Raw genomic sequence first — 57671 nt, 5'->3', positions numbered from 1 at the left:
AGCTGGTCAGCCATCTGAGCCTCAACTACCTTTCGCTGGTCGATGCGGATCGTGGCAAGGGGGCCAACGCGCTGCGCGAACTCATCGGTCTCTATACCCCCTTGGGTGAACCGGCCCTCGCCAAGCAGATGGAAGGTCTGATTTCAGTCGCTTCAAGACCGATCGTTCGGCGCGTGAGCGAACCGGTGCTTTCCACCGCCGTGCGGGGGCTGGAGATCCGCGTCGGCTTCGACGAGAGCTTCTTCGAAGGGTCCGGCTGCTATCTGCTCGGCGCTGTGCTGGAGACATTCTTCGCCAAATACGTGTCGCTCAACAGTTTTACCGAGACCGTCATTCATTCACAACAACGGGGGGACATCGCAAGATGGCCGGCAAAAAGCGGGAGGCGGGTCCTGATCTGAGCCGCCTTGCCGCGCTCGCGCAGGACCCGCAGTCACACCACATCTTTCAGGCCTTGCGGTTGATCGAGGCCACTCACAGCGACCGCCCGCGACTCGGTCGCTCGCGCCATCCATCGCAGGATTCGGTTCGTCTGTCACAGGCGCCGGAACTTGCCTTTCCGACCTCCACAGTTTCGGCCTTCGTCAGCGAGCCGGAAACAGGCCGCCATATCCTGACGCAGCGGTTCTTCGGGCTTTTCGGACCGAACGGTGCGCTGCCATTGCATCTGACCGAATATGCCCGCGACCGGCAACGGAACCATCAGGATCCGACGATCGTCGCCTTTGCCGACGTCTTCCACCACCGCATGATGTCGCTCCTTTACCGGGCATGGGCGACCGGCGAGCCGGCCCCCTCATTCGACCGCCCCGACGACGATCCGTTTGGCAGCAAACTCGATGCCCTTGCCGGTCTGGCCGGAGAAAACTTCGAAGGCCGTGATGCGATGCCTGATCTCGCAAAACGGCATTTCGCAGGACTGCTTGCAGGCGCGACGCGCAGCGAAGCCGGCCTCAAGGCAGTCCTTGCACGCTTCTTTCAGGCAGACATCACGATTGAGAGCTTTGTCGGCAGCTGGCTGCATCTGGAACCCCATGATCGCGGGTGCCTGGGCACTGCCAGCCTCGGCGGCAGCGCCAGCCTCGGCGTGAAAGTCTGGTCGCGCGAAGCCCGGTTCCGCATCCGCATCGGGCCGCTCTCGCTTGAAGACTACAGTCGCCTGCTGCCCGGCGGCCAGAGCCTCAGGCGACTGGCCGCCCTCATTCGCGGCTATGCCGGTGACACCCTGGAATGGGAGGCGAATCTGGTGCTCGACAGGGACCAGGTGCCGCCGACTGTGCTCGGCCGTTCCGGCGCGCTGGGACACACAAGCTGGATTGGCGTGCGACCGCCATCAGACGCCGACGATCTGTATCTCACCGCTCCGGCACAGCATGCGCCCTGAGCCACTCATTGTGCCAACCATCGGGAAGGATGACCATGTCTGACATCAGCCGCGTCGCGCTGTTTGGAAAATTGAACCGGCTGGGTTTCCAGTCGATCGAAAGCGCCACTGTCTTCTGCAAGATGCGCGGCAATCCTTATGTGGAACTGGTTCACTGGATCCACCAGATCCTGCAGGGGCAGGACAGCGATCTGCATCGCATCATCCGTCACTACGACTTGGAGCCAGCGCGGGTCGCGGCCGATCTTGTACGCAGCCTCGACGCCCTGCCGCGCGGATCGACCTCCATATCCGATCTCTCGCCACACCTGGAAGATGCGGTCGAACGGGCCTGGGTCCATGCCTCGCTGCAGTTTCGCAGCAGCCAGGTCCGCACCGGTCATCTGGTACTGGGCATCCTGAAGACCTCCCGTCTGACAAACCTGTTCGAAGGGATCTCGGGCGAGTTCCGGAAGATCCATGTCGAGGATCTGGCCGATCGGTTCAATGAAATCCTCGACGGATCGCCCGAGGAAGGTCTTGCCGCCCAGGACGGCACATCGCTTGGCGGGGGCCAACCCGGTGAGGTCTCAGACGCCCTGCCCGCCCCGCAGCTGGGTGGAGGCAGGTCGCTCGAGCAATTCTGCACCGACTTGACCGACAAAGCCCGCAAGGGCGAGATCGACGCCATTGTCGGACGCGACGACGAAATCCGCCAGGTGATTGATGTGCTGATGCGCCGCCGGCAGAACAATCCGATCCTCACAGGCGAGGCCGGCGTCGGCAAGACAGCGGTGGTCGAGGGTTTCGCGCTGCGTATTGTGCGGGGCGATGTGCCGCCGGCACTGCGCGAGGCCCGGCTTCTGTCCCTTGATGTCGGCCTGCTTCAGGCCGGCGCCTCGATAAAAGGCGAGTTCGAAAATCGCCTGAAAAGCGTGATCGAGGAAGTGCAGGCCAGTCCAGTCCCGATCGTCATGTTCGTTGACGAAACCCACACGCTGGTTGGTGCCGGGGGGGCTGCCGGGACGGGCGATGCCGCCAACCTGCTGAAGCCGGCGCTTGCGCGTGGCACGTTGCGCACGATAGGCGCCACGACATGGGCGGAATACAAGAGACATATCGAGAAGGATCCGGCCCTGACCCGCCGTTTCCAGGTGGTGCAGGTCGCCGAGCCCGACGAGGCAAAGGCAATCCTGATGATGCGCGGCACGGCCTCGATGCTGGAACGGCACCACAGGGTGCAGATCCTCGACGAGGCGCTGGAAGCGGCCGTCAGACTGTCGGCCCGTTACATCCCGGCGCGGCAGCTTCCCGACAAGTCGGTCAGCGTGCTCGACACCGCCTGCGCCCGCGTGTCGATCAGCCTGCACGCGGTTCCCGCCCCCGTCGACGATTGCCGGCGTCGCATCGATGCCCTTGAGACCGAACTCGACATCATCGGCCGTGACGAAACCGCTGGCGCCGAGGTGACGCAGCGCCGCATCCGGGTCGAGGCCGAGCTTGCCGCCGAGAGCGCGCGGCTCGACGAGATTACGGCCCGCTGGGACAGGGAAAAATCCTTGGTTGGCGAGGTTCTCGACCTGCGCGCCCGGCTGCGCGAGGGCGGACAACCGATCGGGACCAGGGATGTCGCAGCGACCGCACCCGCTACAGCACTGGCGGGCGACGCGCGCGAGGTGACCCTTGCGCAACTGCGGCGCAAGCAGACCGAACTTGCCACCTTGCAGGGCGAGGCGCCGCTGATGTTCCCGATCGTCGATGCGCAGGCAATCGGCGCCATCGTCTCGGACTGGACCGGCATTCCGGTCAGGCGCATGGTCAAGGACGAGATCCGCACCGTGCTCAACCTTGTCGACCACCTGTCGAACCGCGTGATCGGCCAGGATCACGCCATGGAGATGATCGCCAGGCGGGTCAAGGCGTCCCGCGCCGGGCTTGATAACCCGTCGAAACCGATCGGGGTGTTCATGCTGGCCGGCACTTCAGGCGTCGGCAAGACGGAAACCGCGCTGGCGCTGGCGGAAACCCTCTACGGCGGCGAACAGAATGTCATCACCATCAACATGTCAGAATTCCAGGAGGCGCACACCGTCTCAAGCCTCAAGGGCGCCCCTCCCGGCTATGTCGGTTATGGGGAGGGTGGCGTGCTGACCGAAGCGGTCCGGCGCCGGCCCTATTCCGTCGTGCTGCTCGACGAGGTGGAGAAGGCCCATCCCGACGTGCACGAAATCTTCTTCCAGGTGTTCGACAAGGGGATCATGGAGGATGGCGAAGGCCGGGCGATCGATTTCCGCAATACGCTCATCCTGCTCACCTCCAATGTCGGCTCGGAGGTCATCATGGATCTGTGCGCCGATCCCGAACTCATGCCCGAACCCGAGGGTATGGCCAAGGCCCTGCGCGAGCCGCTGCTGAAGGTCTTTCCGCCCGCCCTGCTCGGCCGCATGGTGACCATCCCCTATTACCCGCTCTCTGCGGACATGGTTTCCCGGATCACGCGGCTGCAGCTCGAGCGGATCAGCAAGCGCGTCAAGGCAACCTACGACGTGCCCTTCACCTATTCCGACGCGGTCGTGGACACCATCGTATCGCGCTGTCAGGAGCTGGAAAGCGGCGGTCGCATGATCGACGCCATCGTCACCAACACGATGCTGCCCGCAATCTCGACGGAGGTTCTGACCCGCATGCTCGATGGCGGCAAGGTCGAGCGGATCGCAGTCGACATCGCCGGGGGCGATTTCACCTACGCCTTCGGCTGACGGGCAAACGGACTGACATAATAGGACTTTTCACACCATGGAAACCACGCATAAATTTTACATCGTCGATCTGGTTCGCAACAGGCCCAAGAGCGAACTCGTAGAGATACCCAAATATCCCGTGAGGATGGAAATCACTGTCTCCACGAATGATAAAAATCCCCCGCCTGAATCACTGCTGAAACGCTTGGAAGAGGAAGCGCGTGAGGCACTGGAGGCAAAGGAAAGGGGAATCACCCTTTATGCCTTCATCGTGGCCAAGCAGGTCAACGATCTGCTCGGCGGCGGCAAGCCTGACGTTGATGATCACCCAAAGGCGGTCTACATTGCTTCCATCGCAAACCAGAAGATCAAGAAGCTGCTGGATTCGGCCAAGGCGGATGCGGACAAGAAGGTCAAGGAGCGACTTGAAAGGGAAAAGAAGGACAACGAAAACCTGTCCGAGGCGAGGGTCAAGACAGCCATCTTCTTCGCGACCTCCGTCATCAAGCTGGCCACCAACGGTCTCAAACTCACCGCGTCCCATGGCGCCGATCTCTCGGCTATCGCCAGCATTGTAGGTACGCTGATCACTCTGCAAGCCATGGTCATTCAGCTTGGAAAGAAAGAGAGCCAGCTGCAAAAGGACCTCGAAGCGGCTCTCTCGGCCTATATCACCGCAAAGAAGAAGGTGACTTCGCCGAAAAAAACCTCGAAGGACGTGGACAACGCCGCTGGCAAGGCCGAGACAGCACGAAAATACTACCGCGATCATCTGACGAAATTCCGCCAAAAGATCGACCTGGTTTCGGTGAATGCAGGTAAGCTGCAAAAAGAAATGAAGGCCGCCACGACGCTGAAGGAAGGCGTCAAGGCCGGCGCTGCCTGCATGAAGCTCAAAAGCGAAGTTCGCGTGATGACGGAGATCCTGACAAAACGCGAGCACTATCTTGCCGACATGCAAGACATGTTCACGAAAAACGAGGGCAAGGTCGATGACCGCACCGTGATGGACAAGCTCAAGGCCTTCAACAGGGAGACTATTTTCGAAAAAGCGACAAGTCTCAGCGCGACCGTGGGAGATATCAAGTCGATTTTCGACAGCATCAAGGAACTGGCGGTATAGACCCGCGAAAACAGTGTTTTCAAACGGGGTAGCATCCTGTCATGCAGGCGGCGTAAGCGCCGGCAAGGGTGATCTGCGTTTTTTTACGTCCGGGTCGAACCTCTTTGCCTTTCCCGGGCACTAACCATGCAACAGGGCCGTGGTCGAAGGTATCGACACCCGCCCGATTGTCAGGTTTTCGGGGAAGGTTCGATGTCAAAAAGCGGTCAGAAATTCGTCGCGCGGAATCGAGCGCCGCGCGTTCAGATCGAATATGACGTGGAGGTGTACGGCGCTGAAAAGTCCGTGCAGCTGCCATTCGTCATGGGCGTGATGGCCGATCTCTCCGGCAATTCGGCCGACCCGCTGCCAGCGGTCGCCGATCGCAAGTTCCTGGAAATCGACGTCGACAATTTCGACGAACGGATGAAGGCGATCCGTCCGCGCGCCGCCTTTCACGTGCCCAACATGCTGACGGGCGAAGGCAATCTCTCCATCGACCTGACCTTCGAACGTCTGGAGGACTTTTCCCCGGCGGCAATCGCAAAGAACGTGGAACCGCTGCGCAAGCTTCTCGAGGCACGCACAAAGCTCAGCCATCTCGTGACCTATATGGACGGCAAGACCGGAGCGGAGGATCTGATCGCAAAACTGATCTCCGATCCCGCAACGCTTGTCGCACTGACCGGACTTTCCGGTCCATCGGACAATCCATCCGAGGATCGCTTGACTGCACTGGAAAGCCTGCGGGCTGCGGTCGCAACCACCGAAGAGCCATCCGGGCGCGACGATGTGGATGCGATCCTGAACTCCCTTCGTACGACACCGGTTGCGGAAGCGACGGACGAAAGTGCGGCCATCACATCGGTGCTGAACCGGGTGAAGCCTGACACTGCTGACGGCGCAGAGGCGCTTGAACCGGTGGAGCACGACGATCTGGATGCGCTGTTGAGCAAACTCGGCGACGACATCGCCGAGATATCGGACGCAGAGCCGGACAATGACATCTACACCCTTTTGCAAGACCTCGAGGCTGGCGACGATGACACCTTGGCAAAGCCGGACGGTCTTGATGCCCTGCTGGGTGGGCTCGACGCAGAAGCACGAGACGAAGAAGAGGCCATCAAAACCGACACGGATGACGCGCTGTCCAGCCTGCTCGCCGGCCTCGGCGATGACGAGACGGAAGAACCCACGGATATCGAACAACCGACGGCGATCCTGTCGCCCTTCGGCACCCTGACGGTTCAACGGCCCGCCGAGCTCGATTTGCCACGGTCAAAATTCCGCATCGCGCTTCTCGGCGATTTTTCCGGTCGCGCAGCACGCGGGATCATCGAGATCGGCGACGATCTTGCCGCTCGCAAGCCGATCCGTTTCGACGTCGACAGCATTGATGCGGTGATTGCCCGCTTCGCCACGACGCTTGTCCTGCCGATCGGCGCGGACGGCGCAGGCGTTGAAGTGACACTGAGGACCCTCGACGACCTGCACCCCGATGCGCTTTACGACAATGTTGCACTGTTTGAGGAACTCGCCGGCCTTCGCCAGCGTGTCGCCCAGGGCGATCCGCGGGCCATGGCCGAGTTGCAGGGTTTTGCCGGCATCCACGCAGACTTCACCCCTTCGTCGCGCAAGCGTGCCAAGGGCAGCGCCGTACCGGCCGATCGCAAGCTCGGCGATTTCCGTTCGCTCATCGGCGACAGCGAGGGTCGTCTGGTTGAGGCCAGCCCCGCATCGGAACTGATCGCCCGGATCGTCGGCCCTTATGTTCACGCCGCTCGCGATCCTGCTGAGGACACCATGCTCGCCGCCATCGACGCGGCGCTTTCCGGCGCGATGCGTGCCATTCTCCATCACCCGGATTTTCAGGCGGTCGAGGCCACCTGGCGCAGCCTTGAGCTTCTGGCGCGGCAGATCGAGACCGGCCCGAACCTTGAGATCGTGCTCTACGACGTTTCCGCCGAGGAATGGGCGGCGGACCTCTCGGCCCGGAACGACCTGTCGGAAAGCGGGTTGTTCCGCATGCTGGCCGGGGAGCCCAGGCTCGATGACCGGCAGGGACCGCTATCCGCCGTGTTCGGTCTCTACACGCTGGAAGAAGCCCCGCCGCATGCCGAACTTCTGGCGCGCATGTCGAAAATATCCGCCTGGATGAACGCGCCCTTCGTGGCGGCGATCTCCCCGCAATTTCTGGAAACGCGCAAGCATGATCGCCATCCGCTCGTCGCCAGGACCTGGGATGATCTGCGCGCGCTACCCGAAGCGGCACATGTCGGCCTCGTATCGCCGCGCTTCCTGCTGCGCTTGCCCTATGGCCGACGGACCGAGCCGGTCGAACCGTTCGATTTTGAAGAATTCACACTGCGCAGTGGTCTCAAGGGCATGCTGTGGGCCAATCCGGTCATCCTTTCGGCCGTTCTCATGGCCGCCACGGTGACCCGCATGGGCAAGACGATGCGGCTCGGCGAGATCATGTCGCTCGGTGACATCCCGATGCATGTGATGACCGATCAGCACGGAGACCAGATCGCACTGCCCTGCACCGAGCGGCTGCTGGACACGGGCGGCGCGGCCGAGGTGGTGGCGCGCGGTTTCATGCCTGTTCTGTCCGTCAAGGGGCGCACGGAAATCCGCCAGGGCTCGTTCCAGTCGCTTGGTGGCGCCATGCTGGCCGGACCCTGGGCAGGCACGCCAACCCGTGCGGCGCGCATGGATGATACCATCATCTCGTTTGCCGCTGCCCCATTGGCGGCAACCGGTTCGAATGATGGCGCCCAACCCGACTCCAATCTCGATCTCGATCTTGAACTTGATCTCGATACCGGAACCGCTTCCGACGACGGCACCAGCCTTGACGATCTGCTTGCCCAGTTTTCGGAAGAGAGCGGCGGATCGACGGATGCCGAACTCGACCCCGAACTTGCAGCCCTTCTGGAGAGCCTGTGATGCAACATATTGAAACCAACCAGGAAGACGATGGCGACGAAGGCATCCTTCTCGTCGAGGTGGAGCAATCCTTCATGCTGCTGGATGGCGAAGCGCATCTCTCCGCCATGATGAGCAACGAAAAACCCTATCCCAAGCCGGTTCGCTGCCTCAGCCTGTCCTCAATGGCAGCGTTGGAAGACCTCTTGCCGGAAGGCATCAGCCCCGGCGCATTGTGGTCCATCCATCCCGCCATCGTTGCGCGCCTGAAAGAGAACGACGAGCTCGTTGCCGTCGAGCTTGCCCCGACGAACTGAGCGCGCGCAAAGGAAACCGTCAATGGCCAGCAACACCATTCTGGAAGGACGCCAGGTCCGCCTCGATCTTCCCAACGGCCTCAAGGGCTTCCTGATGAGGGCCGAGGTCGAGGAAGGCCTGAGCCGGATCACGGAAACGACGATCGAGTTCATGTCATCGGATATCGACCTTGACCTGCAAAAGGTCGTCGGCGAGCGCCTGCGGCTGGAAATCGACGCGCCGAAGGACAAGGTCCGCTATTTTCAGGGCCGCTGCGTCTCTGCCGAATATCTGGGTTCCCATGCCGGGCGCGGTTATTTTCGCGCCCAAGTGCGGCCGTGGCTTTGGTTCCTGACGCTGACCTCGAACTGCCGGATATTCCAGGACAAGTCGGTGATCGACGTGATCAAGGAAATCTTCGGCCAGCATGGCTTTTCCGACTTCCGCAACACCACCAAGCACCCCTACCCCAAGCGCAATTACTGTGTTCAGTACCACGAGACCGATTTTGCCTTTGTCTCCCGGCTGATGGAGGAAGAGGGCATCTATTATTATTTCACCCACGAGAAATCCAAGGAAACCCTGGTTCTCGCCGACGAAGCAAGCGCCCACAAGGACGTCGAGGATGGCGCCGAGATCGCGTTCCATTTCCGCGAATCCCAATATCGCCGGAAAGAGGATCACGTCTTCGAATGGCGCGGCTGCGAAAGCATTCGCACGGGCAAGGTCACCCTGCAGGACTACGATTTCGAAAAGCCGAAATCCGACCTGAAATCGGTGAAGGCACTGCCGAAGGGCAAACATGCCTACAAGTCCTACGAGATCTATGAGTATCCGGGTCGCCACGCCAACATCCGCGACGGCGAGCATCATGCGCGCGTCAAGGTGGAGGGTTTAGCCGCCCAGGCCCAGCGTTCCCACGGCATCAGCAATGTCCGCCAAATGGCCGCCGGAAACAAATTCAAGCTCACGAAACATCCGCGCAAGGCAGAAAACAGCGAATATCTCGTCATTCACGCCCGCCACCAACTGCAGATCGACGCAGATGTCGAAGACCGCGAATTCATCGATGCGATCCTTGGCCCGACTCTGGATTTCGACAGTGACAACAGCAGCGACATCTATCGCTGCATCTTCGAAGTTCAGCCGGTCGGCATGGCATTTCGAGCCCCTCAGATCACGCCGCGCCCGACCCATTCCGGCCTGCAGACCGCTGTCGTCGTCGGAAAGCCGGGCGAGGAAATCTGGACTGACCAGTATGGCCGCGTCAAAGTCCAGTTCCATTGGGATCGGCTGGGGCGGCGAGACGACATGTCGTCCTGCTGGATTCGCACCGCCGTGCCGTGGAGCGGCAAGGGCTGGGGCATGGTCGGCGTACCACGCATCGGCCAGGAGGTGGTCGTCCAATTCGAGGAAGGTGATCTCGACCGTCCGCTGATTACCGGCATGGTCTATAACGGCGATACGAGATTGCCCTACCCCCTGCCCGCCAACCAGACGCAGGTTGGATTGAAAACCAACAGTTCCAAGGGCGGCGGCGGCTTTAACGAACTCGTCTTCGATGACAAGCGTGACGCGGAGCTGGTGCGTTTCCAGGCCGAACGCGACTACACGCAGATCGTCAAGAACAATGCCGAGATCACCGTCGGCCTGGAGCATCAAATGGGTGGCGCCTTGCGCCAGACCATTCACGGCGACAAGACCGAAACCATTCGCGAGGGCAACCACAGCTTCACCGTCGCCAAGGGCGAGGAGGCCATCTCGATCGCGCAAAAGCGCACCACCGACATTGGCAATGACGACAAGCTGACCGTCAGGGCTGACCAGGCCGTCGCCATCGCCGGGGTGAAGTCCGACGATATCGGCAAAAGCTACGACATAGATGTCGGCACGACTCTGAAAATCGCGGCAGGATCGAAGATCACGCTGGTCTGCGGCAGCTCGCAGATCGAGATGACGCCGGCAAAGATCACGATTTCCTCCACCCAGATCGAGGTCAAGGCCACCGCCACCGCCAAGGTGACGGCCGGTGGCCAGCTGACGATGGAAGGCCAGGGTCAGGCCTCGTTGAAGGGGGGCGCCATGCTGAAGCTTGAGGGCGGTGGCATGGCCCAGCTGAAATCCTCCGGCCTTCTGATCGCCAAGGGCGCGATGACGATGATCAACTGATGGGCACGGCAATGACAGACGGTTTTCCCTATCGCGAACTGAAGAAGCTGCCCGGCATTCCGGCGGCCAAAATCCTTGCGCAAGGCAATGTCGTGCTGCGCACGCGGCTGGAGGCTTCCGCCAGCGCCTCGGTCGCCGATGTTCTTGCGGAACTGGAGAAAAAGGGCGCGCTGATCGACATGCTGCAACTTCTCGCCCACAGCCTTCCGGCCCGCGAAGCGACGTGGTGGGCTTGCTTGTCGGCTCGCGATATCGTTCCTGAAGGTGCCACCATCCCCGCGCCCCTGAAAGCCGCCGAGGCGTGGGTCTATCAGCCCGGTGTCGAAAGCCGGACCCGTGCCCGCGAAGCGCTGGACGGCGCCGGAAACGAAGACGACACCGTTCTGTGCGCCATGGCAGCCAGCTTCGCCAATGGCACACTCGGCCCCGGCGAGCTTGAGGATTACCAGGCGCCGCCCGGCGCTGTGGGTAGCGCGGTGTTCGGCATGGCGCTCACCTCTTTGTTCCATGACGAAGAACAGGTCGAGACGCGCGGCCCTGTGCTTCTCGCCCGCGCGCTTGATATCGCCCGGGGTGGGAGCGGCAATGCGGGTGTCCGCGCAGCTGGCCAGGCCATGCCCGGCAGCGAGGCAACGCCATGACCCTGCCTGCCGCCCGTGTTGCCGACAATCATGTGTGCCCGATGTTGACGGGTATCGTCCCGCATGTGGGAGGCCCGATCGCCGTGCCCTGCCCGACCGTGCTGATCGGCAAGATGCCGGCGGCGACCGCGACCGCCATGGCCGTCTGCATCGGCCCGCCGGACATGATCGCCAAGGGCTCGACCAAAGTCCTGACCGGCAAGAAACCCCAGGCGCGACTCAGCGACACCTGCGCCCATGGCGGTGCAATCGTGATGGGTTGCGTCACAGTTCTGGTGGGAGGATAACACAATGGGTCTCACACTCCGTCTGATGTCGTCGGGCACGCTTCCCGACGGGCGCACCACGATCGACATGGCCAGTGGCGTGCTGACCATCGGCCGCGGCGAGGAAAACGATCTCGCCCTGCCGGATCCGGATCGCCAGCTGTCCAAGCGCCACTGCGTCGTTGAAGAACGCAATGGTGACTACGTCATCATCGACATCAGCACCAATGGCACGTTCCTCAACTACGGCACCGAGCGGCTTGGCTCGATCCCCACGCCACTCAACCACGGCGACGTGATCCAGCTCGGTTCGTTCGAATTGACCGTCGAAATCGCAGCCGCGGCGCATAATGCCCAGACCGCACAACCGCTGCCACCGGCCGAGGAAAGCGTGATCGCTCCCGCTGCATCCGCTGGCGCGCGGCCGGACCTGGGTCTGGATGACCTTCTGAGCGGCATGATAACGCCGGGCCGCGACCCGCTGGACGACCTGCTTGGCTCGGCCGCTCCGGTGGCCGGCACCCCGTCCTGGAACAGTAGCCCACTCCTCGGCAACCCGTTGCCAGCGGCAGCGCCCCCCGGTTCCGACAGTTTCCTCGGGGAGGCCTGTTGGCCGGCTCCGCAAGGTGCGAGCATATCCGACCACCGTCCAACGTCGCAGGACCATTTTGCCGCGCCAATCGTCCAGCCCTCAGCGATCCCGGACGACTGGGACGACTTGTTTGCGCCACCTCCACAGCAAGCCCCATCACAATCGGCTCCCCCCCCGGCGCCTCCCGCACCTGCGGCATTCGGTTCATCACCGGCCGCCCCGGCTTTTGCGCCGCCAGTGCCAGCAGGCTCCGTCAGCCTGACGCCGCCACACGTGGACACCGTTTCGCAGAGACCTGCGTCGCCGGTGACCAATGATCCGGCGGCACGGGCCTTTCTTGCAGGCGCGGGCGCGGGCCACCTGGATATCCCTGCCGCTGAACTTGAGGAGATCATGGGGCGGCTCGGTGGCGTCTTTGCAGCCATGGTCACCGGAATGCGGGAAATCCTGATGACGCGTGCCTCGATCAAGAGCGAGATGCGCATGGACCGCACCATGATCGGGTCGGGCGGCAACAATCCGCTGAAATTCTCGATCAGTCCGGAACAGGCTATTGAGGCGATGATCCGCCCCACGGTACGCGGCTATCTCGATGCCGACGCGGCCACGGCCGAAGCGCTGAACGACATTCGTGCCCATGAAGTCGCGATGATGTCCGGCATGCAGGCGGCATTGAAGGATCTTTTGCAGCGCCTCGGCCCCGATCAGCTCTCGACCCGCATCGAGTCTGGAACGAGCCTCGGCAATTTGCTGGGCAACAAGAAGGCTCGTTACTGGGAAGCCTACGAAAAGATGTACGCCCAGATCGCGAAGGAGACCGAAGACGACTTCCAGTCCGCCTTCGGTCGCGAATTCGCCAAGGCCTACCAAGCCCAACTTCAAAAACTCTAGAAGGAACAGACCATGTCCCTCACACGCACGCTACTCGCGCTTGCAAGTTTCCTCGTCCTTTTCGGCTGTGTCGCATCGGGGCCGGCAACAACGACCGTCCAGCTCTCCATAGCCGGCACCGATGACATGAACGGCGGCGCGCCAGCCAAGGTCAAGGTTTATTATCTTACCTCGAGCGGAACCTTCCGCACCTCGGATTTCTTCGCGGTCTTCAACTCACCCCAAGCCACTCTTGGCTCCGACCTGATCGCCGTCGACGAGTTCCAGCTGGCGCCGGGCCGCATCGTCAACAACACGCGCAGCTTCCCGACGGCACCCGCCGCGATTGGCGTGGTTGGTGCCTTCCGCGACATCAATGGCGCGAAGTTCCTCGATGTCCGCCCGTTTAGCAACAATATCCGGATCGTCGTCTTCGGCAAATCCGTTTCGATCCGCTGAACCGGCCGACTGAAGGAGTAACACAAGCGTGTCCTGGGAAAACAAGGTCGTATGGCAGGAGGGTCTGTTCCTCCAGCCCCACCACTTCCAGCAGCATGACAGATATGTCGAGGCTCTGGTCGCCGGTATCGCTTCGGCTATCGCACCCTATGCCTGGGGTGTGAGGACGCTGACGCTCGACGAAGAATTGCTGAAGCTGGGCAAGATTGCCGTGAAATCCTGCACCGGCCTGACGCCCGACGGCACGACATTCCGGATTCCGCTCACCGACGACCACCCTCCCGCGCTGGACGTTCCTGCCTGCGTCAAGAATTCCGTCGTCTATCTAGCCATCCCGATCCGCCGAGAGGGCGTGGCTGAGGTCGACATGACCGGGGCGACGCAATCGGCAGCGCGGTTCAGACCCGACGAGATCGAGGTGACAGACAGCATGGGTCGCGACAACAGGGCCGTGCGCATGGCGATTGCCCGGTTGCGCCTGCAATTCGCAATCGATCTTGATGATCTGTCAGACCAGATCGTCATTCCGATCGCCCGTATCATCGAAGTGCGTCAGGACCGCGAGATCATCCTCGACCGCGCATTCATTGCCACCTGCACCGATGCCCGTGCCGCGCCGCCCCTGCATGACTTCCTGCGGGAGCTGGAAGGTCTGCTGAGCCATCGCGCCGAGGCGCTGGCCGGACGCCTTAACCAGAACGGTGCGGCGAAGGGCGTCGCCGAGATCACCGACTTCCTGCTGCTTCTGTCCGTCAACAAGGCGCTGCCGGCGATCCGCCATCTCGTCTCGATCGAGAATGCACATCCGCAGGTGATTTTCCAGGCGCTGGCATCACTGGCTGGCGAGATCGCGACATTCATGACGCCCGAGAAACTGTCGCCGCAGTTTCCGATTTACCAGCATCACGACCTGACCAATGTCTTCCAGCCGGTGTTCCGGGCACTGCGGCAATATCTCAGTGCTGTTCTGGAGCAAAATGCGGTCCGGATCCCGATCGAGCCACGCAAATACGGCGTGTCGGTGGCGCTGATCAGCGACAAGCGGCTACTGTCATCGGCCACGTTCGTGCTCGCCGCCAAGGCCGCCGTTCCACCGGAGGCCGTCCGGCGGCACTTCCCCACCCAGGCCAAGCTCGGTCCCGTCGAGGATATCCGCCAGCTGGTCAATTCGGCATTGCCGGGTGTCGCGTTGCGTCCGCTGCCAGTGGCACCACGCCAGGTGCCCTATCATGCCGGTGTCGTCTACTTCGAGCTCGATACGACAAGCCCGTCATGGAAGCAGATGACGACGTCGGGTGGTCTGGCCGTGCATGTCTCCGGTGACTTTCCCGATCTCGAAATGGAACTCTGGGCCATCCGCTGAACCCCATCCCCAAAGGAGCAACCCATGAACCGTGACGACCCCTTCGCCGAACCGTTCGACACGGACAAGACGGTCATCAGGCCCAATCCGGCCGGCCGCCGACCTGCGGCCGCGCCCGCGTCCACGCCTGTGTCCACGAGCACGGATGTCCAGGACGTGCCGGTCGGCGCCGGTTTGACCGGCCTGAACCCACTCAACGCCGCCGCCTCAACCCTGTTCTCGCTGGTCGCCCGCATCCGCAACCGCGCGCAACATTCCGATCCCACCGCCTTGCGCGACAGCGTCGTCGCCGAAATTCGCACATTCGAGAATGCCGCCGTGCAGGCCGGGGTGCCGGCCCAGACAGTGGTCGCGGCCCGCTACGCGATTTGTGCGACGATAGATGACGTCGTGCTGAACACACCCTGGGGTGGCCAGAGCGTCTGGGCGCTGCAGAGCATGGTCGGCACGTTCCACAAGGAGACCCATGGCGGCGACCGCTTCTATGAACTGCTGTCACGCTTCGAGGCAGCTCCCTCGCAAAACCGCGACATGCTGGAATTCCTCTATGTCTGCCTGAGCCTCGGCTTCGAGGGCCGCCTGCGCGTCGCCCAGCGCGGGGCCGAAAAACATCTGGAAATCCGCGATGGTCTTGCACGGCTGATCCGCACCCATCGTGGTCCGGTGGAGCCCGATCTGTCCATCCGATGGAGGGGCGCCGATATTGCCCACCGCATGCTGTCCGCCTGGACACCCGTCTGGACCACCGCAGGCATGACACTTGTGATGACCTGCCTGATATTCTTCGGTTTTTCCTTTGCATTGGGTGGCGACACCAACCGGCTAAGCGGGCTCATCACCGCGCTCGACGTCAACGGGCCGGTCGAACTCTCGCGCCCGGCACCGCCGCCGCCGCCAGCCCCTCCTGCACCACAGGAGATTTCAACCGTCGAGGCCGTCTCCTCCTTTCTGGCACCCGAGATCGCACAGGGGCTGCTCTCTGTGGCCAGCAGCGGCAACACGCTGACGATCCGGATTGCGGGCAACGGCATGTTCCCGTCCGGCTCGGACCAGCTCGAGCCGCGCTTTGGCGACATCATGGACCGGGTATCCAAGGCCCTGAACGATGAGGAAGGTCGCATCATTGTTGCGGGTCACTCTGACAATGTTCCGATTAAATCTGCCCGCTTCGCCTCCAATCTCCAGCTTTCCCTGTCCAGGGCCCAATCCGTTATGGCCCGGATTTCCGGCACGCTGACCGACAAGGGGCGCATCTCGTCCGAGGGACGCGCCGACAAGGAACCACTGGCGTCGAACGACACGGCCGAGGGTCGTGCCACCAATCGCCGCATCGAAGTCATTCTAGTGAAGGCAGGCTGAGCCATGTTTCGCACCATCCGCTTCCACCTCCTCAGCCCGATCGGGGTGCTGATCCTTTTCAGCGTTGTCCTGGCTGTCACCATCTGGCTGCTTGGTCCGCTTCTGGCGATCGGTGATGTCCGCCCATTCGACAAGCCGACCAACCGGCTGATCACGATTGCCGGCCTTGCTGCCATCACGATTATCGCTGTTCTCGTCATCCTGCTGCGCCGCCGCTCGCAGGATCGCCAGATGACCAATGGAATCGCCAGCAATGCCGCGTCCCCTTCGGCGGAAGCCGATGATGGCGCCGTCGCGGCCGAGCTTTCAGACATGCGCAAGCGCATGACCGAGGCGCTCGGCTTCCTGCGCAAATCCAAGCTCGGCGGTCGTTTCGGCTCGCGTTATCTCTACCAGCTGCCCTGGTACATCATCATCGGCCCGCCAGGTGCGGGCAAGACGACGGCCATCGTCAATTCGGGCCTGCAGTTCCCGCTCGCCGAGCGCATGGGAAAGAGCGCAATCGGCGGGGTTGGCGGCACCCGCAATTGCGACTGGTGGTTCACCAACGAGGCGGTGCTGCTCGACACGGCCGGTCGATACACCACCCAAGACAGCAACCGCGATGCCGACGCCAAAGCCTGGACCGGTTTTCTCGACATGCTGAAAAAACACCGGCGCCGCCAGCCGATCAACGGGGCGATGGTTGCCATCAGTCTGTCCGACCTGTCGCTGCTGAACGATCAGGAAAGGCGCGCCCATTCCCAGGCGATACGCTCACGTCTGCTGGAACTGCGCGAGCGGCTCGGCGTGCGCTTTCCGGTCTATATCCTGTTCACCAAGGCCGACCTGATCGCCGGTTTCCAGGAATTTTTCGACAACCTCGGATCCGACGAGCGCGAACAGGTATGGGGCTTCACCCTGCCCTATGACAAGGACGCGCAGGCCACAGACAAGCCGCTTGCCTCGTTCAACTCCGAATTCGACGCGCTGCTGTCGCAACTCGCCAATCGCAGCCTGGAGCGGATGCAGGCCGAGACAGACTATCAGCGCCGCAGCCTCATCGCCGGCTTCCCGGCGCAGATCGCCTCGCTTCGCGGTGTCGCCGAAAGCTTCCTCGGCGACATCTTCCACGGCAGCCGCTTCGAGGACAACCAGTTCCTGCGCGGCGTCTACTTCACCTCCGGCACCCAGGAAGGCACCCCGATCGACCGGCTGATGATGGGCATGGCCCGGACCTTCGGCATCGGCCGACAGGCCATCGGAACCGGTCGCGGCCAGGGACGCAGCTACTTCCTCACACGGTTGATGAACAGCGTGATCTTCCGTGAGGCCGGGCTGGTCTCGAGCAACGACGCGGTCGAGAGGCGCTATCGCTGGGTCAAGCGCGGCGCCATTGCCGCCAGCATCCTGGCATTGTTCGGGGCCACCGCGGTCTGGACCAACAGCTTTGTCGGCAATCTTGCCCTGATTTCAGGCGCCAGCGCCCAGGTCGATGAATTCCGCAAGCTGGCCAGCGCCATTCCCGGAAACTCGATTGCCGACGCCGATCTGCCATCGATCATTCCGGCCCTCAATCTCCTGCGCGACCTGCCCGGCAATCCCGCTGCGAGCGATCCCGAGCCGCCCATCGAACTAACGTTCGGCCTCTACCAGGGTGACGCGATTGGCACCGAATCCGCGCAGACCTATCGCGGCGCGCTCAACAGCATGATGCTGCCCCGCCTGATTTTCCGCCTGGAAGAGCAGTTGCAGACCAATATCAACAATCCCGAATTTCTGTTCGAGGCGCTCAAGGTCTATCAGATGCTGGGCCTGCAAGGCCCGATGGACGCCGACACCGTTCGGCAATGGATGCAGATCGACTGGGCAATCGCGTTCAAGGGACAGGACGAGGTGCAGCAGGAATTGCTCGATCATCTGAATGAGCTGGTCAACCAGCCGATGCGCAAGATCGGCCTTAACGGTCCGCTGGTCGAACAGATCCAGCTGCTGCTGGCCGAGACACCGGTTGCCGAACGGGTCTATCGCAGCATCGTCAAGGCCCCTGCCGCAGCCGCACTCGAGCCTTTCCGCCTTACGGATGTCGGCGGCCCTGCCGTGTCGCGCGTCATGCTGCGTCCCTCCGGCAAACCGCTCAGCGCCGGCGTGGAAGGCGTCTATACGCGCAATGGCTTCTACACGTATTTCCTGCCGTCGATCGACACGATTTCGGATCGCGTCCAATTCGAAAACCTGGTCCTCGGTCCGCATGCGGAAGACCTGACGCCGGAAACCACGGCCCGACTTGGCAAGGATATCCTCGCTCTATACGAGAACGACTATGTCGCCAGATATGACGAGCTTCTTGCCGATGTCGATATCATCCCGATGGAAAATCTCGGCCAGGCGACACAGGTCACCAACATTCTCTCGGGACCGACATCGCCAATCCGCAACGTGCTGGAGGCAGTCAGCAAGGAGACTAAGTTGACCGGTCTGCCCGGTGCGGACGCGGTAGCGGGCAGCGCGATCTCCGCCGTCACCGACCTGGCGCGTGGTGAGGCCATTTCCAAGCTCGATGCCGGCGGACAGCAAATTGTCGAGGCGCTGAGTTTGGTCGTGCCGACCAATGTTCAGGAGGAGGCACCCGGCCGCTTCGTCGAGGATCGCTTCAGCACCCTGCACGCGCTTGTAGCCCGCGCCGATGGAGCGCAATCCGAACTGGACAAGATCATCCAGCGCATGGCGGATGTCTTTGGTGAGCTCAACCGGCTGGCACTCGGCCAGGGGTCCGGCGCCGCAGTCGCTGCCCAGGGGTCCGGCGCCGTGGCCGACCTGCAGGCCGCCATCACGCTCCTGCCCAATCCGCTGCAGCGTTGGGCCTCCCAGATCGTGACGGCCTCGTCGGGCGCCGCCGTGGGTGGGGCACGCGCCGATATCAACGCCAAATGGCAAGGCCAGGTGCTGCCCTTCTGCACACGCGCAATCGACGGCCGATATCCGTTCAATCGCCAGGGCAAGGCCGATGTCGCCCTTCAGGACTTCGGCCGGCTGTTCGCGCCGAATGGACTGATCGACAGGTTTTTCAACGACAACATGCTGCAATTCGTCGATACGACCTCCAATCCCTGGCGGTTGAAGCGGGTGAACGGCGTCGATATTGGCATATCCGACGCGGTCATTGCGCAATTCCAGAAGGCATCGGAAATCCGCGACAGCTTCTTCGTGGCGCCCGGCCTGCCGTCGTTCACCTTCGACGTTACCCCGGTCGCGCTCGACCCCAATGTCGAGCAGGTCGTGGTCGAGATTGAGGGGCAGCCCGTCACCTATGCCCATGGGCCACCGGAGGTCACCCCTCTCACCTGGCCCGGCCAGAACAGTGGACGCACGCGGGTCGCATTTTCCCCTGCGCGCACCGATGTCGAAAACGCCATCCAGCGTGACGGCCCCTGGTCCTGGTTCCGGCTTCTCGACACCGCCGAATTGCGGCGGACCAACGTTTCGGATCGCAATCGCGTGGTGTTCAATCTCGGCGGCAGGATCGCGATCTTTCAGCTGAGAGCCGGTTCCGCGCTCAATCCGTTCACGAGTTCGGCAATCACCAGCTTCAAATGCCCGAGCTCGCTGTGATGGAAGCCACACTGAACTTTGGCTGGTACGGGAAAGTGCCCTGCGTCGGCGATTTCATCCGCTCCAGCCTCTCGCCACATTTTGTCGGCGCCTGGGATGTGTGGATGCAGACATTTCTGGTGACGGGTCGGGAGGCGCTGGATGAGCGTTGGCGGGATTGCTATTTCAGCGCCCCGATCTGGCGTTTCGCCTTTTCTGCCGGAATGACGGGACCACGGACAGCCGCCGGCATCGTGATGCCAAGCATCGACCGGGTCGGTCGTCAGTATCCGCTGTGTCTGGCGGTGGAACTGGATCTTCCGGTGTGGTCCGCCTACCGGGCGCTCGAGCCGATTTTCGCACCGCTGGAAGACGCTGCACTCGCCATGCTTGAGGATGGCGCCTCGCTGCCCATGCTCAATGACAGGCTGGCCGCTCTTCCGCCCCCTTTGGCAACAGCCTTGCCGCGGTCCGGCACAATCGGTTCGGCCAGGGCGATTGTCGCCGATGACAGCGCCGATTTCGCGCTCGCATCGCTTGCCATACAGGAGCCGGCTTCCATTTTCATCTCGTCTGTCGCGGGCAGCAACCGCCTGCTTGTGACAGGACAATTGCCATCGGGTCCTGAAGAGGCGTCAGCGTTTTTCGACCTTCACAGCCCCCGTTGGGGTTTCCACGCCTGAGCCGACGGAGAGGTTCACCATGACCGCAAATGCCCCCGCAACAATCCGGCGCCACAGCGCGCGCACCCATATCGGCTATGTCCGCAAGGTGAATGAGGACGCTATTCTTGTGCGGCCCGACATCGGCTTGTGGGCCGTGTCCGACGGCATGGGAGGACATGCCGCAGGCGATTTCGCCAGTCAGGCGATCACCGAGATCCTGGACCGATTGCCGGCCGATCTCGACCCTGCCGAAGCCATGCAGGAGGTGCGCAAGGCCCTGCATGAGGCACATCAGCTGATCGGCGTGGAGGCAGCAGGACGGGGCAGCGGCTCGATAGGCGCGACCGTTGTCGTGCTCCTGCTTTCCGCTGAACATTTCATGTGTTTCTGGGTCGGAGACAGCCGTCTTTATCGGTTGCGCGGCGACGATCTCGAAATGATCAGCTCCGATCATTCGCTCGTCGGCGAACTTGTCGAGAAAGGCCTTCTCGCATGGGACGAGGCTGAAAACCATCCCCAGGCGAACCAGATCACCCGGGCAATCGGCGTCGGTGAAACGCTGGAGATCGACAAGCGGCGCGGTGATATCCGTCCGGGCGATCGCTTCCTGCTGTGCTCCGACGGTCTTTCGAAATATGCGAGCTTCGATGTCCTGCGCCGCCACCTCGCCGAGCGCCCGATTCATGTGCTGGCCGATGAACTGCTGGAAATCGCGCTCAAGGGAGGAGCCATCGACAACATCTCCGTCATCGTGGTGGAGGCCTGAGCGGCGCTCCAAGCCGACCTCACACGAGAGAGCTGGCCTTCGGTCCCGGCAGATCACGCCCCAATGCCGTCTGCGACGAGCATGGAGCCTTTCGGTATTCACGGTGGCTGCAACCATTGAAACGACAAAAAGGGGGGCAAAGCGGATTGCACCGCTTTGCCCCCCATGCAAATTTTTCAAAAATGTCCTGCCTGCCGAACCGACGGTCACCGTTTATTCGCCAAGTCCCGGTAAACTTTCTTTTCCTTGAACGTTTTCATCAGCTCGACCAGAGACACGTCATGCAATCTGCTTTGCTTCGGCTCATCCTTTAATATTTTTTCGTAAAGTGTACGCGCCTTCGTCTTTTCATTATTCAGATAGCATTCGATCATTTCGTAGCACCGCTCCTGAAAAATGACGCCACCAACATTATCGAAACCGCATAGCTTCAGTCTCCTGATCTCGATTTCCAGCCGCGGTGGAGGTGGCGGTATGTCCTCGTTCACAACAGCTGGTCTTGCAGCCTGTACAGTCTCGGGTGCAGTGATCAGACCGCGGTCCATCAGAAACCGATTGAAATCGGTGACATTCATCCGCTTACGCTCAGACAGCAACAGCTTCGTGGCAAGCGTCAGTGTCGCATCTTCACCTTTAGCTTTGTAGGTTTTGATATAAGCGTCAAGCGCTTCATGATTTTGAAGCTGAAGCGCCTCAGCGGCCTCCATGACAGGCGAGATCTCCGTATCGGTGTCGTTACCGCCTTTCGCCCTGTGATACTCCCAGAACTGTTCAGAATTCCAAAATCTGAACAAGGGATCTGAGTCGAACATGTTTGCAACATCAGCCCTAGCGAGCCTGATCAGGTTTTCCCAACGGGGATCGGCCCATGATTTGGCTTCGCCGAGCGCGATCAAAGGTTTTTGAATAGAGCCTGGAATGTTGATTTGGTGGGGAGATCCATCAGCGATGAATTTCAGATACAGCGTTTCCGTGTTCTGCGGAGACATTAAAAACAGAATAGTTTCGTGGCACAGTGCTTCACGCGCAAAATAATAGAGAGCTGAGACCATCTCCTTATCTTTGATAATATCTAAAATATTATCCGGGTATCTTATCGAGCCTATTCTTTTCATTTCATCTCCACGTCGTTTTTCGCCGCAAGGGCGCTGATTAATACTGTGTGTGTGTTCCTCACACGCGTGCAAAGGTTCACAAGACGGAACGCGTCGCCGGTTCGCGCCAAGGGCCTGTCAGATCTCGCCCAACCGCCGCCATTGCTCGAGTTTTTCGCGGCTCACTTCGAAATGCATGGAATCCTCACGCCCGAAGCCCGCCCCCCAGATCCAGCCTTCCTTCTTGAAAAAATCGGCGAGCAGGATTAGCCCGAGCTGGGTCTTGTCATCAGCCAGCGTGTCGAGCACGCCATCGATGTTGATATCCATGGCCAGCCCATAGGCGTGGGCCGAGGCGGAACTGGTCGAGCCGCGGATCAATCTGACGCACAGTGAGCCCGCGCTTTTGATACGAGCATAAAGCTCTGGCTCAAACAGCTTCACATTGGCGAAGACCTGACGCGCCGAGATGAGAGCGGGACGCAACATATGCGCTTCGATCGGCCCGACATTTTCAGTCGAAAGCAGGCCCACCAGTTTCGGGTTTGTCGTGGCTTGGCAATCATCCGTCAGATTTTCACGGGGAAGACCAAGCAAATCCTGAAGAAAGGACGGGGTTGCGACCGTCAGCCCTTCATTGGCCGAACGCCGATCGGCGATCAGCACGACCTGAGCGAAGGAATCCTTCAGCCTGTCCGGCGCAATCGTGGCTTCCGCCTCCGGCGCCGTTTCTCTCTGAGCACCGACCAGGCCGAGCGATGTCCGCGCATCCAGCCCATCGACACGGTTTCTCAATTCGGCGATTTCGTCACGCAAGACGGAAATCTGGTCATCTATTTTTGTCGTGTCGAACTCGATCGATGCCGGGGGCGGCGACACTGCGAAATGCCCCTGGGCGAAATGCCAAGCAAATGGCGCTGCCACGATCGAGAGGGCGATCAGCAAGGCTGACAAAAGTCGCATCAAAATTCCTCTTTGCGGAGCGGCACGAACGCGAAGAGCCCCTGTGTCATGTCGAGCAGACAACACGCCCTACCGCGACCATGCCGGCCGCCGTCATTCCGGAGGCCTTCCAAACCTGAGTGCCAAAATCGAGGGAAATGGTTCACTTGGCTCCGTCGCGCAGGCAGTCCCCGGCGCGGTTTTCCAACGCACCCATGCCTTTCGGTGCGCCAGCCACGCGCAAATGAGCGAAAACATCACGGATATGATACCGGAAGACAGATCTGCCAATGGAGGAGCGGATGAAGGGCAAACGCGCAGCCTTCGGCCGCCCATTGCCGACCATGGTGGATTTTTGGCCAGCCTGCGCAACACTGCGAGGGTCCGTCATCCGGCGAGGCTGGTTATGTCAGCCGTTGCAATAGGTGCGGGATTGAGCGGTCTGGGCTCAGTCGGCGTCGGCCAAGGCTTCCAGCGCTGTGCGGTTGCGCAGGATGAGCCAGCCGTCCCTCAGCTCGATCAGTTCTTCGTCCTGCCATCTGCGCAGGCATCGATTGACGTTTTCGCGGGTGTTGCCGATCATCTTCGCCAGCTCCGACTGAGACTGCGACAAGCGCGATAGCGGTGCCACCGGGCTGGCTGGCGGGGTGACCGAAAGGCGCAGCAACAGGCGCGCCAGCCGCGTCGGCAGGTCCAAGAAGCCGATTTCCATCATCCGTTCATCAGAGCGCCTGACACGCTGGCACAGCAACTCGATCAGCCGGATGGACAGTTTCGGGTCCCGCTGCAGCAGGTCGAGCAGCGAACGCCGTTCCAGCACGACGAGAGTGCACGAACCAAGCGCGCGGACCGTGGCCGAGCGCTCCCCTCCGTCCAGCAAGGCTATCTCGCCGAAAACGTCGCCTGGCCTCAAATCACTCAAGGTCACGTCGCGGCCCGTCGGGGTCAAGACCTCCACGCGCACGGTGCCTTCGGCAATTGCCATCATACTGTGGCCGGGAGAGCCTTGCGTGAAGATCACATCTCCGGCAGCATGACGCCTCACATTCGCAAAGGCTGCGAGGTCACGCCGAGCCACCGGGTCCAATGCCTTGAACACCATGCTTTGAGCCAGCAGTTTTTCCTTGTCGATCCGTTGATCGTTCATGCGTATGGTTCCGCTCCGGTGAGGGTTCAAGCGAACTGCGCGCCGCACCCAAATTGACATTGCCGAATTGCAACCAGATAAACATGCATTCGATTGAATCAACTTTCGGGAACTTGCCATGAAATCCACTTTCGTGAAAAGCAATCTCACCGCGCTGGCATTTTTCCTTCTGGTCGCTTCAAGCGCGACTGCGCAGGAGCCCTCCTGCCAGCGGGACGAACTGCCTGACCCGCCACGTTTTGTGTATCGTTGCGCCAACGGCCTCGTTCTGGAAGCTGAAGCAGCAGCGCAACTTGGTCTGCCACAGGATGCAGGACAGACCCGAGCGGGGTCGGCCACCGTATCCGACAAGGCCGTGCTGATCGAGGTCACGCCTGGCAGCGGCGCGTTTCAGATCCTGACACCCCACGCCATCGCTGCCGTGCGAGGGACCGCCTATGTCGTCGATGTGACGTCGACGACAACCTCGGTGTTTGTGATTGAAGGCCAGGTATCCGTATCGCTGCCGGATGGTTCACAGGCCGTGGTTCTCGGCCCCGGCGAGGGTACTGACGCGACCCCCGGCCAATCACTGACCTCCAGGGTGTGGGGACAGGATCGTGCCGCGCGCCTGCTTGCCCGCTTTGCCCGATGAGGACCGGCCTTCCGGTCTGGTCCATCATCGCCGCGCTGGTCTTCGGCGGGCTATGGGCCGGACTGTTGAGCATTCGCCACATCGACGGTATCGCCAGCCCGATCGACCGGGTGGAAACGGTGCTGGTGGACGCCAGGATCAGCCTGGTTGGCGGCAGGCCAGCGCCGCAGGCAATAACGATCGTCGCAATCGATGATGCGACCGTGCTCGATGCCGGAGGTTATCCGCTCCCCCGACAGCAGCTCGCCGATCTCATCGCGCGGATCGACCGGGCCGGGGCCAAGGCCCTGGCAATCGACATGCTGCTTCTGGGGCCGACCGAGGCGCAGGCCGACACAGCACTTGCCACCTCGCTTCGCGGGCTCCCGACCGTCATCGCGGGCGCCGCCCGTTTTCCGGACAGCCCTTCCCATGACGCCCACGTGCCTGTTCCCGGACAGATTCTGAGGCCGCTTCCCCTCCTTGAAGGTGCGGCGAGCCTTGGCCTCGTCAACGTCGTGGCGGACGCCGGAGGCACCCCGCGGCAGGTGCCCATGCTGTTCAAGGCTGCCGGCAGCCCGGAAGCCTCCATCGTCCTGCGCGCGGTCGAGTTCTATCTCGGCCAGACGCCGGTCATGGCGACAAACGGGATGACGATCGGGCAGCGCGCGGTGCCACTCGATCTGGGCTGGCATCTCGCCCTCAACTATTACGGCCCCGCAGGGACGATCAAAACCGTCAGCGCGCTTGACCTGCTGAGGCACGGCGATCCGGACCTGGCGCTCAAGGGACGGTTGGTCGTGCTGGGCGCAACGGCGACAGGCGTGGGCGATCGTTTCACCACGCCCTTTGACCCGATATTGCCCGGCGCCGAGGTTCTGGCCACCGGCATGTCCAACCTCCTGGATGGATCGGCCCTTCAACGAGATGTGACGGTCCGCCGGATAGACGGTTTGGCGGCCATGCTCATCACCATCACCGCCGTCGCCGCCATAGCGCTGTTGCCGCTGGCAGCGGGCTCCGTAGCCTATGTCGGCATCCTGCTTGGCTGGTTCGCGGTCATCACGCTCGCCTTCGGCCAGTTCTACTGGCTGAGCGGAGCACTGCCGCTCGCGGCAAGCCTTCCCCCCGTTGCGGCAGTGGCGCTGGCCAGGCAGGTACACGACCGCTACCGGATGCGTAAGCTGACCTCCGCCCAGGCCGCCCTGGCGCAGTTCCAGTCCACCACCATTGCCAGGCGCATCGCCGAAGACACGTCCTTCCTGCTCGAACCACGCGAGCAGAATGCCGCTATCCTGTTTGTCGATCTCGCGGGTTTCACCGGCATCAGCGAAAGGCTTGGCCCCCGGCAAACCCGTGACATGCTCAAGACCTTCCACACCATCGTGACCGAAGAATGCGAACGACGGCAGGGACTGGTCATGGATTTTATGGGTGACGGTGTCATGGTCGGTTTCGGTATTCCCGATGCAAGCGAACAGGATGCCGCCAATGCGGTCTTGGCCGCCTTCCAGCTGATCCCCAAAGTCGACGACTGGCTGCTGGGCGCCAGGCTGGCCGAAACAGGCTCGATGCGTGTCGGTGTGCATAGCGGCCCTGTCGTTCTGTCCCGGCTCGGGCATGACAAGCACCAGCAGATCGCCGCGACGGGCGATTGCGTCAATGTGGCGAGCCGGCTTCTCGAGGCCGCGCGCTCACGCGGGGCAGTGCTCGCCTTGTCTGCGGATGTGGTGCAGGCGGCGGGATTGCAACAGGGCCTGATGGCGGATGGCCGAGGGTTCGAACGGATCGCCATTCGAGGGCGCGAACAGGCGATCGATGTCGCCGTCTGGACCGCGGCAGAGATCGCGCGGCGCGACTGACCCCCTCCTGCCGCAATGTCAGCAGCCGTGTGGCCCCAGCAGCCATTGCGAGAAACTGCTCGGCACGCCGGTCTGGATCACGTGGCCGCAAAGCCGGAACTCGCGCGCCTCTTTCGGGCTATAGCCGAAATGCGCACGAAACTGACGGCTGAACTGAGCCGGATCGGTGAAGCCATGGTCATAGGCGACGGTACTGATCAGCCTGGCATCGGCAATGTCCTCCAGCACCGCATGGCATGCAACAAGCCGACGCTCGCGAATGAAGCTTGAAACGCCACCACAATGTTCGAACAGGTAGTAGAGCTTGCGGCGCGAGACCCCCAACGCCCGGCACAGCCCCTCCACGCCGAGCGTCGGCGATGCGATATTGGCATCAACATATCTGCGGGCCATCGCAAGCTGGCTTGCGGCAATCGGCGTCGCCGCTGCTTCGCACCCGTCCCGTGACGGCCTCACCAGCGCACCGAGCAGGGCGGTTAGCGACCCCACCAATGCCGGTACATCCCGATGGGTGAGCGTCGAACGGTAGCGTTCAAGCGTCAGGATGAATTCCTGCAGGATGTTCTTCATCGGCCCGTGGATGGGCCGGTGGCTGGCGGCATCGAGACTGGCAGCCATGGCCGCGAAATTGTCGCGTTTCATCCATATGTAGATCGTCTCGCCGGCGGTGGAATGGGCGATGGACGGCAGGGTCAGCGAGCGCAAATCCAGACTTCCCGGCGAACTGCGCAGGGCATTGCCGCTCGAACTGCTGAATTCCGAACCGCTGCGGCGCAAGACGAGCTGCCAGTGATCGACGTTGCTGCGCCGGATCAGCTGAGGCGTGCGGCGATATTTCATTGCATCGACACGCAACGAGGCGATATGCAGCCTGCCAAGATCATGCCCCCTGACGGTGGCGCTGAACCCCTGCTCTCCGGTCTCGTCACATTCCACCTCGGCAATCGGGGCGAGAAGGTTGCGCCAGTAGGAAAACTGTTTGGTCTTTTGCTTCACCAGCGTTGTGAAGCGATCCTCACGGATCCGGGTGTCCAGGTCCTGATAGTGCTGCGGTTGCGGCATGGCCATGACAGGCGCTCTCCCTTTCGCTTCCGGCCCGCGAGACCAATCCTCGCGGCCTGTAAGCCGGTAGAGCTGAAATTCCGGAGAGAGCCCTGTTATGCGCGTCACACCCATTCGGTTGCGCGATGGCGTAATGCGCCAGCCCTGGAGCGCAGGATTTGTTCCTGACGAGGATCATGGAGAACTGAAATGTCGGATCAGGCGTTCGCGCAGCCCGTCCATGGGCGGTTCCGCCCCTTGCGGCGAGGGCATCATGCCGGCCGCAAAACCGTCGGCAATGAAGCGATCGACAAGGATGGGGTCGCTGCTGACGACATGCACGGGGACGGCCCGGGAGGCATCCGGGCCGGTGACCAGCGCCGCCGGCTGGTGATCACCGAGGATCACGAAAACAGCATCCCGCCCGTAATTCAGCATATAGCTTGCCAGCGCCTGAAGCGAATAGTCGATGGTTTCGACATATTGGCGACGGACACGATCGTGATCGGCCCAGACAACGGCCGGCGTGTCGCCGCTTTCGGCCTGGCTGTCAAAGACAGTGCCATCGCCGACCGCATCCCAGTCGATCATCTTCGGTACGGGCGTCCAGGGGGCATGGCTGGAAATCAGCGCGATTTCGGCCATGACCGGTCGATCGGCCCCACCCGCCGGCCGGCGCGAAAGGCGCTCGAACGCGGAAAGCGTATATTGGTCGGGCATGGTCACCCAGTTGAATGGCTTGCCGCGATAACCCAGATCCCTGGCGGTCAGGATCTGGTCATAGCCGAAATAGGCGGCTTCCGGCCAATCCATGGTTATTGCCGGCATGACGGCCGCCGTCCGCCAACCCGCCTCACGGAACAGCCGGTTGAGGCTCGGTCGATCACTGACCATCAGCCGGTCGTAGCGGGCCTGGCTGTCGACCCGCAGGCCCGAAAGCAACGTTCCATGGGCAAGCCAGCTCAGACCGCCAACGGTCGGCGAACGGACCCAGCCGCTGGCCGAGGCAAAGCCTCCGCCCCGAAGCTGCTGTTCGATCTCGGCCAGGCGCGGTTGGATCATTCCGGCATAGCGAGGATCCTCTATGGCGCTTCGCCCATAGGATTCGACAAAGACGAGGATCACGTCGCGGCCCCTGACATGGGCAAATCGGCTGCCCCTGTCGACGTCCAGATCCACGGCCGACAGCTCTGCGTCGAATGCCCTGATATCGGCAACGGATCGCGCAACCAGCGAAAGCCGCTCGCCGAGATAACGCCCGACGCGCAGGTCAGCCACATCGCGCGCCAGGCCGAAGGTGCCGCTAGCAAGGGCCAGAAGTCCAGCGACAAGCATGATGACGAAGGCCGCGACGGCAATGCGGCGGGGGGATCGATGAAGCCGGACCATGCCCCTGCATGCCCACCAGAAAAGCCAGACCATCACTGCAAGTACCGCAACCGCCAGTACGATTGCCAATGCAGCGGATGCCGTGCCAATCGCGCCGGACAGCATGTTCCAGCCGTCCAGCATCATTTTGACATCGAGATAGGGATTGAACCGGCGCTGGAAGGCCGAGATCACCCCGATATCAGCCAGCTTCAGAAACAGGAGACAAAGGACCGTTATCGTGGCAAGAAGCGCCGTGGCAAGCGCCAGTCGCCGGGGCAACAGCAACATCGCGAGCGCGGCCAGCGGCAGTTCGAGCGGCAGGCGCAGGAGAACATGGACATGGAAGCCTTCAGGACTGTCCGGCATCGTGCAGGCGACAAAACCGATGACGGCAAACACCAGAACGGCAAGGCCGGCCTTCCAGCCGTGGACCTGTCCCTTGCCCTCGCCAGACGTCAATTGCATCATGCGTTTAACCCTTCTGCCCGCAGATCAGACCATTGGCGCGCCGCTTTCAACCCGGCAATCGAGATGAGCCCGCCATGGCAAAGATGAAGATCCTCGCCATATGCGCCGGCATCCTGCTCCTGGCTGTCATGGTCGCCATCGTCGACCCAGCCGGCGTGCTCGACGCGCTCGGTCGTGTGCCGCCCGGCCATGTGGTCGCGGCAGTTGTCGTGGTCCAGATACAGATCGTGCTGTCGGCGCAGCGCTGGCGCTTTACCGCGGCACGTCTCGGCCATCTTATCCCCACGTCGGTTGCGATCCGGGAATATTATCTCGGCGGCGTTCTGAACCAGATCCTGCCGGGTGGCGTCGCCGGTGATGCGGCGCGGGTCTACCGCAACAGCGACGCGCTGGCAGGCGGATGGAAACGCGCGGCAACCGCCGTGGTGCTCGAACGGCTGTCCGGGCAGTTCGCCTTCTTCCTGCTGACCTGTCTCGGCCTTATCTGTTGGGCAATCCTGCTGCCCCAAACCCTGCCCATCGACCCTGTGCCGCTGGCGCTGGTCGTCTCGGCCATCATTGCGGTGATCGTGATCTTTGCCTTGTGGCTGCACAAGCCGCTGAAAGCCCGCTTCGGTCGCCTCGGGCCGGATCTCGCCGCAGCATTCTGGCAGGACGGCGCGTTTCGTACGCAGGCGGGGCTCAGCGTCCTGATCATCGGCACCTATGTGGCGACCTTCTTGCTGGCTTCCGATGCAGTCGGTGCCGCCCTGCCACCGATTGCGGCCTTCACCGCCGTGCCGCTCTGCCTGCTGGCCATGCTCATGCCCATTGGTGTCGGCGGATGGGGCACACGGGAAGCCGCGGCTGTCGCGCTCTGGCCACTTTTCGGTTTCACCGGTGCAGAGGGTCTTGCAGCAAGTCTGCTCTATGGCGTTTTCTCGCTGACCGGCACCGCCCTTCCCGGCATTGTCATGCTGATCGTCTCGCTGATCGGCAGGTCCGGGCGCCGGATGTGAGCTGACAGGCGATCTCACTGTGCCAGCCGGGCGTAAATGTCACCAGACCTGCTGTCGGGCGTCAGCTTTTCCAGAACGGCCAGCAGCGCCTCCGCCTGTTTCCACTCGGCATCGACAAATCGGTGGCTCTCGCCGATCACGCGCCGAAAGACATAGTGCCCGAGTTGGCCGAGACGCTCGATCGCCTCGCGCGCGACCTGCGGCAGGGCGGGAATATACTCGAAGGCGATCAGCGGGATCGGCTGGGAAAGACCGCGCAATATGTCGCTCTCGGCGCCCTCGACATCGATCTTGCAGAAACGTGGCAGGCCATATGTCTCGATCAGACGGTCAAGCGTGGTGACAGGCATCGTGACCGTGCTGTCCCAGACCACGTTGCGGAAACCCTCAGCCTGCCCAACGCCGTCGATGAAACGGTCCGATATTGTCGTCAGGGTCGGGTGGCGGCTGGAAATATGCAAGGTCGCCTCGCCCTGCGCTGCGCCGATTGCCACACACTCCAAGCCTTTCAGCCGGTTGCCAAGCTGTCTTTCGATCAGCTGGGCAAAGACCGGCTGCGGCTCCACCGCCACGACGTCTGCACCAAGCGACATCAGCGTCCGACTGCGGCTGCCGACATGGGCGCCGATATCGAAGACGAGGTCCCCCGGCGCAACAATATCCCGGTAGAAACGCCTGAGCGCCCGGCGGCGCCAGGGCTGGCCATAATAGATCAGCAGCGACCGCGTCACGCCGATCGCCATGTCGATCCTGGCAAGCATGGTCATTGCTCTTCCTCTCGGGTTTCGCTCAACAGATAGAGGCAATCCACCGAGAAAGAGTAGGATAGCAACAACAGTGCAAAGCCTGCAATCCAGCTGGAAATGGGTGCGTTGACGAAGGGCATCAAGATTGCACAAAGGGCTGCCACCTGGCCCACGCAAACAAGTTTGCGCCGCTGCGAAGGCTGGAGTTCTCCGCCGAGACGCGGCAGCCAGTATTGCGCCAGCACGAAACCATAACGCATGAGGCCGATCAGCAGGATCCACGCTCCGGCCTTGCCCAGAAAGTAACCGGCAGCAGAGAGGCAGAGGATCAGCAGCGCATCGATCTCCATGTCAAAGCGGGCGCCAAGATTGGATTCTTGCCCGTAGCGGCGCGCCAGATGGCCGTCGAGCCCATCCAATGCAAGCGCCAGCAGCACAAGGATGACGAAGCTCCAGGGGGCATTCGCGATGCTCTGCGTCGCCGGCGGATAGAACACCGCCGCCGCAACGAGGCTAACCATCGCAGCCCTGGCGGCGGTAATCGTGTTTGCCTGGCCAAAGCTCTGATATCGGTGGTGCTGCAGCCCGTTGAACACAAGCGCAAAGATGGCAAGCAGCAGCATTGCCGCGGCAATGCCGATGCCGTGCTCAAGCGACAGGTACCAAGCAAGTGGGAGATAGGCGATCGTTGACACCGTGAACACGCCGGCCAGCACGGCCAGCGCGCTGGTATTCAACGCCGGCGACGGTCCGCGATCGCCGACAGGGTGTTCCATGGCTGATGGCTCCTGCGACTGCATGGCATTATTCGGCGGCAAGCAGGGTTTCGATATCGAGCATATGGCCGGCCCGCTTCTGCTTGGTGCGCAGATAGCCGGCATTTTCGGCGGTGACCTCCCCCGGCAGGGCCACGCGTTTCTCCACGGCGATGCCACCGTCGGCCAAGGCAGCCAGTTTCGCCGGATTGTTGGTCAGGACCGAGACCTTTGTTATATCCAGCCCCCGCAACATGGCGATTGCCGCCTCGTAGCGGCGGCCGTCGCTGCCATAACCAAGTTCGGCATCCGCATCGATCGTGTCCAGCCCGAGATGCTGGTAGCCATAGGCCCGCATCTTGGCGCCAATGCCCGTGCCGCGACCTTCCTGGTCGAGATAGAGGAGCACGCCGCCGCCCATCGCCTTCAGCGCGGCAAGCCCGTTGCGCAACTGGTCGCCGCAATCGCATTTCAGCGACGCGCAAAGATCGCCCGTAATGCAGGAGGAATGGATACGGATTGGCACCACGCCACCGGTATCCAGCCGACCCACGATGATCGCAACCTGGTCCTTTTGGGCAAGACCACCCCGGAACACGACGAATTCTGCGTCGCCAAGTTCGCGCAGCGGCACTTTGGTTCGCACCACGGTCTCGAATCTCTGGCGCGCAGCACCTGTGGCCAGGAGGGCGTGTTTTTCGATTTCGCAACAGGCCGCAAAGCGGCTTTCGATCCCAGCTATCTCGGCGCATATCACGGCGGGCAGCAGCAATGCCAGCCGCGCCAGTTCGGCACCCACCCTCATCATCGGATCGGCGCTGCGCCATTGCGTGGGCACCGCCGCACCGAGCCCATAGACCAGATGCGAGGCGGCATCGTAACCGATGCCCTGCAGCGGAACGGCCATCTCTTCGCAGACCGGCGGCTGCAGCCGCTCAGCACGCGATGACGTCAGGAACAGTGCGTGGCGATCCTCGACTGCAGCGGCAAACTGATCGTAAACGCTGGCTGCAACGCAATCCAGCGCCAGCACTGCCAAGCGGCGACGCCCATCGGCAACGACGACCGGGCGCCCGAAACGCAGTTCAGCCACGGCGCGCTCCACTGGCATGGCGGGGGAAACAAACTGAAAACTGCAGCCGTCTATATGTGTCATGAGCGAGTTCTCCGAAAGGCTTGGAGTATTTGAATTATCGTGGCGGAGCCATTCACTATGCGTCGGCGACCTTGCCAGCCATTTGCCGAATTTCCTTGTCGCTTTCCATGGTCAAACGGCCTGTTCGCACGAAATGACAAGCAAATTGCACACCTCGACAATCGTTAGCGGAAGCATGGCACATGTTGTCATGATACCCGAACGACAAAAAAGCGATATGGTCGCAATGTGAAGATTTGTGGGGCGGTATATCTTCGGCGCCACTGCCCCCTTTTTCGAACCCGGGAGCCGAGATATCCTCTCGGCCCAATGTCAGGAAGACTGCATGAAACGTGTTATCGGAACGGCCAACATCGAGGATGCAGTGCCCCGTGCATGCGCATTGTGGTTTGCATCCCCCGGTCGTTGCGAGATACGCGCGGAACATTTGCCCAAACCGGAGGAAGGCGAGGTCCAGATCCGCATGCTTTACAGCGGGATCAGTCGCGGGACGGAAAGCCTGATCTTCCACGGCAGGGTGCCACCCAGTGAATTCGAAAGCATGCGCGGCCCGAACATGTCTGGCGCTTTCCCGTTTCCAGTGAAATACGGATACGCGGCCGTCGGCGTGGTGGAAAAGGGCGATGCTTCGTTGCTTGGCCGCACCGTGTTCTGCCTCTATCCGCATCAGGAGCGGTTCAATGTTGCGCTCGATGCGGCCGTACCTCTGCCCGATGGTCTTCCCGCCGCACGGGCCGTGCTGACAGCCAACATGGAAACCGCGTTGAACATCGTCTGGGACGCCGAAATCCTGCCGGGTGATCGGGTCGCCGTGTTCGGTGCGGGCGTGGTTGGTACCCTTGTTGCCCATTTGGCCCGCGCAATCATTGGCACCGAGGTCGTGCTGATCGACCCGAATCCGATACGCGCGCCGCTTGCGGCTGGTCTTGGAATAGAGTTTGCGACCGGTGAAGCGGTGGCGGGCGATTTCGATGTTCTTGTCAACGCTTCCGGCTCAGCCAAGGCTTTGTCGCGCGCGATCGAACTTGCCGGTCACGAAGCCCGTATTGTTGAAGCGAGCTGGCATGGTGACCGCTCTGTCAGCTTGCCGCTCGGCGGCGCCTTCCATTCACGCAGGCTGATGATCGCCAGCTCGCAGGTTGGCAACCTGCCTGCAGCGCGCAGGATGAGATGGACCTATGCGCGGCGACTGGCCAAGGCACTCGAACTTCTACGTGATGATCGACTGGACGCCTTGATATCTGGTGAAATCCGCTTTCGCGACCTCACCGCCGCCTATCCGGCCATACTCGACGATCCCCAAACCCTTTGCCATCGCATTTGCTACACGGAGTAGAAAAGCATGTTCGCCATTGAAGTTCGCGACCACATCATGATTGCCCACAGCCTTCCCCGTCCCGTCTTCGGCCCTGCCCAAGGCATGCATGGCGCAACATTTGTGGTCGATGCCGCCTTTTTCACGCGTGATGTTGATGAGGATGGTCTGGCGGTCGACATCGGGGCTGCCACATCGGTTCTGGGCGAGGTGCTGAAACCGCTCAACTACCAGAATCTGGATCAGCTGCCGATCTTCAAAGGCAAGGTGACGACCACGGAGGTCATTGCCAAGTACATCTTTGACCAGCTGGCTGGCGCCGTATCGGACAAGAAACTTGGATCTGGAAGCCACCGCATTTGCCGGCTCAAGGTCACCTTGCATGAATCGCACGCCGCCCGCGGCTGGTATGAGGCGGACCTTTGAACTCTCGTTGCGTCACATTTGCCTTTCCCGGCGATCTCACTTTGAAGACCGGTGGTTACGCCTATGACCGCCATGTCATCACAGGCCTGCAAAAGCTCGGCTGGACGGTCGAGTGTCTGCCGCTGGGTGAGGGCTTTCCCTTCCCAACCCAGGTCGCCAAACGGGATGCCGAGCACCGTTTGTCGGAGTTGCCCGATGGCGCGCTGGTGGTGATTGACGGCCTTGCCTTTGGTATTCTCGATCAATGGGCGGTCCGGGAGGCGCAGCGGCTGCGCATCGTGGCACTGGTTCATCATCCGCTGGCCCTCGAAACAGGGCTGGATGCCGTGACACAGCGTGAGCTTCGCGAAAGCGAGCGGCATGCGCTGTCTTGTGCATGCGATGTCATCGTCACCTCGACGACCACGGCCCGCGAGCTCACTCGCCATTATGATGTCGGCGAAGACAGACTTGTCGTTGCCATTCCTGGCACTAATCCCGCCCTGCCGGCGACGTGCGATGGCGATCCGCCGCATATTGTCTCGATCGGCTCACTGACCCGGCGCAAGGGCCATGACGTGCTGATCGACGCCCTCAAGCGGATCGAGACGCTGTCCTGGCGGGTGACGATTGCCGGCAGCGAGACACTCGATGCCCAGACGGCCGCAGCACTGCACCAACAGGTGGACAGGCTCGACCTGAGCGATCGGATACAGATCATCGGAGAATGCAATGATGCGCAGGCGCTTCTGGCTTCGGCAGATATCTTTGCGCTTGCCTCGCGTTTTGAAGGATACGGTATGGTGTTCGCCGAAGCCCTGTCACAGGGATTGCCGATTGTGGCTTGCCGCGCCGGTGCCATTCCCGAAGTGGTGCCGGAAGATGCAGCCGAAATGGTGGCAGTCGATGACATCGACGCCTTCAGTCAGGCGTTGCGCAATCTGATCACCAACAAGGATTTGCGCCGGCGAAAAGCGCAAGCATCCCGACGCGCCGGGGCGCAATTGCCGGGCTGGGACCAGACCGTTGGCATCATCTCCACCAGATTGGAGACAATATCTTGAGCGGATTCGACACGAGCTGGCTTGCACTGCGCGAGCCTGCCGACCGGGCGGCGCGACATGCCGGGCTGATGGACAGTCTATCGGACTATCTTCGCGGCCAGGACGCCCCCCTCGTCCTTGATATTGGTTGCGGGACCGGATCGACTTTCCGCAGCCTTGCCGGTCTGCTGCCGGCCGGCACACGCTGGCGGATGTTGGACAATGATCCGCTGCTGCTGGACGAGGCAGAGCGCCGGATTGGGACCGCCTGCGACGTGACATTCCACCGGCATGATCTCAACGACCTTGACCGCCTGCCGCTGGACGATGTGTCGGTCGTGACCGCTTCCGCACTTTTCGATCTTTGTTCCGAGCGTTTCTGTGCGCAATTGGCTGAACGGCTCGCGGCCGCAGGCTGTGGACTATACGCCGCCCTGAACTACGACGGCACCATGCGCTGGTTTCCCGAACATCCGCGCGATACCGGCATGGTTGACCTGTTCAACCGGCATCAACGGACCGACAAGGGGCTGGGGCCGGCGCTGGGTCCCGATGCTGTCGCATGCCTGACCCGGCAGTTTGCCATGCGCGGTTTCTCCATCCGCACGGGCGACAGTCCGTGGCAACTTGCCGACGACATGGCCGAGTTGAATGCCGAGTCGCTGAAAGGGCTGCGCACGCCACTGATCGAAATGTCGGGCGCCACAGATGACGCAATCGATCAGTGGCTTGCCTACAGGCTGGCGCAACTTGGCAAGCCGGACAGCTCATACCTGGTGGGCCATACCGACATCTTGGCTCTGCCGGGCTGACAGGCCTTCTGCCCTCAGTTGACAGTCAAACAGAATGTCGCTGCCAAGATTGTAGACCTCGGTCGGCGGTCGGTGGGCGCCAGTCAGCCGCTCGATCGGGGACAGGCTGATACCAGAGGGGCCCGAACCGATGATGATCGGTGAAATCGCAACGTGGAGCCGGTCAACCAGCCCGGCTTCAACGAAACGCGCAATGGTCCGCGCCCCGCCTTCCACAAGCACGCGGTGGAACTTGCGCTTGCCAAGTTCGTCCAGAATGTCCTGCGGATCAAGGCCGCAGAGCTTGGGCGTAAGTTTGATGACCTCCGCTCCTGGCAAGGGCTGCCCTTGCGAAATCGCGCTGCGAAACACGATGACCGGAGCGCCTCCGTCGTGAAAGAGGCTCTCGCTGCCATCAAGTTCGGCGTGGCAATCGACGATCACCCGCACCGGAGACAGGCCTTTGACCATTCTGACGGACAGCCTTGGGTCATCGGCCTTGACGGTGCTCACGCCGACTATCACCGCTTCCACCAAAGCGCGGCATCGATGAAGGTGCGCAAGTCCGTCCCGCCCGGAAATGTCACGGGCGTCACCCGCCGGCGTTGCAATGCGGCCATCGAGGGACTGGCCCACCTGTGCCAGCACAAAACGGCCACATGCCCCTGCAATCGGTCCATACAGGCGAAAAGCGTCCTCTGTCGTCACGACCTCGCCTGTACCCTGCCGGAGTGCCAGCAGGCGCGACCATATGGTATCGTTCATCTCCAAGCTGGCCATAGAGTTCCCTAGAGTATGCGGTACAGGGTGTTATCACGCTTGATTACATGATGAAGCAAGACCGCGCCGATATGCAACGCGAAAAGCGCCAAAAGTATCCATGCGGTCCAGCTGTGAACCGCGGAAAACATCCAGGCAATCTCCGGTGCCTTGCCGACCGGGCTCCAGATCGCAACGTGGCCGAACCAGTGAAGCGGAAAACCGTGGGCATTTGTGGCGAGAAAGCCGCTGACCGGCATGATGACAAGGAAGAGATAGAGCAGCCCGTGCACTGTCGCCGCCGCGAAGCGTTCGATTGCGGGACCTTCGGCCGGTGGCGCCTGGACGAGTAGCTTGTTGCCAACCCGCAGCAGCATCACCCACAGCAGAAGGAAACCGAGGCTTTCATGGATCATGTAGAAATCCAGCTTCACCTCGTTGTTGGTGAACTTGATGAAGAACCCAAGCGGCCATGTCGCCAGCACCAGTACCGCAACGATCCAGTGCAGCAGTCGTGATGTGGCGGGAAAACGGTGGACGTGGATGGCGGCGTCGGTGGGACAGGTCGCCTTCGCAAAAATATTCGGTTCATTGACCTTGGACAAGTTATTTCCCCTGAAACGGACCCGGTGCACTGAAAAAACGGCACGGCGGATTGTGCTGGCCACAGCGGCAAAACGCCGGATACATTACGGTGTCGAACGAACAGGCGTAAATGACGCAGCGTGCAGGAGCCTTGCGTTCACGTGCAAAATGCGCATCTCGCCTCGACCCCGCAGCGTTCCTCTCGTCAGCGGCACATGTCCGGATCGGGCAACACTTGACACCACGGGCCTGACTTTTCAGCTGTCCTCGGACAGTTGCAGCCAATCGACAAAAATACCCGCCTCCCGCATACACGATTTACCGTCGGCAAGCCATGCGGCGCGTGCCTCGCCTGGTGCAAAGCCGTATCGAGCGTGGAACTGACGCGAGAAGGACGACAGGCTGGAAAACCCGTATTCATAAGCGACCTGACTGATCTGCCTCTTTTGCACGCTCTTGATCAGCACGTTGTAAGTGGCGGCCAATCGGCGGTTGCGGATATAGGTTGCAACGCCCCCATATTGTTCAAAGAGATAATAGAGCTGGCGGCGTGACAGGCCAACGTTCCGGCAGATCATGTCGGGTGTCAAACCCGGTGATTTCAGATGAGCGTTGATGTAGCGCCTGGCCCGTTCGAATTGCGCCGCAGCGATAGGGGCCCTGGCCGCCTCCATGCTCCCCGGCGTCTGGCGAACCATGGCACGCAGCAGATGGCCGAAGGCGTCGTTGACTGCCTTGCCTTCCGAAACGGTCAGCTTGCTTGCGCGCTGCTCAAGAGAGGCGATGAAATCTCCCAGGATGTAGGACATCGGTCCGCGCACCTGTTGATGCGCTGCATTGTCGAGTTGATCGGCGACATCCCAGAATTCGTCACGGCTGAGGAACAGGCCGGAATAGTCGGTGACCTCCATTCGGCCTTCGAACGGCCGGGCATAGGAGTGTAGCACCGTGTCACCGGCCATGGCGCGGAAACCTCTGTCGTCCGTTGCAGCAGCAGCCGTGCCTTTGGTCACTACGCTGATGCACCAGTGATCGATGCTGGCCTTGCGTATGATGTCATTGGTATATTTGAACCGCATCGGTGACAGCTTGAACGACGTCAGTTGCAACGATCCGAGATAATAGGATTCCGCGCTGGCCACAAATCCTGCTTTCGGGGATTCGATTGCCTCCAGATCGCACATGGACGAGGTAAAATCGCACCATGCGTCAAATTGATCACGGCGTTCAAACGCTGCTGTCGTGAACTTCAAGCCGGGTATCAATTTTCGGGCTTCCGGTACCGCCTCCTGTAAATTCATGTCGATCCTCGTGTCAAAAGGGTTTGCGGTGTCGTCACTGATGTCATGATCAAGAGGTCCATCAGGGACATGCCGACCGAACTGGTATCCGATGATCCGGAATTGCCTGAACAGGGTCTTCGGTTTGAAATCTCGCCGGCCTGCGTCATGTCTTCGACCTTTCGAAACGGATAACGGCACCTTTTTCGAGGCGTGCTGTCATGGACCGTCGGCTTGGCGCGCGCTGCATGATCTCTCGGAGGGCGGATCATTCTGGCCTCTTTTTTGAAGGTGACGGGGTTTCGCCGGGCGGGGACTGTGGGGGGCATTCGTGAAAGATCCGCGCCTTGCAACCCGCGCAGATATCGGCATCCAGTTGATTGGGAACGATGGCGGCAATCGCGTCATGCCGGTGGCTGTAGATATTCTCGTCGTGCAGCGCCTCGACCACGCCATATTGCCTCATGCGGTCAAGCAGCGGAATGTAGCGGGAGGTCAGGTGCAATCGCCCGCCACGTGCGCGGCGGCGACGCCCTTCCTCGATCAGCAATTCCGCCCCGGCAAGGTCGAGTTGCCCGATCCCGGTAAGCTTGAGCACCAGGTTTTTCTGATCAGGCCGTTCGAGCTCTATCCGACGCAGGGTCTGCCGCAGCTTCTCGACCACGCCAAAATAAAGCGGTCCGTTGAGGCGACCAAACAGCAGTTGCGGGCATTCCGGATCGCCGTGGCACACATTGTGAAACGAATGGTTGGGTCGGTTCTGATCAGGGACAGTCAGTTCAAGCTCGGCATTCGTGGTTTCGTTGAGAAACAGCGCTAGGCTGAGCAACACGCCTGCAAACACTGCAAACTCCAAGCCGACCGTGATGGCCGCGGTGAAGGTGATGAAGAAGGTGAAGGCGTCGCGCCGCGATTGCCGAGCTAGACGGTGGAACTCGGCGAAGCGGATCTGGTGCCAGGCAACGAGGATGATCACCGCCGCCATCGCTGGAATGGGCAATTCGCTGATGAGGGGCGCGACAAAAAACAGGAACGCGATCAGTGCAACGGAAGCGAAGACTGCTGCAAGCGGCGTGCGGGCACCTGCCTCATGGTTGATGGCGGTGCGCGTCAGCGAACCGGAACCGGCATAGGCCGAGAAGAATGGCCCGACCAGATTGGAAAGACCCTGACCGATGATCTCGCGACTGCCATCGAGCGTCTCGTCCCGGCGATGCGCGTAAAGCCTCGCCACGGTCACGGATTGCATCAGGCCGACGATGGCAATGGCCAGTGCCGGTTGGGCAAGTGTCATCAGGTTCGTGGTCGAAACACTCGGCATCGAGGGCGTCGGGAAGATCGACGGAACCGACCCGACGGTCCGTGTTCCCAGATCGAAACCCCAATTGACCAAGCCACCAATAGCAAGCGCGACAAGGTGGCCAGGCAATGCGGGGAGATAGACGCGCAATATCAGTGCAACCGACATGGTCACGCCAGCGACGACGATCGCAGCCGGCACCGCGCTTGGAAGAGCCACGACAAGCTGCGACAAGAAGGCCATCGGGGCACCGAGGCGCGGCAGGGTAACATCCAGCACATCACCCAACTGGCTCATCGCGATCAGAATTGCCGCGCCAGCGCTGAAACCATTGACGACAGGCGTCGAAACGAAGGTGAGAAACCGCCCCAGCCGCGCCAGTCCTATGGCCAGCTGAATTCCCCCCACAAGCAATGTCAGCACCAGTGCCGCCCCGATCCATTCGGTGGAGCCGGACACATAGGTTGGTGAAAGTGCCGCGAAAACCAGCGCCGAAACAGCTGTGGTCGGTCCCGAAACCACGATGCGGGAGGAACCGCAAAGCGCCGCAACCACCGGCGTGATCATTGCCGAATACAGGCCGTAAGACGGTGGCAAACCGGCGATCGAGGCAAATGCAATTGCTTGAGGCAACACGATGGCCGCTCCGGTAATCGCGGCGAACAGATCGTCGCGCAGCGTAGCGGCGTCGATCAAATGCCGCCAAGGAAGCTTGCTGGACCGGTTTCTCATGCTCTTTCTCAAAATTATTCAACGTCCCGCTTCGCACAGACAATCTGGACTGCTGCCGACGGCCAGAGGGCTACGCCCTGAATTTGGGTTAGGTTGCGTTTTCAGGCTCGGCCAAGATATCAAGCCGGTCATATGCCTCGCGCGGGGCATCGTTGACCTGCATCTGGCGCAGCATCTTTGCCAACATCTCCCGCTCCAGGGCAGGATCATCCAGCGGACGTTCCTGTCCGGGATCGTCGACCAGATCATAAAGGCGGGTCTCATTCTCCAGCAGGCAACCGGGGCCGTAATTGTAATACATCGGCGATCTTTCGGTCACCGGCACCTTCAACAGCGGAACATTCTTGGTCCAGTCAAAGGGAGGGGCAAGGGTCGCCATCTGCAACTCCCGCGTTGAAAATCGTGAGGTAATGTGAGTGGGCATCAAGGTGTACTGATTGATTTCCTTGCCAGCGATGTCGCCGGGAAAGCGGTGATAGCTGCGGTCCCCGTCCGTCACGTTGACCGCGCCGCCGAAATAACCGAAGACGACCGCCTCACGCTCTTTTGCACGCAACAAGGACTGGCCCTGCATCTCGACCGGGGCCTCTATGTTCCAAAAATCCAGAAAGGTCGGGGCCAGATCGGTGGACTGGGTCAAACGGTTTACCCGCGCAGGACCGGGATTGCGCGGGTCGTGCAGCAGCAGCGGAATATGGGCAATTTCCTCGTAGATGTTCATCCGGTTCTTGGCCCAGAAATCATGCTCGCCCAACAGGAAGCCGTGATCGGTCGTGACCACGAGCGCGGTGTCCTTCCACATGTCATGCGCATCGAACTCATCGAGCAGCCGTCCCAGAAGCGCGTCACAAAGTGACACGACCGCATAATAATTGGCTCGCAGTTCCTCCGCTTCCTTTGGCAGTTCCTCGACCCGGCCGTAACGCGGCCAGTCCAGAATCCCGCCCTTCCAGCCGGTATCAAACGGCTCCTTGAACCGGTCCGGGGCATAGAAGGGCTCGTGCGGATCAAAGGTCTCGATTTGCAGTAGCCAGTCATCGGCCTGGCGGTTGGCCTCAAGAAACTCAAAACCGGCCTGGAAGCACTGAACCGAAGGAAAATCCTTCTCCTCGCGGATATATTCGCGATTGATCAGGTGGGCCTTGTGCTTGGGGGCATTGTCGATGAGTTCAAGCTGGTTGGCGTGATATTTCTCACGCAAACGCTCCCAGGGAGGCTGAACCAGAGCCTTCCACGGATCGCTTTCCTGACCACGAATGAACTCGAACGTATTGTAGCGGTTGTGATAGGTCGCCCCGCCATCCTCCCAGTAATGATAGTGATCGGTTACCAGATGGCTGTGGACGCCCTTCTCCTGAAGCAGTTCCGGAAAGGCATTGTCGAAGGGTTCGAGCGGTCCCCAGGACCGATGGAGGAAACTGAGGTGTCCAGTCAGCATGTCGCGCCGTGCCGGCATGCAGGGCAGCGAGCCGACATAGTGCTTTTCAAACACCTGCCCTCGTGCCGCCAGACGGTCGAAATTCGGCGTCGGTACCCGGCTTCCCCCATAACATCCCAGCATATGCCTGTTGAGACTGTCGAACAGAACGAAAACAGTTTTCATGGTTGGGTCCGTGTCTAGGATTCAATTGTCGGGGTCAGCGCCGCTCGGCCCGCGTCGCAGGATGAACAAAGCCATCGATATCGAAGGTCATGGCCTCTTCACCGAGCGACCGCAGGAGGCGGGCTATCGCCGGGACCGCGATTTGCCAGGCGATGGCGCAATGTGACGCTTGGCACGGATTGCCCGATCATAGGGGCCGGAACGTGTGAGGCATCGCCGATCCCAAGCGGCAGCAAACGCCGACGGGCTAATTCGGGGATGACAAAAAGAATGCGCAACATGGTGCTCCTGCAAAACTGTAGGTGGACCTTGCCAGCGGCAACCCCATATGTAAAATTTCTTTAAATCACATTTGTCATAACTTTTTGGAATTTCGATGGACCGGCAGCTTGCAGCATTTCTCACTGTGGCGCGACTTGGCAATCTCACAGTGGCAGCGCAACGGCTCAACCTGACGCAACCCGCACTCACCAAGCGGCTGGTGACCCTTGAAGAGCGTCTGGGTGTCGAGCTGTTCGAGCGCAGACCGCGTGGCATGGAATTGACAGCGGCGGGACGAATTTACCTGCGTCATGCCAGTCGCATCGAGCAGGAATACCGGCAGGCGAGCGAAGAAATCGGAATTCTGGAAAATGCCGGGATGGAAACCCTGCGGGTCGGCGCTGGCCCGCTCTTTCATCTTCGCTATGTAACTCAAGCCTTTCTGGCCGCCCGCAAGTCGTTTCCGATGCTGCGGCTCGACCTTATCGCCCGCAACAATGCCCAGACCCTGCCTCTGCTGGTGAACGGCGAACTCGATCTCGTTCTGGGAACGATCGAGCCGCTGGGTTCGGAGTTTCTGCTGCACGTCATTCCGCTGCTTGAGGTGGAACAGGCGGTCGCCCTGGCCAAAGACATGCCCTGCGCCAACAAGGAGGTGCTGTCGCCCTCCGACCTGAAGGACATGGAGTGGGTGAGCTATAGCCAGGTTCCAGGCAGTCGCGAGCTGCTGACGCGGTATTTTACCCAACAGCAACTCGGCACTCCGCGGTTCGCTGCCCAGACCACGTCTTTCACCGCAGGGCTGCACCTGATCCGGCACTCCAATCTCGCAATGCAGGTGCCGCTGCAGCTGCAGCCTCTGGTCAGTCGCGACGGGCTGCGGGTCTTGCCGGTCTGCCCTTCATTGGCGCGATCTGCAGCCGGCATCTATCTGCGGGAAAGCTCGCTGGGCATTCCCGCCGTCAAGGCGATGATAGAGGAACTGCGGCAGATTACCGGCGCAGCGCATGATCAAAGTTGAGACACGACGGACGAAGGACACGGGTTGGCCAAGTCCCGCAGGGCTGGATGACCAGGCGTTGAACCCTGCACCGTTTTTTCAGGCGAAGACCGTCCTTGCCCGCATGGAGGCCCGCGGTCTGTCAGCGACCCTCGCGCGCGCCGTGCCGATCATGCACCATCTTCGCAGACATCCTCCCGGACGCGATCCGTCATCAGCCGGCGCAGCGTGAAAAAGACAATGCACAGCAGGAGCGCAACGTTGATAAACAGCAAGACCGCAGAAACCGGACGCTCGACAAAGAGCTGAAGCCCGTCATGGGACAACAGCAGCGTGCGGCGGACATTGTTCTCCAGAAGTGGCCCGAGGATCACGCCAATGACGAGCGGCGCCAAGGGGTAGTCCGCAGCCCGCATGACCAGCCCGACCAGGCCAAAGCCAAACATCACCCAGAGATCGAACACGGAGCTGCCCACAGCATAGGTTCCGATGGCGCACATCAACAAAACAGTCGGAATGAGGATGACCTTGCGCAGGCGCAGCACGTATACGAACAGCGGCGTCGCGAGAATGCCGATGACGAACAGCGCAACATTGGCGAGCATGTAGACAAGGAAAATGCCACCGACGACATCGGAATGCTGTGCGAATAGCGTGGGGCCGGGAAAGACGCCGAGGATCAACAGCGCGCCGATCAGCACCGCAGTGGCCGCATCGCCAGGGATCCCCAGCGCAAGCGTCGGCACCAGCGCGCCACCCGCTGTGGCGTTGTTGGCGCTTTCGGCGGCGACAATGCCACCTTCGGCTCCATCGCCAAAACCTTCATCACGTCTGGCAAACGTTTTGGCCACCGCATAGGCGGTGAAGGACGAAATGACGCCACCTGCCCCTGGCAATGCACCAACGCAAGCTCCGATCGTGGAGGAACGAAGCAGATTGGGCCAACGCTTCACCACCAGCAACACGGTGCTGAAGCTTGGCCGAGCACCCGAGAGTTTGGGACGCTCGAGCAGGTCATCGCCGCTCAGCAAGCAGCTCATCTCCGAGATCGCAAAGAGCCCGACCACGATAGCCACAATACTGAAACCGTTGGACAGGTCGAACAGACCGAAGGTGAAACGCTCGGCGGCAGTGAATTCGTCGGTTCCGACCGTGGCCAGCAGCAGCCCCGCCGTCCCCGCAATCAAACCCTTGAGCGTGGATTGGCCCGATACCGCAGCGATCGACGTCAGTCCTGTGATGGCAAGCATCGCATATTCCGGCGGGCCGAACCCGGCTGCGAAGGCCGCAAGCGAAGGCGAGAACAGGATCAGGATCAGGCCTCCGAATATGCCTCCAAGCGCCGAAGCGGCAATCGCAATGCCGATAGCATCCGCTGCGCGCCCTTTTTGGGCCATCGGATAGCCGTCGAACAATGTTGCTGCGGCGAGTGGCGTGCCCGGTATTCGCAGCAAGATCGCTGAAATCGCCCCCCCGCACGAGCCGCCAACATAGATAGCAATGAGGAAGCCCATCGCCTGCACCGGTGCAAATGTGATGGCGTAAGGGAGCAGCAGGATGATCCCCATCAGCGGACCCAGCCCCGGCAAGGCTCCAACAACCAGGCCGACAATCAACCCCGCACCAACCAGTGCGATGGTCGAAAAGCTCATCACGAGCCCAAGGCCATCGAAAAGCATGTCAAACATCAGCTCACCACGGAATATTGAGATTGAAAATGCCGCCGGGCAGAACGACGTCGAGCTGGCTTTCGAAGAACCATGCCAAGCCGAATGAAATTCCCAGGCTGATCGCTGCCATCTGCCACCACTGGCGCGCCCCGCAGATGACCATGATCGCAAACAGCATCGGCGCTGACGCCAGATGGAAGCCGAGGATGCCGAGCAGCCCAAGATAGAGACCGAAGATCAGGATGACCGCAGCAGGCCGGGCCATCTGGCGCCACGTGAGAGCATCCCCCTCACGACGTCTGCGCACCACGATCTGGATGAGGATCTGCAAACAAACGAGGCTCAGCAACAGGATTGCCACACCGCGAGGATAGGCGGCCGCATTGTCATACGGCCCCCCTTCCGCCATGCCGGACGGCGCGAGCACGTCACGGATCTGCTGGTAAACCAAGGTCACCAGCACCAGCATCAATGCAACCGTGCACCATTCTGAAAAACGCCGTCCCAGTCCGAACCAGCTGCTCATTTCGCCGCCTTGAGGGCTTCTTCTTCCCATTTGATGGCACCGGCCATCGTCGAAAGCTGGTCGTGTACACCCGAAACGATCTTGTCGTAATCGCCGTGATCCCAGTCCAACGGCACGAAGCCCAGCCGTGTGATCCTGGACCGGACATCAGGGTCCTTCATCACCTTTCCCATTGCGGCGCGCAACTTCTCCACACGCTCGGGCGCTGTATCCTTTTTCACAAGCCACCAGTCCCACCCCATCGGCGCCAGTCCGCTGATCCCGAGATCCGCTTCGATGTCCGCAATCGAGGGCGCTCCGCCGAAGGCTTCTTTGGCAGCAGGTTGCTCGGACAACACAAGCCCGATCTTCAGTGCATCAGGATCCTGCTTGTAGCTGCCGACATTGACGAACGTGAAATCAAGGATCCCACTTTTGACATCATTGTTCGCGGCAGGCGGAGAGTTGTAGGGGACATTCTGCGCAACAACGTCATAGGATTGCAGAGCCTTCGCCATGACGAGATGAGGCAGGTTGTTGCGCTGGCCCGATGAGTAGCGCAACTTGCCCGGGTTTGCCTTGCCCCACGTCATCATCTCCTCGAAGCTCGACCAACGCGTTTCGTCCGTTCGCCAGCCGATCGCAAAGGCATTGGAGGCTCCAGCATGCAGCGGGATGAAATCGCCGTGCTTCCAGTCTGCCTTGCCGAGTATGGGCTGCAGAACCAGCGGCGCGACGTAACCATCGATGATCGTATACCCATCAGCCGGCTTGCGAAGAGCCGTCTGAAACGCCTTGATCCCTCCAGCACCCGGCGTTGCGAGCACCGTCAACTGCACGCCAAGCTCCTTGCCCATTGCGTCAGCGATGATCTGGCTGACCGACAGCGCCGGACCGGCCCCGGAAGGCAGGACAGCCTCGATCGTCCGCTCGGGATATTGTGCCAGGGCAGGCCCGCCGATCATGGCAAGAAACAGTGCCGCGCCTGTAAAGACGGATGTGAATTTCATCGTTTTCCTCCCATTGAAAACTAGCGCTGCGCCTTGCCTCTCCCCAGGCTGGGCGCAATTTTCCAGTGAGGTGCCAAGGCGAACTTGGCCCGGTCGGCGAGATGATTGCGGCCGGAATTCAGACCCTGTCTGGCACCACGAACGAAGGTATCCGACCACGCTGGCACTCCTTGTCGGTTCGACAGCGCAATCGACAGGCAGGCATGGGAGGCAAATGTCAGCCGGCAGTGCCAGTCCAACATTGCAACGTTCATTGACAAGCGTCGTCCTCCATCGAGCCAGTGGGAGGAGCTTGCCCCTGCTAAAGGCATATGTAAAATTGCTTTGAATCAAGTTTTTCATAACTTTTTGGAATACCTTTCTGCTCGCCGCCCATCATCCTTATCGGTCGGTTGATCACCGCTGTGACGCGCCAGAGCCAGCCTTGCGCGGACGAACACTGGCCATGGTCGGGCCCGATAAAACCACAGACGTCACGAAAGAAAAACGAAAGAGGCAAAAGCGCCGGCCATCAAACGCTTTCATCGCTTTCCCAATTCTGGTGGCGGCGCATACCCGCATCGATTTGTCGATCAAGTGCCTGAGCAGATTTGCCTGCGATCACCCGCCCGTTCCCCGGCAAGGATACTAGGCCGCCTGTCAATGGCACGTCATCCAAATGAGATGATCGGTCCACCTACGACAACTGGCAGAGACCCGCAATCGACAATTTCGATGCGGCCTGTCTCGGCCGAAGCAGCACGAATCGCCACAGCCTGAGTGACGGCAAACGTCCTCTTCTCATTGCAATAGTGCAGCGGATCGGAATCACGTCTGCCCATGGCACCGTCATCGCCGGATGGCCATCGGCGTGGTCCCGGAAAATGCTGATTGTGTTGTTGCAGCGCGTGCAGATTCATTGTCACAGCGTGCAAATCCGTCTTTCCGACAATCAGCCGACTGGAATCTTCCCTTTAAAGTCGACTAGCGATCCGGTGCGCATCCAGAACCGCTCTGAAGACTGCTGGCGGTTTTTCGATCATCCGATTTGACGAAGGAAAAAGAAATTGAGCACCGAGCTTTCCCAGGGCAAACATGGTGACATCCCGAAAATGACCTTCTCCACAAAGGCCGTCGAACGCCGCCAGCAACTCGACATTTGGCGGGAGTTTCATGCCGAGTTGATCGAGTCCGATGCGCTGGCCGAAGACAAGACACGTTTCGACGGGACGGTCGAAGTCTTCAACCTCGGTGAAATCCAGTTCAATCGCTACACTCAGGCGCCTGCTGAATTCTCCCGCACAAGTGGGCATTTGCGGACGTCCGACATGGATCATTGGGTTTTCAGCGTCGTGCGAAAGGGACAGATCGATCTTTCAGCCGGCGACAAGACGGTGGCGGCAAAACCAGGCTCGCTCACGCTCCTCTCATTCGCCCAAGCCTATTCGGGGAGGATGGCGCAGACCGAGTACAGCAATATTTTTCTCGCTCGAGACGATTTCTGGGACATTGCGCAGAATCTCGACCATGCATCATTCAAGACATTCGACGGCCCCATGGCATCTATCCTGAGTGCCTTCATCGTGTCGGTGGATAATCAGATCGACAAACTCAATGTCGCCGACGGCAAGAGCGTCAATGACGCCTTTGCGGCACTTTTGAAAGCAGTCATGCGACCGGACCCGGATTCCCTTGAGGCTGCGGACACAGCCATCGGTGGTACACAGCTCGAACTCGCGCGTCGTTTCATCAATTCCAATCTTCAGTCACCGGATCTGTCCGCAGACCGCATCTGTTCAGAATTGCATATGTCCAGGCGCCGGCTGTACTACCTGTTCGAACAGTATGGCGGCGTATCGAAATATATAAAGACGAGGCGTCTGGCCGCCTGCTACAAGGCTCTGGTCGTCCTGAGCGGAGACGTCCATATCGGGACCGTCGCCTATAACTGGGGCTTCAACAATCTTCCGTCTTTCTATCGACAGTTCAAGGAGCAATATGGCTTCCGCCCCAGCGAGGCGCGCAGCGCCCACCTGAGCGGTTACAAAGCCGATGATGGCGACTTGCAGACATTGGCGGACTGGCTGGCGCGTTGACAGCCATTCCTTGGCGTTCACTGTCTGCGTCACGGCAAGGCATCAAATAGACACGACGCGGCCTGACTGGGGATCTCACCTTTGAGTGACACACCTCTTATTCGCGTCTCGGCATGACAGGACCGACCTCGACCGGCCGGTCTTGTCGGGATCGCGCTCAGGCCGGAGCACAATTGCCCTCCCCCGGTGATGCGGGGAAGAGCCTGTTTCGAATGCGCGCCAACGGCGGCCTACAGATCAGCAGCGCGCGACAGTTTCATGGGTTTTGTCAGCTTTTTCTTCGCCGCCTTCATCTTCACCGCATGCACCAGCGCCTGAGCAAGATACTTTTCATTCTTGATCTTGACCTGGTCCTTGTCCTTGCGACGGGAGATAATCGACTTGCAGCCGTTGAGAGCGTCTTTCGGTTCCCGAATCGCCTTGAGCGCAAGCGACTTTATATTCTTTATTTCCTTCTCTTCGATCTGATAGACGCCGCAGAATGCCTTCCAGTCAGTGACAGGAACCAATCTGGCTGCCGTTCCCGGATCAAGCGTGACACCGGGGTCGTCATCGTCCAGATCGCCCGCCCCTCCAACCGGCTGCGTGGGCGACGGTTCCGGGTCGGTCGCCATCAGCGCAACGGCCTTGCCATGGGCGATTTTCAAAATGGTCTGGGGTGACATTTCGGGAAGCAGCCCACCATTGCCCTGCAACTGCTTCCACAATCCGACAGCGCGCTGCGCGGCCTCCTCGTTTTTCTTGTGGACCAGCATCTCAGTGATGTCACGAATTCCCGCGGACACCAAAGCAGTCAAATGCTCCTTCGTCCCGGTAGACTGGTTCCGTTCCCGCTCCATCCGGTCCATGGTGCCGCGGTCATAGACCGAACCCGGGCGCTGCTGCACATCGGGAGCAGAGCCACCATGTCCGGTTCCGCCATTGGCAGCCCCTGCCCCCGGATTGCCGCCATCGGGCCCCCGGCGCAAGCCATCCCGTGGATCCGGCCCGTCATTGCCCTGAGCAGACTTGACCGGTTTCTTTTCGTCTTCCGAAAGAGCCCCGTCGATTTCCGCAAGGATCATGTCGGCAACCTTCTGCACCACGGCAGACAGGCCCGGTGATTGCGGATCTCCGCGCCCCCTCAAAAGGTCGGAGGCAAGCTGGCGGGCAGCAAGCTGCGCTGCATCCCTATTTCTTTCGATCAAGGCATCGCGCACGTTTTGCATGCCTGTGTTCACGGTTTGCGTGCCATGCAGGTGCCTTGCCACCCGTATCAGCTGCAACAAGGGCGAATTACCGACTGGAATTGTGCCCGGGAGAACGGAGGAAGCATCACCGTTCTGGTCCCGGACGTTCTCCTGGGCTTGTTCGCCCGCCTGAGAAGACTGGTTTCCCTCGATAATGTCGTCAAGAGACGTTCTGCCGAGACGGCGAAGGTGATCATCATCGCCGTCATTACCACCGTCAGGTACATCGCCGTCCTGTTCTTGCAGCATTTCAAGTGCTGTTTGACGGATGTGGTTTCGAAGCTCGTGTGTGTTGACACGCGTGGCATTCGCGGGGGTCGCCTCGCCCCACAGCATAGCCGCAAAGGACTGGATGTTGGATTCGGCCAAGCCGTTGTCATCGATCCTGAGCGCGTCGACGATCGCCGCCATGGTATTCTCCGAGCGCCAATCAGCTCTGTCGGGCAAAAGCTCGATGAATTCTGCTGGGCTCAAGGCTTCAACGCCCTCCGGCAAACCCGGTTCGCCCGGACCATCGCCATCTGGACCCGGAAAGTGACTGGCCTGCGTTTCGGCTTCGTCTTCCCTATTTTTCCTGTTGGTCGCTATTTGACGAATGTAGTTCCGAAGCTCGGTGCCATTTACCCGTGCTGTGTCATCGGGTGCCGCGTTCTGCTCGAGAAGAAACGCAAGGGTATCGATGCAGACCCGGGCCATGCCGCCATCGTCCTCAACCCTCATCGCCTCGACAATTCGATCCATATGGTCGTTTATCAACGCATCGACGCTGCCCGGCAGGCGTCGAATGAAGTCAGCAAGACTTAACGCCCCAACGCCCTCCTGCACTTGCGTCCTCTCCGGGTTCGACGCATCGTCGTCATCCAATCCCAGCCACTTGTCCATCTCGACAGAGTCTTCGTCGAAATCGCGGAACTCGCTCACGGATGGCCAGTCCAGCTGCTCCCCTTCGCCGTCCATCTCGGCCCGTTCGCGTTCTATGCGGTCCATTGTGGCCCTGTCGAACTGTTCGGCCTCAGCAAAAGCTGACACCCGGTTCGGATCGGGAGGGATATCAGACATGGCATCGGTGTTATCGCTGGAAAGATCGCTCGAATCGAGACCGCCATTTGCCGGATCGTAACGCGCATCTCCATCAATATCATCCAGATCGGCCCTGTTGGCCGGATCCCCATCCTCATCCAGGATCTGGACGATCTGATCGACCCTTTCGAGGATGAACGCAATCATGTCCTGACGGCTCATCGTCGTATCGAACGCGGCATTCAGCGACCGGAGATAGCCTTCTTCCGAAGTGATCAAATAGGTGAGATTGTTGGCTTCTCGCCGGGCCCGTTCTTCATTGCCCGCTTCAATGAAACCGTGAATTTCCTCGACGGAAAGTCGGTATCGCGGCACATTGGGCAGGCCAAGCACCCGCATTACCCGTTGCCAGTGATCTTCGCTCCAATCGCTCTGCTGTGCCACGGATCGGTTCCTTCTTTTGATGTCGCTCCGATGGTTAGTCCTTCCTTGGCGTGAAATGGTTCATGTCCAGCCTGACATGAGTTTGCCTTCCCCTTCAAAAATGGTGTCCAGCGAGCCGTGGGACATTCCCGACCCTACATCAGGTCGCTGTCGCGGCCCGAGCGCCGACACCGCGGCGCCACAACACGAAGGGCATGGTCAGGAACCAGGCGGTGATTGAATAGACCACTGCCGGTATTGTCGTATCGGGTAGAGCTGAGTTGGTGCTGAGCACCAATGTGCCCACTGCGATGCCAAGCGACCCGTTCTGTGTGCCCGATTCTATGGCGACGGTGGTGATGTCGCGGGGCCTCAGCCCGGCCAAGGTGCCGCTGACTACACCGATGAGCAACAGTGTGGCATTCATGGCGATCAACGCCGGTCCCAGCGTCCAGAAATTCGATGAAAATGCATCCCAATTGCTGATCAGCGCCGCCAAAATCAACAGCAGAAACAGCGCGAAAGCCAGTCGTGATATCCACGGTGATACCACGGCTACCAATTGCGGTGCATTCCGAGCCAGCAACATGCCCAAGGTGACCGGCATCGCCGTCAGCCCGAAAACCTGAGCGCCCAGAGCTGTGACATTGATCGTCGGCGCCTTTTCATCAAGGAAAAGAGGCGCACTCAGACCTACCAGGATTGGCAATGTCACGGTTGCCACGAGCGATATGACCGCCGTCAGCGAAATGGACAACGGCACATTGCCCTCGGCATATCGACAGGCCGAGTTGGACAGAATCCCACCTGGGCAGGCCGCGAGGATCATGACACCGAGGGCCAGTTCTGCTGGCAGGGCGAACACCATGGCAATACAGAAAGCCACGAGCGGGACGATCACCATTTGATTGAAAGCGCCGACTGCAAAGGCCTTGGGCTGTGTCGCGATCCGCCAGAAGTCAGCGAAACGCAGTCCAAGCCCGAGCGAAAACATAATCGCAGCCAGAACGAAAGGCAAAATTATTTGAACTATCATGGTCACCCCATAGCCACACAATACAGATGCAATGTTGCGGGCCATTAGCCGAGAAACGCCACCACAACAACCTGACGGCAAATCTTGCAGCGAAGAGCTGAACCGGTACAGGAGTGTCGAGGCAGGGGTCGGTTCCGGTTGAGGGCGAAATGACACCCTAAGCAATCAACAAGCTTTATACGGAGGGCGCAAACGATTCAGGTAGGCTGAAGCTATCGAAGATCACTACAGGGCCCACTCCATCAAGGCGTTCTGTGCGTGTAGCAAGAAAGCCTTCGCGGTTCGGCTTTGGCACCCGATGCAACATTGCATCCGCGGTTACCTCTTGCCCTCGCGCTTCAGGTGGGCATGTCAAGAAGACTGCGTCTTTGCGGGACCGATCTCACGCGCAAACTGTGTCAGCCTACGAGAGTTACGGGCAAGATTGTCCAACGCTCGCCGCATTCCACCCAACCGCCGTGCACATTCGGAACAAACCGAGACCGGAAGGATTGTGATAGAGTAGATAGAATAAAAGGAGGCCATAATGATCACGTCCGGGAAATTGACCCTGCGCGGTGGAGCAATTCTTTTAGGATTGATGCTGGCGAGCGCCGCGACGGCCGAAACAGGACAAACCGGCACGGCCCAGCCCTCAAAAGAATGTCTCGCGGAAAGAGAACAAAGCGATAAAGATATCAGCGCCAAACTGGACAAATGCGACGGCGTCCTAAAGCCGCCCAAGGTTGGCGACAGTGACATCGTTTGAATAGCCCCAAGATTTGTAGACGCCTTCTTTCCTAATTTTGAGGCAAGAAGAGCATCATGAGCAAATCGAATTTCAGCGAAGAGTTTAAGCGCGACGCGGTGCGTCAGATCACGGAACGGGGCTATCCGGTTGCGGAAGTTTCGCAGCGGTTGGGTGTCAGCCAGCACTCGCTCTACGAATGGAAGAGGAAGTTTTCCTCTTCGTCTGGCAATCAGGCCAGCGACCAATCCGAAGAGATCAGGCAGCTCAAAAAGGAACTGGCGCGGGTCACCGAGGAGCGCGACATATTAAAAAAAGCGACCGCGTATTTCGCCAGGGATGCAAAGTGAAGTACGCGTTCGTTGCCCAGCATCAACAGCGCTTTTCGGTGCGAATGATGTGCCGCCTGTTGCGCATCCATCCCAGCGGGTTTTATGCTTGGCTTCGGATGCCGTTGAGCAAGCGTGCCTGCGAGGACAAGCGACAAATCGATCTGCTCCAGACGGCTTGGGAAGAGAGCGGCAAGGTCTACGGATATCGCAAGCTTCATGACGATCTGCTCGATCAGGGCGAGACATGCTGCCCTAACCGGGTTGCCCGTCTGACACGGATTGCCGGGATAAAGGCTCAGATCGGCTACAAACGCCGTCCTGGAATTTACGGCGGCAGGCCTTCCATTGTCATCGACAACACTCTGGACCGTCAATTTGACGTTGCTGCTCCGGACTCGGCGTGGGTCACTGATATCACCTACATCCGGACCAACGAAGGATTCGCCTATCTCGCTGTCGTCATCGATCTCTATTCCCGCCGTGTCATCGGCTGGTCGATGCAGAGCCGTCAGCAACGGATGTCGTGCTGCAGGCGTTGCTGATGGCTGTCTGGAGGCGAAAGCCAAAGGAAAAGGTTCTGGTGCATTCGGATCAGGGATCGCAATTCACCAGTATGGACTGGGCATCGTTCCTGAAGCATCACAATCTGGTTCATTCGATGAGCCGACGGGGCAACTGCCACGACAATGCCGTGGCTGAGAGTTTCTTCAATCTGTTGAAGCGGGAGCGGATACGCCGAAAGGTCTATCGCTCAAGAGACGAAGCCAGGCAGGACGTGTTCGATTACATCGAGATGTTCTACAACCCGAAGCGCAAACATGTCAGAAACGGGATGCTGTCGCCCGTCGAGTTCGAAAAGCAGCAGAAAACCTAACCTGAGGGTGTCTACGAAACTCGGGGCTATTCAACGCTCCCTACCTCACGTCTTATCGCGACCGTGGCGCGCCTGCGCCCGCGCAATAACAGACTAACGCCGTCGACAAACGGAGATGGATCATGGAATGGTCTGAGATGTTTTTCAGGATTGGCAGGGCGTGCTACGAACGGTCATCGTCGGGACCTTCGCGTACACCACGCTCGTAATCTTTCTCCGTATCTCGGGAAAACGGACCTTGGCCAAGCTGAATGCGTTCGACCTCGTTGTTACGGTAGCGCTGGGATCAACGCTTTCAGCCATTCTTCTTCAGGAATCAATTGCTCTCGCGGAAGGCGCCACCGCTCTGGCTGTGCTCATTCTGCTGCAGTACGCCGTCACTTGCGCCTCGGTGCGGTCAAAGGCGGCTGCCAACATATTTCGCTCAGAGCCGACGCTTCTGCTCAGTAACGGATTCTACTGTCATGACACGATGAAGCGCCAGCGCATCACCGAAGACGAGGTCAAGTCGGCCATCCGCTCAAGCGGTACGGACAATGTTCAAGCGATCTCAGCTGTGGTGCTGGAAAGCGATGGTACCCTGAGCGTAATTCAAAATTAGTTCAGACCGTTCCGCCTGCGACGGATCGGACAACTTTTACCATCCCCTCGATGAGAGATCGCAAGCAACCTTTTTACATCCGTTCGCCTGCACAGATCTGGTAGACTTGAACTCTTGATGCAACTTCGTCCAATCCGGAACTTGCAGCCGTCCATTTCGGAAACTTAAGGGGCGGGCCAGCTATCGAGAAGGGTGAGCGGAGGCGTGTTGGAGTGGGCATTCAAATCGTATTAGCTCTTGAAGGGAATCGAACCTAAGTCCCATTTTTCCGCCGGACTTCCAGGACCGCTCGCGCGTCTGGAGCATAGAGAATTCCCAGGCGCTAATGCCACAACGCCGAAATTGGAACCGCCGATAATCGTTCTCCAAATGGAATTACCTTGTGGTGGTCGTAAAGGACCATGCCTGATACGAAGCGCTCTCCGCATTCTTCGGCCAAAATTCGTAAGCCAGAGAAATCGGAATTTGTGACGGATGCTGCGGCTTTTATCTCGATGCCGACAATCCGCCCTCGCCTGTCTTCAACGACAATATCGACTTCATTCTGCTGCTTGTCACGGAAATGCGAAAACTCAAATCGTGTATGTGCGGCACTGGCGAGTTTGAGTATCTCCCCAAAAACGAAAGTCTCAAGCAACGCCCCGAACTGCCCTCTGTCGTCCCGCATTCTCTCGAGAGACAGGTCACGAAGAGATGCGAGCAGACCAGAATCGAGGAAATGAATTTTAGGGGTTTTGGTCAAGCGCTTTAGTTTGTTGGAAAACCAAGGTTGAACGGTTCGGGCGAGGAACAGGCTTTCGAATATACCGACGTATTTCTGGGTTGTGACGTGGTTCATCCCGATGGGGGCGCCAATTCCGGAGTAGTTCACGAGTTGTCCCGAATGCTCAGCTAGAATCCGCAGCAAGCGCGGCATTTGCGCAATCTGCTCGATTTGGGCAACATCACGAACGTCGCGTTGAACGATCGCTTGGATATAGTCCGCATACCAGTCGTGTTTGCGGCTCAGCGTTTTGCGGCTCAATGCCTCGGGATATCCACCGGCGAGGACCGCAGCCATCAAGTCGTCACCGATGACGGGTTCTCCGGACTTTGGTTCATTTTGAAAGGCGTCGCTCAGGAAGCTGCTGCCCGCGGTTCTGATCTCGCTCTGCGCAAGCGGCAGCAATCGAACGACCTCCATGCGTCCTGCGAGCGAGTCCGCCACGCGTGGCAGCGTCATAATATTAGCTGAACCGGTCAGGAGGAAACGTCCCGGGCGCTGATCGATATCCACACTTTCTTTGATTGCGAGCAACAGCTCGGGGGCGCGTTGAATTTCATCGATGACGGCGCGATCTATACGCCTTACGAAGCCAACGGGATCCTGTCGCGCTGCATCCAGGGTTGTCGCATTGTCTAGAGTGTAATACTCCATGGCCTCCTTGGCTATCTTTTTTGCCAGTGTCGTTTTTCCTGATTGTCGGGGACCGACGATCATAATCACCCTTGTGTCTAACATGGCATCGGCAACACGTTGCTCGACGAGTCTTGGATAGAGCATCACGACCTTATTCCTCTCAATGACCGTTTGAAAATAAACTATTGACTAATTGAAAGTCAATGTTTGACCATTTGAAATTCATTTGGCGGCTGATTGAAAATAGAGGTCCGAACACGGTGGCACGAGGTAGGCGAGAGGTACACGGGCACCGCCTCTCGCTAATCAATTACCCGAACTGATTTAGCTGAAACGCGCCGAGAGGATGGGC

47 protein-coding genes and 2 pseudogenes (1 of these 49 cut by a window edge) are annotated in these 57671 nt (G+C 60.2%); 28 read left to right on the top strand and 21 right to left on the bottom strand.

Annotation, left to right across the window (positions count from 1 at the left end):
* From tssF to AGR1_RS24835, 16 genes are all read left to right on the top strand, one after another.
* Positions 1-401: the end of a type VI secretion system baseplate subunit TssF gene (gene tssF / locus AGR1_RS24910; RefSeq protein WP_149148678.1), read on the top strand. Its footprint begins 1474 nt before the window's first position; only the last 401 of its 1875 coding nucleotides appear in the window; its start codon lies off the left edge, out of view; its stop codon occupies positions 399-401.
* Entirely contained in the window at positions 365-1384 is a 1020-nt protein-coding gene (gene tssG, locus AGR1_RS24905) for a type VI secretion system baseplate subunit TssG (RefSeq protein ID WP_149148677.1), read from the top strand. Before tssF ends, tssG begins: the two co-directional genes overlap by 37 nt.
* A gap of 35 nt (positions 1385-1419) precedes the next feature.
* The gene (gene tssH, locus AGR1_RS24900; protein WP_149148676.1) at positions 1420-4122 is read left to right on the top strand and encodes a type VI secretion system ATPase TssH; all 2703 of its coding nucleotides are present in this window, start codon (positions 1420-1422) and stop codon (positions 4120-4122) included.
* A 37-nt stretch (positions 4123-4159) separates the two neighbouring features.
* Positions 4160-5227: a hypothetical protein gene (locus AGR1_RS24895; protein ID WP_149148675.1), complete on the top strand. Its 1068-nt coding sequence runs from the start codon at positions 4160-4162 to the stop codon at positions 5225-5227.
* A gap of 192 nt (positions 5228-5419) precedes the next feature.
* Complete coding sequence (gene tssB / locus AGR1_RS24890) at positions 5420-8155, top strand: type VI secretion system contractile sheath small subunit (protein WP_149148674.1); 2736 nt, start codon at positions 5420-5422, stop codon at positions 8153-8155.
* A complete protein-coding gene (locus AGR1_RS24885; RefSeq protein WP_149148673.1) occupies positions 8155-8451 on the top strand; it encodes a hypothetical protein in 297 nt (98 codons plus the stop codon). The genes tssB and AGR1_RS24885 overlap by 1 nt, the downstream gene beginning before the upstream one ends.
* 22 nt (positions 8452-8473) lie before the next feature.
* Positions 8474-10600 carry a type VI secretion system tip protein TssI/VgrG gene (tssI, locus tag AGR1_RS24880; protein WP_149148672.1) on the top strand — a complete coding sequence of 709 codons (2127 nt, stop codon included), beginning with the start codon at positions 8474-8476 and terminating at the stop codon, positions 10598-10600.
* Between the two features lie 11 nt (positions 10601-10611).
* Positions 10612-11241 carry a hypothetical protein gene (locus tag AGR1_RS24875; protein ID WP_149148671.1) on the top strand — a complete coding sequence of 210 codons (630 nt, stop codon included), beginning with the start codon at positions 10612-10614 and terminating at the stop codon, positions 11239-11241.
* Positions 11238-11528 carry a PAAR domain-containing protein gene (locus tag AGR1_RS24870; protein WP_149148670.1) on the top strand — a complete coding sequence of 97 codons (291 nt, stop codon included), beginning with the start codon at positions 11238-11240 and terminating at the stop codon, positions 11526-11528. Before AGR1_RS24875 ends, AGR1_RS24870 begins: the two co-directional genes overlap by 4 nt.
* Before the next feature lie 4 nt (positions 11529-11532).
* Positions 11533-12990, top strand: coding sequence for a type VI secretion system-associated FHA domain protein TagH (tagH, locus tag AGR1_RS24865; RefSeq protein ID WP_149148669.1), 1458 nt, complete (start codon positions 11533-11535; stop codon positions 12988-12990).
* A gap of 12 nt (positions 12991-13002) precedes the next feature.
* Positions 13003-13428, top strand: a complete 426-nt coding sequence (gene tssJ / locus AGR1_RS24860; protein ID WP_149148668.1) for a type VI secretion system lipoprotein TssJ — start codon at positions 13003-13005, stop codon at positions 13426-13428.
* A 28-nt stretch (positions 13429-13456) separates the two neighbouring features.
* A complete protein-coding gene (gene tssK / locus AGR1_RS24855) occupies positions 13457-14791 on the top strand; it encodes a type VI secretion system baseplate subunit TssK (RefSeq protein ID WP_149148667.1) in 1335 nt (444 codons plus the stop codon).
* Positions 14792-14815: 24 nt separating this feature from the next.
* Positions 14816-16150 carry a type VI secretion system protein TssL, long form gene (gene tssL, locus AGR1_RS24850; protein ID WP_149148666.1) on the top strand — a complete coding sequence of 445 codons (1335 nt, stop codon included), beginning with the start codon at positions 14816-14818 and terminating at the stop codon, positions 16148-16150.
* Positions 16151-16153: 3 nt separating this feature from the next.
* Positions 16154-19741 carry a type VI secretion system membrane subunit TssM gene (gene tssM, locus AGR1_RS24845; protein ID WP_149148665.1) on the top strand — a complete coding sequence of 1196 codons (3588 nt, stop codon included), beginning with the start codon at positions 16154-16156 and terminating at the stop codon, positions 19739-19741.
* Positions 19723-20403, top strand: a complete 681-nt coding sequence (gene tagF, locus AGR1_RS24840; protein ID WP_149148664.1) for a type VI secretion system-associated protein TagF — start codon at positions 19723-19725, stop codon at positions 20401-20403. The genes tssM and tagF overlap by 19 nt, the downstream gene beginning before the upstream one ends.
* Before the next feature lie 19 nt (positions 20404-20422).
* Entirely contained in the window at positions 20423-21151 is a 729-nt protein-coding gene (locus tag AGR1_RS24835) for a protein phosphatase 2C domain-containing protein (RefSeq protein ID WP_149148663.1), read from the top strand.
* A 206-nt stretch (positions 21152-21357) separates the two neighbouring features.
* On the opposite strand, the gene AGR1_RS24830 is transcribed toward AGR1_RS24835, so the two are convergent.
* The 3 genes from AGR1_RS24830 to AGR1_RS24820 all read right to left on the bottom strand — a co-directional run bounded on the left by AGR1_RS24830 (position 21358) and on the right by AGR1_RS24820 (position 24334).
* Complete coding sequence (locus AGR1_RS24830; RefSeq protein WP_149148662.1) at positions 21358-22266, bottom strand: hypothetical protein; 909 nt, start codon at positions 22264-22266, stop codon at positions 21358-21360.
* 117 nt (positions 22267-22383) lie between these two features.
* Complete coding sequence (locus AGR1_RS24825; RefSeq protein ID WP_149148661.1) at positions 22384-23208, bottom strand: M15 family metallopeptidase; 825 nt, start codon at positions 23206-23208, stop codon at positions 22384-22386.
* Positions 23209-23635: 427 nt separating this feature from the next.
* On the bottom strand, positions 23636-24334 hold the full coding sequence (locus AGR1_RS24820) for a Crp/Fnr family transcriptional regulator (protein WP_149148660.1): 699 nt from the start codon (positions 24332-24334) through the stop codon (positions 23636-23638).
* 118 nt (positions 24335-24452) lie between these two features.
* Here AGR1_RS24820 and AGR1_RS24815 point away from each other — a divergent pair, with 118 nt between their 5' ends.
* Together AGR1_RS24815 and AGR1_RS24810 are read left to right on the top strand one after the other, a co-directional pair.
* A complete protein-coding gene (locus AGR1_RS24815) occupies positions 24453-24968 on the top strand; it encodes a FecR domain-containing protein (protein WP_149148659.1) in 516 nt (171 codons plus the stop codon).
* Positions 24965-26809 (top strand): adenylate/guanylate cyclase domain-containing protein, encoded by a 1845-nt coding sequence (locus AGR1_RS24810; RefSeq protein ID WP_149148658.1) that lies wholly within the window; start codon positions 24965-24967, stop codon positions 26807-26809. The genes AGR1_RS24815 and AGR1_RS24810 overlap by 4 nt, the downstream gene beginning before the upstream one ends.
* Before the next feature lie 18 nt (positions 26810-26827).
* Here the strand turns inward: AGR1_RS24810 and AGR1_RS24805 are convergent, their stop codons facing one another.
* Together AGR1_RS24805 and AGR1_RS24800 are read right to left on the bottom strand one after the other, a co-directional pair.
* Positions 26828-27877: a helix-turn-helix domain-containing protein gene (locus AGR1_RS24805; protein ID WP_187772282.1), complete on the bottom strand. Its 1050-nt coding sequence runs from the start codon at positions 27875-27877 to the stop codon at positions 26828-26830.
* Between the two features lie 168 nt (positions 27878-28045).
* Positions 28046-29689 carry a sulfatase gene (locus AGR1_RS24800; RefSeq protein ID WP_246669736.1) on the bottom strand — a complete coding sequence of 548 codons (1644 nt, stop codon included), beginning with the start codon at positions 29687-29689 and terminating at the stop codon, positions 28046-28048.
* A 74-nt stretch (positions 29690-29763) separates the two neighbouring features.
* Here AGR1_RS24800 and AGR1_RS24795 point away from each other — a divergent pair, with 74 nt between their 5' ends.
* Complete coding sequence (locus tag AGR1_RS24795) at positions 29764-30687, top strand: lysylphosphatidylglycerol synthase transmembrane domain-containing protein (RefSeq protein ID WP_149148656.1); 924 nt, start codon at positions 29764-29766, stop codon at positions 30685-30687.
* 14 nt (positions 30688-30701) lie between these two features.
* On the opposite strand, the gene AGR1_RS24790 is transcribed toward AGR1_RS24795, so the two are convergent.
* The 3 genes from AGR1_RS24790 to ribA are packed head-to-tail and all read right to left on the bottom strand — an operon-like array spanning position 30702 to position 33344.
* Positions 30702-31454, bottom strand: a complete 753-nt coding sequence (locus tag AGR1_RS24790; protein WP_149148655.1) for an FkbM family methyltransferase — start codon at positions 31452-31454, stop codon at positions 30702-30704.
* The gene (locus AGR1_RS24785; RefSeq protein WP_246669735.1) at positions 31451-32209 is read right to left on the bottom strand and encodes a CDP-alcohol phosphatidyltransferase family protein; all 759 of its coding nucleotides are present in this window, start codon (positions 32207-32209) and stop codon (positions 31451-31453) included. Before AGR1_RS24785 ends, AGR1_RS24790 begins: the two co-directional genes overlap by 4 nt.
* Before the next feature lie 28 nt (positions 32210-32237).
* Complete coding sequence (ribA, locus tag AGR1_RS24780; protein WP_149148653.1) at positions 32238-33344, bottom strand: GTP cyclohydrolase II RibA; 1107 nt, start codon at positions 33342-33344, stop codon at positions 32238-32240.
* Positions 33345-33669: 325 nt separating this feature from the next.
* Between ribA and AGR1_RS24775 the strand changes: the two genes are divergently transcribed.
* Genes AGR1_RS24775 through AGR1_RS24760 form a run of 4 tightly spaced genes read left to right on the top strand, consistent with a single transcriptional unit; the run spans position 33670 to position 36919 of the window.
* Complete coding sequence (locus tag AGR1_RS24775; RefSeq protein ID WP_149148652.1) at positions 33670-34680, top strand: zinc-binding alcohol dehydrogenase; 1011 nt, start codon at positions 33670-33672, stop codon at positions 34678-34680.
* 6 nt (positions 34681-34686) lie between these two features.
* Positions 34687-35085 (top strand): 6-carboxytetrahydropterin synthase, encoded by a 399-nt coding sequence (locus tag AGR1_RS24770; RefSeq protein ID WP_149148651.1) that lies wholly within the window; start codon positions 34687-34689, stop codon positions 35083-35085.
* Positions 35082-36128: a glycosyltransferase family 4 protein gene (locus AGR1_RS24765; RefSeq protein WP_149148650.1), complete on the top strand. Its 1047-nt coding sequence runs from the start codon at positions 35082-35084 to the stop codon at positions 36126-36128. The genes AGR1_RS24770 and AGR1_RS24765 overlap by 4 nt, the downstream gene beginning before the upstream one ends.
* The gene (locus tag AGR1_RS24760) at positions 36125-36919 is read left to right on the top strand and encodes a class I SAM-dependent methyltransferase (protein ID WP_149148649.1); all 795 of its coding nucleotides are present in this window, start codon (positions 36125-36127) and stop codon (positions 36917-36919) included. The genes AGR1_RS24765 and AGR1_RS24760 overlap by 4 nt, the downstream gene beginning before the upstream one ends.
* Here AGR1_RS24760 and AGR1_RS24755 read toward each other — a convergent pair.
* The 5 genes from AGR1_RS24755 to AGR1_RS24735 form a co-directional block, all read right to left on the bottom strand.
* Positions 36875-37663 carry a RibD family protein gene (locus tag AGR1_RS24755; protein WP_246669734.1) on the bottom strand — a complete coding sequence of 263 codons (789 nt, stop codon included), beginning with the start codon at positions 37661-37663 and terminating at the stop codon, positions 36875-36877. The genes AGR1_RS24760 and AGR1_RS24755 overlap by 45 nt on opposite strands.
* A gap of 23 nt (positions 37664-37686) precedes the next feature.
* Entirely contained in the window at positions 37687-38262 is a 576-nt protein-coding gene (locus AGR1_RS24750; protein ID WP_210248753.1) for a cytochrome b, read from the bottom strand.
* 237 nt (positions 38263-38499) lie between these two features.
* A complete protein-coding gene (locus tag AGR1_RS24745) occupies positions 38500-39543 on the bottom strand; it encodes a helix-turn-helix domain-containing protein (RefSeq protein WP_149148647.1) in 1044 nt (347 codons plus the stop codon).
* A gap of 247 nt (positions 39544-39790) precedes the next feature.
* Positions 39791-41554: a SulP family inorganic anion transporter gene (locus tag AGR1_RS24740; protein WP_149148646.1), complete on the bottom strand. Its 1764-nt coding sequence runs from the start codon at positions 41552-41554 to the stop codon at positions 39791-39793.
* 88 nt (positions 41555-41642) lie between these two features.
* Positions 41643-43157, bottom strand: coding sequence for a sulfatase (locus AGR1_RS24735; RefSeq protein WP_149148645.1), 1515 nt, complete (start codon positions 43155-43157; stop codon positions 41643-41645).
* A gap of 376 nt (positions 43158-43533) precedes the next feature.
* On the opposite strand from AGR1_RS24735, the gene AGR1_RS24730 reads away from it, so the two are divergent.
* A complete protein-coding gene (locus tag AGR1_RS24730) occupies positions 43534-44439 on the top strand; it encodes a LysR family transcriptional regulator (RefSeq protein ID WP_149148644.1) in 906 nt (301 codons plus the stop codon).
* A gap of 149 nt (positions 44440-44588) precedes the next feature.
* Here the strand turns inward: AGR1_RS24730 and AGR1_RS24725 are convergent, their stop codons facing one another.
* Genes AGR1_RS24725 through AGR1_RS24710 form a run of 4 tightly spaced genes read right to left on the bottom strand, consistent with a single transcriptional unit; the run spans position 44589 to position 47857 of the window.
* Positions 44589-46106, bottom strand: coding sequence for a tripartite tricarboxylate transporter permease (locus AGR1_RS24725; protein WP_149148643.1), 1518 nt, complete (start codon positions 46104-46106; stop codon positions 44589-44591).
* 4 nt (positions 46107-46110) lie between these two features.
* Positions 46111-46557, bottom strand: coding sequence for a tripartite tricarboxylate transporter TctB family protein (locus tag AGR1_RS24720; protein WP_187772281.1), 447 nt, complete (start codon positions 46555-46557; stop codon positions 46111-46113).
* A 53-nt stretch (positions 46558-46610) separates the two neighbouring features.
* Positions 46611-47603, bottom strand: coding sequence for a tripartite tricarboxylate transporter substrate-binding protein (locus AGR1_RS24715; RefSeq protein ID WP_149148641.1), 993 nt, complete (start codon positions 47601-47603; stop codon positions 46611-46613).
* Positions 47604-47623: 20 nt separating this feature from the next.
* Entirely contained in the window at positions 47624-47857 is a 234-nt protein-coding gene (locus tag AGR1_RS24710; protein WP_149148640.1) for a hypothetical protein, read from the bottom strand.
* A 792-nt stretch (positions 47858-48649) separates the two neighbouring features.
* On the opposite strand from AGR1_RS24710, the gene AGR1_RS24705 reads away from it, so the two are divergent.
* Positions 48650-49678 carry a helix-turn-helix domain-containing protein gene (locus tag AGR1_RS24705; protein ID WP_149148639.1) on the top strand — a complete coding sequence of 343 codons (1029 nt, stop codon included), beginning with the start codon at positions 48650-48652 and terminating at the stop codon, positions 49676-49678.
* 230 nt (positions 49679-49908) lie between these two features.
* Here AGR1_RS24705 and AGR1_RS24700 read toward each other — a convergent pair whose 3' ends face one another.
* The 3 genes and pseudogenes from AGR1_RS24700 to AGR1_RS29990 form a co-directional block, all read right to left on the bottom strand.
* Positions 49909-52371, bottom strand: a complete 2463-nt coding sequence (locus AGR1_RS24700) for a hypothetical protein (protein WP_149148638.1) — start codon at positions 52369-52371, stop codon at positions 49909-49911.
* A 139-nt stretch (positions 52372-52510) separates the two neighbouring features.
* On the bottom strand, positions 52511-53431 hold the full coding sequence (locus AGR1_RS24695) for a bile acid:sodium symporter (protein ID WP_149148637.1): 921 nt from the start codon (positions 53429-53431) through the stop codon (positions 52511-52513).
* A 180-nt stretch (positions 53432-53611) separates the two neighbouring features.
* A pseudogene (locus AGR1_RS29990) lies at positions 53612-53768 on the bottom strand (ornithine carbamoyltransferase); the annotation flags it as partial.
* 144 nt (positions 53769-53912) lie between these two features.
* On the opposite strand from AGR1_RS29990, the gene AGR1_RS24685 reads away from it, so the two are divergent.
* The 3 genes and pseudogenes from AGR1_RS24685 (at position 53913) to AGR1_RS24675 (ending at position 55920) form a co-directional block, all read left to right on the top strand.
* Positions 53913-54134 carry a hypothetical protein gene (locus tag AGR1_RS24685; protein ID WP_149148636.1) on the top strand — a complete coding sequence of 74 codons (222 nt, stop codon included), beginning with the start codon at positions 53913-53915 and terminating at the stop codon, positions 54132-54134.
* A 56-nt stretch (positions 54135-54190) separates the two neighbouring features.
* Positions 54191-55319: pseudogene (locus tag AGR1_RS24680) on the top strand (IS3 family transposase).
* 238 nt (positions 55320-55557) lie between these two features.
* Entirely contained in the window at positions 55558-55920 is a 363-nt protein-coding gene (locus AGR1_RS24675; RefSeq protein ID WP_246669733.1) for a YetF domain-containing protein, read from the top strand.
* A 322-nt stretch (positions 55921-56242) separates the two neighbouring features.
* Here the strand turns inward: AGR1_RS24675 and AGR1_RS24670 are convergent, their stop codons facing one another.
* Positions 56243-57466 (bottom strand): ATP-binding protein, encoded by a 1224-nt coding sequence (locus AGR1_RS24670; protein WP_149148634.1) that lies wholly within the window; start codon positions 57464-57466, stop codon positions 56243-56245.
* Between the last annotated feature and the right edge of the window lie 205 nt (positions 57467-57671).

It is taken from the genome of Agrobacterium sp. B1(2019) (assembly GCF_008274755.1).
Taxonomy (GTDB): Bacteria; Pseudomonadota; Alphaproteobacteria; order Rhizobiales; family Rhizobiaceae; genus Agrobacterium; species Agrobacterium salinitolerans.
This window is presented reverse-complemented; position numbering and strand designations above follow the sequence as displayed.

Bases quoted from the DNA above. Each gene is read 5' to 3' on its own strand.
- tssG (WP_149148677.1), top strand. From the start codon at position 365: ATGGCCGGCAAAAAGCGGGAGGCGGGTCCTGATCTGAGCCGCCTTGCC.
- tssH (WP_149148676.1), top strand. From the start codon at position 1,420: ATGTCTGACATCAGCCGCGTCGCGCTGTTTGGAAAATTGAACCGGCTG.
- AGR1_RS24895 (WP_149148675.1), top strand. From the start codon at position 4,160: ATGGAAACCACGCATAAATTTTACATCGTCGATCTGGTTCGCAACAGG.
- tssB (WP_149148674.1), top strand. From the start codon at position 5,420: ATGTCAAAAAGCGGTCAGAAATTCGTCGCGCGGAATCGAGCGCCGCGC.
- AGR1_RS24885 (WP_149148673.1), top strand. From the start codon at position 8,155: ATGCAACATATTGAAACCAACCAGGAAGACGATGGCGACGAAGGCATC.
- tssI (WP_149148672.1), top strand. From the start codon at position 8,474: ATGGCCAGCAACACCATTCTGGAAGGACGCCAGGTCCGCCTCGATCTT.
- AGR1_RS24875 (WP_149148671.1), top strand. From the start codon at position 10,612: ATGACAGACGGTTTTCCCTATCGCGAACTGAAGAAGCTGCCCGGCATT.
- AGR1_RS24870 (WP_149148670.1), top strand. From the start codon at position 11,238: ATGACCCTGCCTGCCGCCCGTGTTGCCGACAATCATGTGTGCCCGATG.
- tagH (WP_149148669.1), top strand. From the start codon at position 11,533: ATGGGTCTCACACTCCGTCTGATGTCGTCGGGCACGCTTCCCGACGGG.
- tssJ (WP_149148668.1), top strand. From the start codon at position 13,003: ATGTCCCTCACACGCACGCTACTCGCGCTTGCAAGTTTCCTCGTCCTT.
- tssL (WP_149148666.1), top strand. From the start codon at position 14,816: ATGAACCGTGACGACCCCTTCGCCGAACCGTTCGACACGGACAAGACG.
- tssM (WP_149148665.1), top strand. From the start codon at position 16,154: ATGTTTCGCACCATCCGCTTCCACCTCCTCAGCCCGATCGGGGTGCTG.
- tagF (WP_149148664.1), top strand. From the start codon at position 19,723: ATGCCCGAGCTCGCTGTGATGGAAGCCACACTGAACTTTGGCTGGTAC.
- AGR1_RS24835 (WP_149148663.1), top strand. From the start codon at position 20,423: ATGACCGCAAATGCCCCCGCAACAATCCGGCGCCACAGCGCGCGCACC.
- AGR1_RS24830 (WP_149148662.1), bottom strand. From the start codon at position 22,266: ATGAAAAGAATAGGCTCGATAAGATACCCGGATAATATTTTAGATATT.
- AGR1_RS24825 (WP_149148661.1), bottom strand. From the start codon at position 23,208: ATGCGACTTTTGTCAGCCTTGCTGATCGCCCTCTCGATCGTGGCAGCG.
- AGR1_RS24820 (WP_149148660.1), bottom strand. From the start codon at position 24,334: ATGAACGATCAACGGATCGACAAGGAAAAACTGCTGGCTCAAAGCATG.
- AGR1_RS24815 (WP_149148659.1), top strand. From the start codon at position 24,453: ATGAAATCCACTTTCGTGAAAAGCAATCTCACCGCGCTGGCATTTTTC.
- AGR1_RS24810 (WP_149148658.1), top strand. From the start codon at position 24,965: ATGAGGACCGGCCTTCCGGTCTGGTCCATCATCGCCGCGCTGGTCTTC.
- AGR1_RS24805 (WP_187772282.1), bottom strand. From the start codon at position 27,877: ATGGCCATGCCGCAACCGCAGCACTATCAGGACCTGGACACCCGGATC.
- AGR1_RS24800 (WP_246669736.1), bottom strand. From the start codon at position 29,689: ATGATGCAATTGACGTCTGGCGAGGGCAAGGGACAGGTCCACGGCTGG.
- AGR1_RS24795 (WP_149148656.1), top strand. From the start codon at position 29,764: ATGGCAAAGATGAAGATCCTCGCCATATGCGCCGGCATCCTGCTCCTG.
- AGR1_RS24790 (WP_149148655.1), bottom strand. From the start codon at position 31,454: ATGACCATGCTTGCCAGGATCGACATGGCGATCGGCGTGACGCGGTCG.
- AGR1_RS24785 (WP_246669735.1), bottom strand. From the start codon at position 32,209: ATGGAACACCCTGTCGGCGATCGCGGACCGTCGCCGGCGTTGAATACC.
- ribA (WP_149148653.1), bottom strand. From the start codon at position 33,344: ATGACACATATAGACGGCTGCAGTTTTCAGTTTGTTTCCCCCGCCATG.
- AGR1_RS24775 (WP_149148652.1), top strand. From the start codon at position 33,670: ATGAAACGTGTTATCGGAACGGCCAACATCGAGGATGCAGTGCCCCGT.
- AGR1_RS24770 (WP_149148651.1), top strand. From the start codon at position 34,687: ATGTTCGCCATTGAAGTTCGCGACCACATCATGATTGCCCACAGCCTT.
- AGR1_RS24755 (WP_246669734.1), bottom strand. From the start codon at position 37,663: ATGAACGATACCATATGGTCGCGCCTGCTGGCACTCCGGCAGGGTACA.
- AGR1_RS24745 (WP_149148647.1), bottom strand. From the start codon at position 39,543: ATGAATTTACAGGAGGCGGTACCGGAAGCCCGAAAATTGATACCCGGC.
- AGR1_RS24740 (WP_149148646.1), bottom strand. From the start codon at position 41,554: ATGAGAAACCGGTCCAGCAAGCTTCCTTGGCGGCATTTGATCGACGCC.
- AGR1_RS24735 (WP_149148645.1), bottom strand. From the start codon at position 43,157: ATGAAAACTGTTTTCGTTCTGTTCGACAGTCTCAACAGGCATATGCTG.
- AGR1_RS24730 (WP_149148644.1), top strand. From the start codon at position 43,534: ATGGACCGGCAGCTTGCAGCATTTCTCACTGTGGCGCGACTTGGCAAT.
- AGR1_RS24725 (WP_149148643.1), bottom strand. From the start codon at position 46,106: ATGTTTGACATGCTTTTCGATGGCCTTGGGCTCGTGATGAGCTTTTCG.
- AGR1_RS24720 (WP_187772281.1), bottom strand. From the start codon at position 46,557: ATGCTGGTGCTGGTGACCTTGGTTTACCAGCAGATCCGTGACGTGCTC.
- AGR1_RS24715 (WP_149148641.1), bottom strand. From the start codon at position 47,603: ATGAAATTCACATCCGTCTTTACAGGCGCGGCACTGTTTCTTGCCATG.
- AGR1_RS24710 (WP_149148640.1), bottom strand. From the start codon at position 47,857: ATGAACGTTGCAATGTTGGACTGGCACTGCCGGCTGACATTTGCCTCC.
- AGR1_RS24695 (WP_149148637.1), bottom strand. From the start codon at position 53,431: ATGGCCCGCAACATTGCATCTGTATTGTGTGGCTATGGGGTGACCATG.
- AGR1_RS24685 (WP_149148636.1), top strand. From the start codon at position 53,913: ATGATCACGTCCGGGAAATTGACCCTGCGCGGTGGAGCAATTCTTTTA.